Source organism: Paenibacillus wenxiniae (assembly GCF_039822605.1).
GTDB classification, from domain to species: domain Bacteria; phylum Bacillota; class Bacilli; order Paenibacillales; family Paenibacillaceae; genus Saccharibacillus; species Saccharibacillus wenxiniae.
Genome location: NZ_JBCGUH010000023.1, coordinates 1 through 53947, shown reverse-complemented (window position 1 = coordinate 53947; position 53947 = coordinate 1). Strand labels below are relative to the sequence as shown.

The following is a 53947-nucleotide window of genomic DNA, read 5'->3' as shown; positions in this document are numbered from 1 at the left end:
GGATTTGCTGTGGTACGGATTTGCTGTGGTACGGATTTGCTGTGGTACGGATTTGCTGTGGTACGGATTTGCTGTGGTATGGATTTGCTGTGGTATGGATTTGCTGTGGTATGGATTTGTGGGTGTATAGATTTGCTACGGTGTTCAGTAGTTTGAAGTATCTAAATTGAAATATGAGATTGCCCCGTTCAACTATTAAATTTCAAACGATATATGCTCTACAACATTCATAGTAGCTGAATTTTATATAAAGGTGCAGCTTATGTGAGAATGTAAGCGATAAAGCACATCCAATAACGTATAAACTATAATCCCTAATGTTGCGAGAACAACGGAACGGAGAGAAGGAAATAAGGAAGATAGACGACTTTTCCTGTTAGTACGTCGCTAACATGAGGTACAATGAAAAGTAATTTTGCGCAATAAAATACTTTATTGCTATTACCGAATAAAAACTCTTGCGCAATCCTCCCACCCATGATATGATCTTTCTTGTGGTTGCGAAATCAATCACTAACAATATTTGCGGTCGTGGCGGAATTGGCAGACGCGCACGGTTCAGGTCCGTGTGGGCTTACCCCCGTGGAGGTTCGAGTCCTCTCGACCGCATTTCCTTTAAACGTAATGATTGACCGATATGAAGCGACTGTTCCTTATGATGAGGAACAGTCGTTTTTGTTTGCATTTTAGTACACTTAAAACAATCATAGAAATCAAAGCAGTTACAGCAATCAAAGAAATCAAAGCTAGTAAAGCAATCAAAGCTAGTAAAACAAGTAAAGCCAATAGGTCATCCGCATCGCATAACATGGAATGCGATCAAACACCAGATTGGCGAGCACCGTCGCACCGTGTATACGTCTCGAGTTTAGATTCCACCGGCATATAATTTAACGAATTGTAAATTACCCCTTCATAAATGGAAGCAATCCGCTTAATATAGAAAACAACAACAACACCGTACGGCTAATCGTGTTCCAATGGATCAAAGGGCAATTCTCTTAAACGCAGGTTTCATACCTACATACGGTGACAAAAGCTGAAACAGATTCTCGTCGGACAGTCAGCATGACCGCAGCACCCAATCTCATACAAAAAGAAGTGAATGCATAATGGATTACGCGATACGTTGGAAATGGGGACACCGGATTCTCGATCGATATTTTACCGGAGCCACGATGAATTACAGGCAGATGATCTCGCTGTTTATTCCGATTTTGATTGACCAGGCGTTTATTATGGGGCTGAACTTGATCAATACAGCGATGATTAGTTCTGCCGGAGTAGCAGCGATCAGTGCGGTCAATATGATCGACTCGCTGAATATTTTCCTGTTCAGTATTTTCATTGCTGTAGCGACAGGCGGTACGGTCGTCGTTGCCCAGTATAAAGGCAATGGCAATGTGAAAAAAGTATCCGAAGCGAGCGCAGGTGCGATCTCGGTTGTTACGCTACTTGGACTTGTCGTCGGTCTGCTTGGCATTGCGCTACATGTGCCACTACTCAATGTGCTGTTTGGTTCAGCGCAGGCGGACGTGATGAGCTATGCGCGCACGTATTTGATCGGGAGCTGTATTTCATTTGCCGGCATTGCGATCGTAGAAGCGATCTGTGGCGCGCTGCGTGGTGTAGCCAGTACACGTGCTTCGCTTATGCTGTCACTCATTATGAACGTATTGTATGTGCTGCTTAACTTCCTGTTTATCCACGGCTTGCATATGGGTGTGCTCGGCATGACGATTGCGCTCAATATCGCCCGTTATGGCGGTGCGGTCTGTGCGCTGTATTATTTGTTCAAAATCGACGTGAATCTTAAAGTGCGGATGAAGGAATTATTTCGGGTCAAATGGGAGATGTTCCGCAAAATTCTGTTTATCGGCTTCCCCTTTGCGACCGAGCAAATGTTCTTTAATGGCGGTAAAATTCTCACCCAGATTTTTATCGTCTGGATGGGCACGTATGCGATTGCGGTGAATGCGATCTGTTCGGCGCTTGCTGGGGCGATGCAAATTCCAGCCAATGCGCTGTCACTGACGATCATTACGGTAGTCGGGATTTGTATCGGTAGTGGTAATATTGACGAGGCGCGCAAGTTTACGAAGTCGTTTCTGGTGCTGTCTTCGATCTCGTTTGTAGTGATGGGGTTAATTATTTTACCGCTATTTAACCCGTTGATCGCGCTCTTTGCTCCGCCAGCGGAAATTGTGGATGATATTTTCCTGATTTTGCTAGTGAATACACTGGTACAAATTCCGCTATGGGCGATCTCGTTTATTACACCATCTGCATTGCGTGCCGCCGGTGATGCAAAGTATACCTCGGTCGTCTCGATGCTGACGATGTGGCTATTCCGCGTCGTGATGGGCTATGTGCTTGGTGTTGTATTTGGCTGGGGCGTACTCGGCGTGTGGATTGCGATGGATCTGGAGTGGGGCGTGCGCGGGATTATTTTCCTGAAGCGGTTCTATGGGACGAAATGGTTGCAGCATCGGTTGATTTAGTACTTTTTATTTACAGTAAAGCAAACCATGTATAGATCTTAATATTTTGAATATTTTACCAATAGATATCTAATCTGAGCATGATTAAATTGATCTGTCCTCCAAACTAAATAGAAATATAAAGAATGAAACGATGGCAAGTCCGTTTCATTCATACATAGTTCAAATCTGTAGGTCATGATTTTCGAATGATTTCACGTTGAAATGATGTTAAAAATTGATTGTTGACTGAAACTCGGTTTCGTTTGTTATTCTAAACGAGTCATTTTAAATAATGCTCTTAAATAACAAGGAGGCTATAGGATATGTACGAAAGTGAAAAGAAATCAGCAACCGAGATAACAAATTATTATCAAGAAAAATGTGGAGTTAAACTATCAAGAACGCGCTGGCACGATAAAAAAGTTCTCAATTATTTAGATGTAATCCGTGATGGAGAGAGTAGACTAGGGAGAGAAGCAGGAGAATCGCTATATTACGATGTTAAAGATGCTGAAGCTATGGCAATGTTTCAAACTTATAATCAGCATTTAGGTGGTATTAAACTTGAACACTTAACAGATGATTTAGCTAATTGTGATCAAGGCGAGTTTTTGGAGAAACATTTAAGTAATACAACCAGTATAGATCGAATCATTCTCGCCACCATGCAAGCTTATATTTGTTATTTGAAGCAGACATATGGTCAATATTGGAGCAGCCATGTAGATTGGTTTATGTTATACAAATCATTTAAGATTTATGAGGACGAGAAATCCGATTCGGCACAGCGCTCAACAGAAGCGAGATTTGAGAAATGGACTAATTTGCAAATTAATCAATATGTAAATAGAAATTATGAGGATATTTATAAAGATTTAGAGTCTGATTATGAACACAACTGTGACGAAGAGGAAGAAGATTTTGACGATTTTATAAATGAAGGATTGATTGAGCATTTTATAGACCACAGCCCGTTATTTTTTGAGACTGAAGGAAAGAATTCATTTTTGGAAATTAAAAAGGATTATTTGATTCTACAAGCTATTGAATTGCCAGACTATTTTTATGAAAAATTATTTAAATCTTTAATGGAACTTATCCTTCTCGATAAGTTAAAGTGTGACGGATTTTGGGATGAATATTTTGAAAATTGGAGTAGATTGGAACTCATACAAGGTAAAGAAAGATATAGTTATTTAGCTTACACAGCATCAAAAGAAGAAACATATTTATTAGAGTATTTATATGTTAAATCTATACCACAAAATCTCACTTTTCTATTCGGGCGGAATGTATTTAGAAATATGTTGGAAAAAGAAATTTCATTAGTTGATCATGTGGATCAATATAAACAGGAGAATATTTTGGGACTTGAGAAAATGATAGATTACATGCAAATTCATAAACAAAGTTATTCACTTGAATCTGAAGGAATTGAGCTTAAAATACAGAAGCTTATAGAAATGTTTAATTTGGAAGTCCCAGATTATTTTAAGTCTCCGAATCATATCGCTCTTTTTAATGATTATGCGAGTAATCAATGAATACTATTTTTCTCGTTCAAAATGAATGTTCTTAATTATCATGGCATACATTTACTTTCAAATTAATAGCATCCGGCAATAAATTATGTGTAATCAAGATGATAGTTAAGGCTAAGTAACCCTATTGTTTTTGTCTGCATTTTAGATGAAGATGATAGGGTTGATTTTTATGAAAATTGATTGATAAGTTGTTTCCTATCATACATATACACGACTATCTTGATATCAGTCACCGTTTGTAGGCGAATGGTAATAGGAAATACAAGCTCAATCGGCGAGCTGAATTCATACTCTCGAATTAGTGATGCAGCGGTTTATTTACATATTTAAATGAAAGAAAAGAACAAGAGCTAATCAGGAAATCTGAAATATAAATTTGGATTGCTGTACTGAATTTAGACACTATCCGATATGTAGTAGTAGGGATTTTATGTTCTATATAAATAAAGTTAAACTCTCATCGTTAAATTCGCTAAACATTAAGATTCCAAGTTAGATTTGTTAAATGCATATATTTTAACATTTTAAATTGATGGGAACGACGTTGATTTGCTTTGGTAGATTTATAATTAGATATTTCGATTTTTAGAGCCGTAGGTGCATTCGTAAACTATACCGTGTTAATAATCAATAAAGGAGATGCTGACAAATGTTCAAACAAATCGCACTATGTACGATCATGTTCGGATGGATAAGTGGCTGGGGAGGAACAATTAGCTATGAATCGTTAACGATGCAACCAACTAAAGCTGAAGCAGCGGCTACGACCTATTATGTAGCGACGAATGGCGATGATCGCGCCAACGGTACGTTAACTGCGCCCTGGAAAACATTACAGCATGCAGCCAATCAGGCGCAGCCTGGCAGCACTATCTATGTGCGCGGCGGTGTATATCGACAACAGTTACACATTACCCGTTCCGGTAATGCACAGCAGGGAGCGATTACGTTTACTCGCTATAAACAGGAGCAGCCGATTTTGGATGGAACGGGTCTGGCTGTAGACGGTTTGCAAGGAATGGTGGGAATCGACAATGCCAGCTATATTACGATCGATGGATTGGAAATTCGCAATTATGCGACGAGCCAATCCGGTCATGTACCTGCTGGCATTAGCGTGATCGGCGCAGGTGGAACGATTCGTCTGCTGAATAACCATATTCACCATATTGCCAATACAGCTAATCCCCAGGGAGAGGAATTATCCGGGCGTGATGCGCACGGTATTGCGGTCTATGGCACCAAGGCACCTGCGGCATTGCATCATCTGACGATTAGCGGCAATGAGCTGGATCATCTGGTGCTGGGCAGTAGTGAAAGCATCGCTTTGAATGGTAATGTGACAGACTTTGAAGTGACGAATAATCGAGTACATGATAACGATAATATCGGCATCGATGCGATTGGTTTCGAAGGAACAGCGCCTGATTCGGCATATGATGCGGTACGCAATGGGCGTATTGTTGGAAATACGGTGTTCAATATTACGTCAAATCGCAATCCGTCCTACGGACGCAACCTGCCGAACAATAGCAACGGAGCAGCAGGCATTTATGTAGATGGGGGACGTAATATCGTCATTGAGCGCAATCGCAGTTATAGCAATGATATCGGCATTGAGATTGCTTCCGAGCATAAAGGCAAGTCGACGAGCGGCATTACCGCGCGCAGTAATGTGGTGTATAACAATCGTTATACAGGCATTGGGATTGGAGGCTATGATACCGAGCGTGGACTTGCGACAGATTGCATCATTATGAATAATACACTGGTGGGCAATGATACGTTATCGAATGAGCCGGGTAATGGGGCCGGACAATTGTTGATCCAATATGGAACGTCACGCAATGTGATCCAAAATAATATTTTATCCGCGAGTGCAACCGGTGTGCTGATCTATAACGAATATTCTAGCAATGGGAACCGACTGGACTATAACTTATATGATACGCCAGGTGGAGCAGATGAAGCGTGGTGGACATGGAAGGGAATAGTGTACGAAAATCTGTCTGCCTTTCAAAAAGCGAGCAAGCAGGAGCAGCATGCTCGATTCGCGAATCCGCTATTTCGCAATGCGAAAGCAGGGGACTATCGTCTTCGCCCAGGCTCACCTGCGATCGATAGCGGGTTGATCGATACGAAGCGGATCGGCACGCTGGATATGGCTGGTCAGCCGCGCGTATCCGGCAAAGCAGTAAACCGTGGTGCGTATGAATAACACCTCGCCTCGCCGCCTTGCCGCTCCATTGCGCAGCAGTTATTACCCTGAACGTTAGTGGCTTAGCAGTACGAGGATCAATGCGATTACCGCAGGCAAACCTTGCATAATCAAAATCGAGCGCTTTACGCTCAAACCGCCATACAGCGCAGCGATGATCACACACGCAAGGAAGAAAATCGCGAGCTGGTACGCAATATGGGCATCTGGATGCAGAAGCGACCAGATCAGTCCGGCTGCGAGAAAGCCGTTATACAGCCCTTGATTGGCTGCCATCGAGCGCGTAAGCTGGGCGTGCTCGGGATTGGTGCCAAACGTCTTCATCACACGCGGAGTCGTCCACAAAAACATCTCCATCACAAGGATATACAGATGCTCCAGCGCAACGATAGCAATCATAATCGAAGCCAAAATCATCAGCATGAGAATTCCATCCTTTCGATACGATCCATACGGATCAAGTCATCATTATAGGTTGATCATAAGCGCCACGGGTCTGCAAATCAAAGGAAGAAGTAATAGACAGTGGCAGATGCAGCGATGTTCCTTTGAGCAACAGGATCATCCATCTATATCGATCCATCTATGCCGTACAAAGTACCTAGTCTCGTCTGCATCAACTCCAATCGGTATGTACTCATAGCTGTCCTTTGCAGTCCGCTTGCTTGTTTATTTTACCACAGCTGCACAGAGTGAAAACGGCAATATATGAAGTGAAGCATATCGGAATATCGTAGTGAATATGTGCAACAGGTGGATTTCGCAGTCTGGAGCGTTCAGGTGTGCTTGCGATCATCTACATGACGTCCCCGATACCGAACGGCGAAGCTGCATCAGTCATGCTATACTTTGATGAGAAGGCATCGCTAACACATAAGGAGGCAATAAGGATGGCAATGGAAGCAGCGACAACATCAGTAGGCTTTATCGGAATCGGTGTTATGGGGAAAAGCATGGCGCGTCATCTCAAGCAAGCAGGCTATCCGCTGCATGTGTATACACGTACAGCGGCGTCTGCCCAAGAGCTGGTAGATGAAGGTGCAACATGGCATGAGACACCGGGCGCACTGGCAGCAGCGTGCCATGTGATCATTACGATGGTTGGTTATCCGAAAGATGTAGAAGATGTATACCTCGGTTCAAACGGAATTATCGCTAAGGCAGCAGCGGGTACATACCTGATCGATATGACCACTTCCAGTCCACAGCTAGCACAGCGGATTGCAGAGGAAGCAGCTAGCAAAGGTTTGCATGCACTCGATGCACCGGTATCTGGTGGTGATGTGGGCGCACGGGAAGCACGTCTGTCCATTATGGTAGGCGGCGAGCAGGCAGATTTTGAAGCGGTGAAGCCACTGCTGGACAAAATGGGCACGAATATTGTTCTACAAGGCGGCCCAGGTGCAGGTCAGCATACGAAAATGTGTAACCAGATCGCGATTGCCTCCGGTATGCTCGGTGTGTGCGAAGCGCTGGCGTATGCCAAATTCGCCGGATTGGATGCAGAGGTCGTACTGCAAAGCATCGCTACTGGCGCAGCGGGAAGCTGGTCGCTAAGCAATCTCGGCCCACGTATGATCAAAGGCGATTTTGAACCGGGCTTTTATGTGAAGCATTTTATTAAAGATATGGGCATCGCACTGGAATCGGCAAAAGCGATGGGACTGAACACACCGGGACTGGCGCTAGCAGAGTCGGTGTATCAACAGCTCGCGCAAGAAGGATATGACAATAAAGGGACGCAGGTGCTGTATCATTATTTTACAGCGCAATGAAGCAATTAACGTAAGTAATATTATCAGAATATAGCTATCTTCTCAAAGTGGCTATATTCTGATATCTAAATTCACAATTTTTAATTTGGGTATATACTTTAAATGGTAAATAAACTATAATATGAATTGTATAAATAATTTTACATAATAGTGTTGGAGGAAAAATTATGAAGAAATCAAACATCGTACTTTTATCGACAGCTTTAGCAACAGCAATAATTATACCTACCATTGTACATGCTAATTCTCCACAGATTTCTGTAGAAAGCCAAGTAGATTCACATTCAACTGATGAAAATGTTGAAGAAACAGGACCGATTTTTTCTGGTGATCCAGTAACTCCATCAATCATTGCTAATAATTTTTCTGGAACAGCTTCTGGTAGCAAACAAACATCTTCTGCTTTTGTAGTACCTATTAATTATGGTCATGTAAAATTATACTTTTTAAATAACTCATCTGCTGCTACTACGATTTCTGTTACCAATATTAAATCCGGTTTGGTTTATTTTACCAAACAAGTCGATGCCGGATCTTCTTACACATGGAGAAGTATAGATAATTATTCTAATGGAATGCAGTCCGGCGATTATACAGTAACTTACAGATCATCTTCAGCTAACGTAAATGTTAATTATTCCGGCTTTGCATCGAATAATATCAAGGAAGTAGCTAACTAATTATTTGACTTTTAAGTTGTTTAAGAAATGAGTAAAAAAACCTGTACATAAACTTGAGAATAAAGACTCAAGTTTATGCTATAGGTTTTTTTGATTTAAATAAATTGTATTTTTCTTACATCATTCATTTTCAGTCAACATCTCATTCACCAGCTCACTCATCCCCTGCCACGAATCCTTCATCACGAACTCCGACTGAATCGGCAAATTCCACGGGCGTGGAATGCCAATCGTCTTTTTGCCAGCGGCACGTGCAGCCAGCAGATTATGCGGGCCATCGTCGATCAGTACATCGAACTCCAGCAAATATTTGCGTTTAGCGACAAAAAAGTTCTCATACGAAATAAACGGCAGATGGCGTTGCAGCCAGCGCCACTTTTCCGGTACCGAGTCAGGGCGTGACGCTGTAACGATAATCAGATCATGCTGGGCATGAATCTTCTCCACTTCAGCAATCGTGTACTCGTCAAAAATTTCCAGTTCCTCATACAACCCTGGACGTCCAAAAAATACATCTTCCGAGCATTCATGGTGCCAGATTTGGCGCAGATCAAAATTTACGATTTGCTCCATCGTGAGCGGTAAATCAGGGTACAGCAAATTATGATAATGAATCGCCCGTGGCAATAGATGACATAATGTATCATCCATATCAATGGCGACAATTTTTCTATCCAAATCAAAGTCCTCCTAAAAGTGGTATTGAATACGCAGGCTACAAGCTATTTGTTGTCGGTTCATAATCTGTGTTGAAGCTACGCACATGAATAAAGCGATGCCATCATACTTATTGAAATTATATGTTGACGTTATATGTTAAAGCCACACCACAAAGAAGCTGTGTACGAGTCTGCTGATTCACAAGATGATTCGTATAGGTGAAAAGACTACTCTTCTCATCTTAGTTTTTATTACCAGTTGTCGCAACAATAACTGGAAAATTGATCATGATCATGCAGTACGATAACCAAGTAAGAAGGCTAAAATACATAACTATAGCACAGCTCCATGCTCAAACAGAATGAATATCTTCACTGAACAGGCGTAGTCCACCTCTTCGTCCCTTATTTCAAATCAACACCATTATCTTTCTAACATCAGGCTGAGCTAACATAAAAACAAGCACCTGCCCATTCTCTGGCAGATGCTTGTTCGGTTTGATAACGTTAATGAGATCTATAGCTATATGTTATGCTGCGATGATCGGTACGAAAAGGAAGTGTCCGCTCAGTCGGTCTTTTTCGCGCCTGTCCATTCTTCGCCGGATAGGTATTTTTCCGTCAGGATCGACAGCAACTGGATACCGACTTCATTATGTCCGCCTTCAGGGATGATCAGGTCAGCGTACTTTTTGGAAGGCTCGATAAACGCTTCGTGCATCGGCTTCACGGTTGTTAGGTACTGCTGATGAATCGATTGGATGCTGCGTCCACGTTCTTCAATATCACGCAGCACACGACGCAAAATGCGCACGTCCGGGTCGGTATCGACGAATACTTTAATATCCAGCTGCTCACGCAACTTCTCGTCCGACAATACATGCAAACCTTCGATAATGACGATATTGTTCGGCATCAGTTCCAGTCGTTGATCGGTAAAACGAGCATGCATCGTGAAATCGTACACGGGCGCATAAGCCGTTTGACCTTGCTTTAACTCGCCAAGATGCTCGATCAGCAGTTCGTTATCAAACGCGAATGGGTGATCATAGTTAATGAGCGCGCGCTCATCTAATGTGAGATGAGTGTGATCCTTGTAATAATTATCCTGCGAAATGAACGTGACTTCCTTGCCTGCACTTAAACGTTCGATAACGGAGCGTGCGACAGTTGTCTTGCCTGAACCGGTGCCACCGGCAATACCAATAATGAGCATGGCGTTAACATAAACCTCCCTGGAATGAATCGTAATATTATGGTTGGGCATAATGGAAGCGCGGCGACAGAAAATACAGGCTCGACTAGAGTCTTTTCCTGCCGTGCCACCGTGCCGGTAAATGAAGTAATTTTTGCACGACAAAACCAATTTACATTCAGCATCTGACATTGTAAATCCGGTGAAAAATAATCATGATTTTTACGGGACAAAATTTACACACTACTAATATTTTAGAATAGCACAGCTGCGCCTTTTTTTCACCTGATTTCAAAAGGTTTACACAGGAAATATTACATTTTGTCAAATGACATTGAGCTGGATTGCTTTAGTATAGAAGCTATGGAGCTGAACAGAGGATCTGAAATGGAGTAACCGCAGCATAATAATGAGTGGTTGAGCCGCACCATAACGACTGTTTGCAGGAACAGCGATCTCTAATCCCTAGTAGGGTAGTAGATTGCAATCTGTCACAGCAAGCAACAGGCAAGCGATGTTCGATATCCGAAATCTGGCGACTGGAGTGATAACGATGAAGCAGCAGCAACAGTTATTCGTAAATGTAGCACGACTGGAGCAGACGATTGAGGCATTTGCCGATTATGGACGTACCGAAAACAATGGTGTTACCCGACTAGCGTTAAGTGAGCAGGATATTGCAGTACGTGGCTATTTCAAGCATTGCTGTGAAGAGCTTGGTATGACGGTTGCCGTGGATGATCTGGGCTGTATGTATGCGACCTATGGGGGGACAGAGGATGTGCCACCGATTGTCATCGGTTCTCATATGGATACGGTCAAAAAGGGCGGGCGCTTTGACGGTATTCTTGGCGTACTCGCCGGGCTGGAGCTGGTGCGTACACTTCGAGACTATGGCATTCAGCCGCGCATTCCGATCGTCGTTATGAATTTTACGAATGAAGAAGGGGCACGTTTTGAGCCGTCGATGATGGCGTCGGGCGTGCTTGCTGGACGGTTTGATCAAGCAACGATGCTAGCGAAGACGGATTCGGATGGTGTGACGTTTGGAGATGCGCTACAGGCAAGCGGTTATGCGGGAGATGAGCAGCATCGTATGCGTGCAGCGACCGCTTATTTGGAGTTACATATTGAACAAGGCCCTGTGCTGGAAAGTGAGCAACTGGCGATCGGGCTGGTTGATTGTGTCGTCGGGATGGTCTGTTATGAGATAGAGGTACATGGAGATTCCAATCATGCAGGCACGACACCGATGTCGATGCGGCAGGATGCATTATTCGCCACGAATGATCTGATCTGTATGCTGCGAGAGCAGCTTGCACCGCTGGATGAGGAATTAGTGTATACGATGGGACGTATGAATGTGTATCCGAATATCCATACGGTCATTCCGAATCGAGTCGTGTTTACATTAGAGGCACGGCATAAAGATGAAGAGGTGGTACGTAAAGTAGAGGAGATTATTCATGGCTTGCCCAAGCAACAGGGCGGCTGTGAGGTGAAAGCGACACGCCTGTGGAATCGTGATACCGTCTGGTTTGATACACATGTATGCAGCGTATTGAAGCAGGCAGTCCATACGCTCGGTTATTCATATCGAACGATGGCTAGCGGTGCCGGACATGACGCTCAGTTTGTAGCGGACTTCCTGCCAGCGGCGATGGTATTTGTGCCCAGTGTACGCGGTAAAAGTCACTGTGAGGAAGAATTTACGCCGTATGAGCAATGTGCCCAGGGGGTGAACGTGTTACTGGAAGCGGTTATGCTCTTACAGGAGCAATCGAAATGATCGCAATGATCGCAATGATCGCAATGATCCGAATAATATAGAACTTGATTTAAGAACATAATTTAGAGCACGATTCAAAACGATGATCGGAACAGTGATTCAAACAACGATCAGAACGATGATCAGAACAATACAATGCCCATCACTGCCGAACCGAGAATGACGAGCAGCGGATGGGCTTTGTAACGTACAATCGCCAGAAAGACGGCTGCACCGATCAGTAGCGTAAGCCATGTTTTCAGCTCGCTCAGTGCTGACCAGCCGCTGCCGAGTCCAAAATGAATTGCTGCATACGCGATCAAGCCAGTCACAATCGGACGCAGACCATAAAACGATGATTTGATCACCTGACTGCTATTCATCCGATAAAATAATCCAGCCAGCGTGATCACCAGCACGAGCGAGGGGAGCACAATACCGAACGTAGCAATCGCAGCGCCGGGTATGCCTGCTACCTGATAACCGATCAGTGTCGCGCTATTCGTCGCGATCGAACCGGGTGCCATGCCAGCGAGCGAAACGGTTTGACGAAACGGCTCAGCCGCCATCCAGCCGTATTGCTCAGCGTCATGCTGAATGAGCGGAATGACCGCATAGCCACCGCCAAATGAAACGAAGCCAATTTTCAAAAATGAAATAAACAGCTGCCATAACAGCATAGTGCACCTTCTTTATGATGTAGGTAATATAAATACTATAGTTAAATATAGTATTCGATATACGTCGTATTGTGCTTACCAGAACCGCGCTCTTTTTCTGTACGAATCCTTAGGCCCAGCGCCTTTTTCACCCTTACGATGAGCAATCCGATTACCAGACCGGATAAAATAAGGAAGATCGGATTCAGTCCGGTTAATAGCAGGATCGTCAGCGCTGTCGCCGCCACAATAATCGTCGTGCGATCAAATAGCGAGTTTTTGCCCATGCGATAGGCAGCAACCGCAATTAGGCCGATTACCGCACCTTTAATACCTTGAAAAGCAGCCTGCACTTTAGGCACATCGTGGAACAGCGAGTAAAATAAGCTTAATACAAACACAATCAAAAACGTAGGCAATGTAATACCAAGTGTCGCTGCAATCGCGCCGGTCACACCAGCCATCCGGTAGCCGACAAAAGCAGAGGCATTCACGCCTACTCCGCCCGGAGCCGAGCCAGCGACCGATAACAGATCATTCATCTCATCCGGCTCAATCCAGCCGCGTCGTTCTACTACTTCTCGCTCAATCATCGGAATCATCGCATAACCGCCACCAAATGTAGCCGGTCCAATTTTGAAAAAGACCCAGAACAGATCGATCCACATCGCTACTCTGCGCGCAGGCGGCGATGTTGTGGAAGATCCGGTTCGTGCTGCCCCAAATAACATACGTATCCGTCCCTTCTGTATACGTATAGTATATCATCTTTTTACCAAAATGAAATTAACTATAGAAAAACAATTGTAAAAACGACTGAAATAACGAAAAAAAGAGTCTTTCAGAGCGGAATAGTCATTTTTAAAGCTGGATGTTCCAGATGAAGAGGTTGAAATGTTCTGATTCGCTCATCTTTTTACATTTTTGATAAAAAGTCGATGTTAAAGATGTTGAATGAGGATAGAGGTTAAAGTTAAATGAGTATGAAGTAAGCAACAGAATATAAAGCTAGCACAAAATAATAAGCTGGTATAAGTAAGCTGGCATAAGAAACAAAATAAAATAAACACAAGCCAAATCGCCGCCAGCAACAAATACATTTGACAACCGCTTGCATACCCACGTATCATAGAACCCAAAATCCGGTCATGTACCGGAATAGATCTATGAATAGACTGTTACATGTCGGCACTTTCGTCCCTGCGTATGGATGACCTGGACTCAGGATCGTAAGTCAGCGACAGGTCGTTCATAACACTGGAGGAGATGAGAAGATGCTGTCATTTTTCAAAAAGGATAAAACAGGCCCAATCGAAGCATTTGCTCCCATTACAGGCAAAGCGGTCGATCTGTCGAACGTACCAGATCCGGCATTTGCAGAAAAGCTAATGGGTCAAGGGATCGCGATTGAACCACAGGAAGGCAAAGTACATGCTCCCTTTGATGGTAAAATTGCGCAACTGTTCAAAACGAAGCATGCGATGCTGATCGAACACAGCTCCGGTATTCAGGTGCTTATTCATGTTGGTGTAGATACGGTATCGCTGAAAGGCGAAGGCTTTACTGCGCATGTGGCAACGGGTGATAAGATCAAGCAAGGACAATTGCTGCTCGAATTTGATATCGCTCATATTCAAGCGGCAGGCTATCCAGTGATCACACCATTTATCGTGCCGGATGGTCAGGATGAGGTGAAAGGTGTTATCGAACAGCTTGGGAATGTGACGGCAGGCCAGCAACAGGTGCTGACGATCGAGCGGTAAGCAGGATGAGCTGATTGATCGTTTCGTCCGTCATATCGGTAGGCTGAAGTTGAATGATCGGGTGTTGAATTTCCGTCTCTTAGTATAGCTATCCTTGCACGACAGCATGGAGCTAGCGTTTTCGTTTCTATATAAAATGAACTATAATCCTGCCGGAACAGCGATGATCTGGTAGGATTTTTTGCTGTTTCGTTTGGTCTTTAAAAAGCTATGGTATAGTGGAAGCAAGGCGTTTCGGTAGGGAAGCCGAGCGATAGGAATGCAGGATAGACGGGTTTTGCGGTTAATAGAGATAAGAATCAATTTAGAAATACGGTGACAGCATGCTCAGACGTATTGGCAATAAAGGTGTGCTGAACTACATGAAGGATGCTGGACTATACGACGGATGGAGTAGAGCGATGAAATTGTTAACGTTAAATGTACATGGTTGGCATGAAGAGAATCAGCTGGAGAAAATTGGGCAGCTGGCGGATTTTATTAATGAACAACAATTCGATGTGATTGCGATGCAGGAAGTCAACCAGACTGCGGCAGAGCCAGCTGTAGAAGCATCCAGTCTGGGACATTATGTCGCAGCTGATTCGGACGCGGTTATTCGAGCGGACAATTACGCCTATGTGCTGCTGTCGCGGCTGCATGAAGCGTATCACTGGACGTGGATTCCGGTGCATTCGGCATCACATGGCCGTTTTGATGAAGGGCTGGCGATCTTGTCACGTACACCGCTAAACGATACGGTAAGCGGACATGTATCGACTCAGCGCATCTATGAGCATTACAAAACGCGCAAAGTGCTGGCTGTGCGCACAGCGTATGAAGGACAGGCAGTGTGGCTGGCAAATGGTCATTTTGGCTGGTGGAATGATGATGTAGAGCCGTTTCGACCACAGTGGGATCGAGCAGAGGAGCTGCTTGCACCGTATCAGCAGGAGACGATTCTATTTCTCGGTGACTTCAACAATGTAGCCGAGCTGCGTGATGAAGGGTATGACTATATGATGAAGCAGATTTGGCAGGATACGTATACGCTAGCTATAGATAAGGATGCTGGACATACGGTGATCAAATCGATTGCAGGCTGGGAAGGCAATGAGCGTCCACTGCGCATCGATTACATTTATAGCAATCGGGAATTGCTGGTTGAGCGCTCAAGGGTAGCGCTGAATGGTCATCATGGTGCAGTCGTATCGGATCATTTTGGCGTGATGGTGGAGTTGAAGTTGTCTTAACACATCATGATAAAAGTTATGTATAAGCGAAACGGAACAGGAGATGTTCATAATGGGAAATGAAACGATCATACTCGGGATGGGCTGCTTCTGGGGACCGGAAGCATGGATTGGAGCGATGGAAGGTATTGTTGGCACAACTGCTGGATTAGCAGGAGGACAAAGCGAGGAGCCGATCTATCGCCAGCCTGGGGATCATTCGGAAACGGTACGAGTCGTATACGATGAAACCGTACTGCCGCTAGAGCAGTTATTGGAGCGATTCTGGCAACGTCATCGTCCAGCTGCGATCAATGGTTATCGGGAAGAGCCGCGCTATCGCTCGCTAATTTTATGTGCGAATGAGCGACAATTGCAGCTTGCGCTCCAGATGCAACAGGCGGATGACGCACGCAGTGATACGTTGATTCGTCTGGAAACGACCTTTTATCCGGTGGAAGAACGACATCAGAAATATTATTTGCAGCGTCAGCTTGATGTGCTGGAGCAGCTTGTAGAACTGTACGAAGATACGGTACATGTCTGGGATATGAAAGCGCTGGACACAACGCTTGCTGCACGGCTAAACGGATGGAGTCGCGGGCACACGACAGCATCGCGCATTCAGGCGGAGCTACCGCACTGGCCGAAGCCGCTGGATTCATTCATGCAACAGCGCTATGAACAGCTGCTCGTCACGCTAACAGACAGGAGCTTGGTGCATGAAAACTAGCATTTTCGATGTCGCCAAGCGATCCGGCTTGTCGGTCGTGACCGTCTCCCGTGTACTGAATGGAGCGCAAACCGTGCGTGAGAAAAATCGGCTGAAAGTGCTGGAAGCGATCCGTGAGCTGGATTATCGTCCAAATGCTGCGGCACGTTCACTGGCAAGAGGACGAACCGGAACGATTGGGTTGATCGTGACGACGTTACAGGATTCGTTTTTTGATTCGGTTGCCAAAGAAATCACGGATTTGCTTGCAGCCGAGGGCTATTACCTGGCAATCTCCGTGTCGCGTGGGCTGGATGAGGGCGGTCAGCACTATATGATTCAGGAGGATCGTCTGGATGGATTGATTCTGCTATCACCGCTGGAGGAAGAACGCTTTGTGCATGAGTTGAAGGCACGCCATATTCCGTATGTGCTGATCGATAACCATCAGCCTGCGCATAACGCTGAAGCTGTGCAAATCGATAACTATCAGGGTGGTTATGCGGCAGGACGGCATCTGGTGGAGCAAGGGCATCGGCGTATTGCACATCTATGCGGAGAAGAGATGTTCCGCAGTACGGGTGAGCGTAGACGAGGGTTTGTGCAGGCATTGCATGAAGAGGGTATCGAGCCGATCCTGATCGAGCAGGGCGAGTATAGCATCGGTTTTGGCTATACGGCAGCTCAGCGCTGGATGGAATCCCAGCAGCTACCGGAAGCGGTGTTTGCTGGAGATGATTATATTGCGCTTGGCTTTATTAATGCGGTGCTGGAAGCAGGTTTGTCGGTGCCAGGCGATATCTCGGTGATCGGCTATGATGATCAGGTGATCGCTGCCCAGCTACATCCGCTGCTGACTACGATTCGCCAACCCGCAGATGAGATTGCTCGTGCTGCTGTACAGCAAATATTACGTAAAATTACGGACCCGGATCAGCCTGCATCTGGTGTATGTATTCAGCCAGAGTTAATTGTTCGTCAATCAACCGCTGTTCGCTAACAGCGGCTTTTTGCCGTGGTGCTTGAGCTAGTCAAAATAAATAGCCCGGACAGCTGGCTGGAGGAATAGTTTTCCAGTCAGTTACCGGGCATCGTGTCATGTATGGCAATATAGTGAAACTGGTTGTATTTCAGTGTGTACAGTGGATCGATGTATTGGATCATTATAGTTCAATTGAGTGCTCAGTTTGAGCTGACGATAACGATCAGGCTGGGTGTGTATCGTCAGCATACATGATGAAACCATCGGTGTCACTTGCTTCATCTTCGCTATTCATTCCGCCTAACACCCCATGCCCCGGTATCTTGACCCGCTCAAGTTCAAAGTCTGATCTATTCCATTGTACAAAATATATCTCTGTATCACAGTCTAAACGTATCTCTGCTAGGGCGTGTACGTAGACTCATACACATCCTATCGCATATTATCCTTAACTAAATTCACGCCTTAGACTGAACAGGCTTTGCAGCTCGTCATTGGACAGCTCGGTAATCCAGCCTTCTGAAGTGGCGATAATATTATTGCTAAGCTGCTGCTTGCTTTCCAGCATTTCGTCGATACGTTCCTCCAGTGTACCTAGCGAAATAAACTTGTGCACCTGCACATTCCGCTGCTGTCCCATCCGATAAGCGCGGTCGGTTGCCTGATTCTCGACAGCCGGATTCCACCAGCGATCGACGTGGAATACATGGCTGGCAGCGGTCAGGTTTAAGCCGACACCGCCTGCTTTGAGAGATAGGATGAATATATTCGGCTCGCCGGGTGCCTGAAATTGCTCGATCATACGGTCACGCGCCGTTTTGGAAGTGCTGCCGTTCAAATACAGCACAGGTTCATTTAATTCCTCGCTTAATATACGCTGCATCATCTGTCCCATCCCGATATACTGGGTGAAAATCAGACATTTCTCGCCTTCTTCACGCAGCTCGCGTACCATTTCTAGCAGTCGTTCTAGCTTAGCGGAGCGATTGATCAGCGCATCATTTTCCATACTGATTTCTTCCGGTTCCTGCCCTTCTTCCAGCGTCTGTGGCATATGCACCAGATCCGGATGATCACAGAGGAGCTTGAGCTGAGTCAATGCGGATAAAATCGCGCCTTTACGCTTCATCCCTTGCAGCTGATTCACCTGCTGCATTAACTGATTGACCGCCTGATCGTACATCGCACCCTGTTCAGGTGTTAGATTCAGATACGTTTTCATTTCGTTTTTCTCTGGCAAATTGAGCTGGATATTCGGGTCCTTTTTCGTCCGGCGCAGCATAAATGGTTTGACCATCCGTTGTAGCTCCAGCGTCCGCTCTTCATCCTGTTCCTTCTCAATCGGCGTCGCAAAACGATCCTGAAATCCTTTCATACCACCAAGATAACCGGGTGTAATAAAATCATAAATCGACCATAGCTCAGCAAGCCGATTTTCGATCGGTGTACCGGTCAGGGCGACCCGATGCAGCGCATGCAAACTGCGTACCGTTTGCGATTGGCGTGTCTGCGCATTTTTGATATTTTGCGCTTCGTCCAGACAGACGGTCGCCCAGGTGACCGTTTGCAGCAGTTCCTGATCCAGCGATGCGGTAGCATACGAGGTCAGAATCACGTCATGCTGCTCGACCAACTGCTGGAAGTCATCGCCGCTACTGCGTTTGCTGCCATAATGCAGTGCTACACGCAGGGAAGGAGCGAAGCGAGCGATCTCCTTTTGCCAGTTGCCCAGTACAGAGGTAGGGCAGATGACGAGCGAGGTAGGGGTATCCGCAGCTTGCAGCATGGTGCTAATGGAATGAGCATCCCCTGCCTCAGCTTCAGCACCGGATATCGAACGAGCATTTCCAGTTTGCTCAGACTCATCCTCGGCATGACTATGCGATGGAGCAGTCTTAGATGGTCTCTTCGTCGTGCTAGTCGTATCCATAGCATTAACATGAACGGCGTTAACATCAACAGTATTAACATCAATCGAATTGACATGAACCGCATGAATGGCATCAGACAGCTCCATCTGCGCGACACGCGCCGCATCTTCACGAATATGCAGCAGGTAGGTAATCAGCTGAATCGTTTTACCCAGACCCATATCGTCGGCAAGACATGCGCCCAGACCGAAGCGGCGCAGGAAGCTTAGCCATGAGAAACCTTCCTGCTGATAAGGGCGTAGCTGTGCCTGTAATCCAGCAGGAATTGGGATGAGCGGCAATTCATTTTGCTGACTGATCTGACGAATGAGTTCTTCGAGCTGTGCATTCAGCTCTACTTCAATCTCGATGCGCTGCATTTCCAGTAGCTCTTCGTCCTGCTCTTCTTCCTCGCTCTCGGCAGCCTTGCCCTGGCGCATCAGATGAAGCTGCAATACATCCTGAAACGAAAGCCCACGTCGCCGATCAATCCCGCTCATCGCGCGCCGAATTTGCTCTAATAGCTCTGGATCAAGCACGATCCATTGTCCACGGAACAGCGCCAGCCGTTCGTGCTTCTCAGCGAGTTCCAGAAATTCGTCTTCGCTTAGTTCGGTCTCGCCAATCGCTACGCGCCAATCGAAGTCAATCAGCGCATCCAGTCCGAAGAACGATTTACCGGTACGCTTCTCCTCGTCTTCGCTTATTTTCGCCTTGAGCTTTGGTCGTTTGCGACGGGCCGTTTCCCACCACGCTGGCAATAGAACGAGCCAGCCTGCCTGTAATAGCCGATTGCTATATTGCGATAAAAAGCGCCATGCCTGTTCATTGTTCAGGCTGCGTCCGATCATATCGTCATCGGTGCCGAATTGCTGAATCGGCAGTACCGCACGTAGCTGCTCACGCCAGTTGGTAGAGCGATCCCCAATCGGCGCTTCCCAGCCAGTTGGCCAATCACCGTGTGCACTTCCATCGAGTCGTAACTGTACCGGCACAAGATGGGTCTCATCCTGTTTGTCCTGTAGCACCAGCCGTAGCCGCCAGCCACTATTCGTATCCTCCGGCTCTAACAGTTGCAGAGCAGGACGGAACGGTGCCATATCGCTTTTCCAGCCGATGGTGACGAGCCATGTCGATTCGTCCAGTCCAGCGGTGCTATTGTTACGATCAAATAAGGCCGGAAATTCGCGCCGCAGATCGGCATTTTCCGCTTCCGAATTGTAGTATTGTTCCGATACGGCTGCTGAGAAGGCAGCTTGCAATCCAGCCAGTAATTCTGGCGACACATCGTGTTTGAGCGTGCTTTGCAGCGCCTGACGTTGCGCGCGCGGCACTGTTCGTAACAGCTGTTCTGCATCCCATTTCCACTGCAAACGGCCGCGTCGATAGGCTGCCAGTGAGGGCAGGTACTTTTTCTCGTTCAGACAGGCAAGTAGCGCAGGGGCGAGCTGGCGTAACGTTGCCGCTTCGTCCTCCCAGCTCCAGCGCACATGATGAAGTAGCTCTGCCTCTGCAAAAAAAGGGATGACCTGTTCGGCAGGCAGTACGATCAGCTCGACTTCAGGTGTCTGCTCCGTTTGCAGTTCCGTACCGTAAAAAGATGGCTCATGCCAGGCGAACAATAGCTGTTTTAAATACATTGCTGGCACGAGTCCATACGCTTCTTTGGTGCCATAAATCAGGGCATCGCCATATTCACTCAAGCCGACTCGTACACTGATGTGTTGCAAATGATGACTCATGGAATTAGCTTTCCTTTCCTTAATTCTTCCTGCAATGCGCGCAATCGACTGTGTCGGGCGGCGAATTGCTCGATATAATGCTGCCAGCGTTCCTCCTGCTTGAGACGTCCGTACAGCTTGGACAGCCGCTTGAGCAGTTTGACCGCCGCCTTGTAGCCATCGCGGTTTTTATGTGACATATGACGTTCAACCGCCTGATGATAAAAAGGCAATAGCAGCTGCGGAGCGCCTGTTTCTACAGGCTTTAGCTCGGTCACTTTATAGTTTGCCGGATCGCGTCCAGAAGACAACTGGTAATCCATCCAGCGTGCATATTTGCCATACGATAGCAATTTATCTTCATACATCCGTCCACCGAGCGGCAACAGACTTTCCAGCGCGCTCCACATCTGTGGCTCCGCATCTGGCAAATGACGTACAGCGGCATCCCAGTGATCGGCATATGATTGTAGCTCGGAATATTGTCTGCGCAAAATCGGCGCCATCGCATTCAGCCACCATACGAGCCGCTCCCATTGTTCGCTCGCCGCCAGTTCGCCGGTCAGATCCGGCAAACGTTCCGGGTAAAAATCATGCCGCGCGGCAGCCTCGTTAATATAACGAAGCGCCTGTTCATCCTGTGCCAGCGAAAAGTAAATATAACTTTGCGCCAGCAGCAGCGAATGATGAGCAAAACGCGTGTGCGGCGAACCGGACAGCGGCTGTTTATCTCGCGCTGCGGCTTCAGTAGCAATCTCATCCAGTATATGCTGTTCACGCTCTATGCGCTCTAAGCTATCCGGTAGCGGACGCGCCCAGCAGCGCCAGAACAAATAATAACTATTTAATAACGTATACGTATCTCGTACTTCGGCAAGCATATCTCCACGTAACACAGCGAGCAATTCCGTCCATTGCTGCCGCTCTCGATCCGTCGTCATCGGCTGTAGCGGTTCGCTGAACAGCTGATCGATCCGGCTCTGTACTTCGCCTGCTGCCAGCCGGGTATGATAACCGAGCGATAGCGGCGATGTGCCGGTCGTCTTGTGCAGCGGCAACATGACCTTGCTATAGATAGTTAGCTCTGTCAGCAATTGATAGAACTGGCGTGAGACAGCGGAAAGACCGGCTGGTCTTAGCTGTAACGCAATCTCCAGCGCCTGCTCGGTATAGGTCACATTACGGATATTCGTTTCAATCGCAATCAATGCTTCGCGAATATGCTGCTGCCACACAGCTACCGTTAGCTCTGCCGGTTGGGAAGAGTTTGAATTCATAGATATCCATCTCCTGCATCAGTTCAACTTTGATATCTCTTTATTATATCATTTGCAGACTGGATAAAGCTTGTTATTACACACTTCTCGCTAGGAATATAGGCTTATTTACCGGATAGCACTCTAAAGCAGACCTTTAGTTGCCGATAATAGAATACACAAGCTAGTGTTGTATCATCGATGTTGTTGTAGAGCATTAGATACTTCGTCTATAGAGGCAGCGAAGTTGCACTTATTTTTTGGAAAGGAGAATCGGAATGGAATTCTCCAATGATTTTTTGACGATGCACAACAGTGAAGCAGAGCTTCGCTTTTTGATTGATATGATTCCTGAACTGATCGTACTCAAAGATGGAGAAGGACGCTGGTTGATGTGCAATCAATCCGTGCGAGAGCTTCTGCAATTGAGCGAATCAGAATATAGATATAAAACGGATCGAGAAATAGCCGACCGTTATCCGACATTGCGCGGCATTATGGAATATAATCATGTGACCGATGAGCAGACGTGGAACAAAGCGGCTACGCTTATTGTAGAGAGATCATTTGAGGAATATGGTCACTCTCAGGACTTATGGGAGATTGTTAAAACGCCGACTTTCGATAAGCACGGGAATCGAGAGCGCTTGATGTCAGTTAGCCGCAATATTATGCAGCGACGATTAATCGAGAAGAAGCTGCATGAAAGCCAGGAGCGGTTTCGTTTTATCGCTGAAAATATAACTGATATCGTGACCATTTTTACGATGGATCGGCAGATTGATTATTTATCTCCCTCGTTGAAAACGATGCTTGGTTATGATATCGTGGTTGCGATGAAGCAACCGCGTTTTTCGGTCATTCATCCAGATGATGTGGCGCGTTTTGTACATGCGTTTGAAGCGATATTTTCCGGCGAGTTAATGCAATCCAAAGTCGAGTGCAGGTATCGTCATATCCAGGGGCATTATATCTGGTTTGAGATGAGCATGTCCCGTGTAAGTCATGACGATGGAGAAGAGTATGTGCTTGTAGTTGGAAGAGATATTAGCGAACGCAAAATACATGAGCAGCAATTGAACTCGCTCGCCTACATGGACCCACTCACAGGCGTGCCAAATCGCCGTTATTTGATGAAGCAGCTGGAGCAGGATATTCAGACCGCTTGTCAACACCATACGCTTGTTGGCGTATTATATCTGGATATAGATCACTTCAAACAGGTAAATGATACGTTAGGACATGAGCAGGGGGATCAGCTGCTTATTCAGATGGTGGAGCGCATTACCGCTGAACTGGGACCAGTGGATACGATTGCTCGGATCGGTGGCGATGAATTTATTGTCGTGCTACCGATTATGACGGATCGTAGTCAGATTGCCTGGGTGGCGCAGACGATATGTGAGGTATTGCAGCAGCCATGGAAGCTTGCACATGGCTCTATTATGACCAGTTCTTCCATCGGCATTGCCATCTATCCGCACGATTCTGTAGGTGCCACCGATCTGATTCGCTATGCAGATAAGGCATTGTACGAAGCGAAGCGTGCCGGAAAAGCACAGTTTGCTTTTTATGAAGATGTATCCGTAAGCGAACGATAAGGTAAGCAATAGGTGAAATTGCTCAAATATTTCAACGACGTAGTTATAATCAGCTTCCAATACGCTTGATTCAGGCGGATGGAAGCTGATTTTTTATAGACTTTTCATACACATTAATGTATGAATATTCAATAATATGAATAATAAACAGAACAGATTAGTATTGTATACGATGTGAAAATTAATTTTATGTATAATGAGACGAATATGATACATAGGAGGTAAAACAATGCTGGACATGACGACGATTGTAGGCTTCGCGCTGGTTGCGCTCGGTATGGTATGTGCGCCAGGACCGAATATGATTTATTTACTATCGCGCTCGATCACGCAGGGGCGAGTAGCCGGGGTCACTTCTTTGCTTGGTGTGATGCTAGCGTTTACCGTGTATATGATGGCTACGATGTTTGGACTATCGGCATTGTTTCATGCGGTGCCTTTATTATATGAGTGGATTCGCTGGTTAGGAGCAGGCTATCTGATATGGCTAGCATGGAAATCGATTCGTCCAGGGCAAGCCTCTCCACTGGAACCGCAGCCATTATCGATCGATTCGCCACGCAAATTGTTTTTGATGGGCTTTATGACCAATCTGCTTAATCCGAAGGCGGCTGTACTGTACATATCGTTATTGCCCCAATTTATTAATCCGGCACGCGGCTCTGTATTGCTGCAAAGTATGGAGCTAGGGTTCATTCAGATTAGCATTAGCTTTATGATCAATCTGCTTATCGTACTTACAGCGAGCACTATCGCAGCCTGGTTGTCGTCGCGTCCGCTCTGGCTCAAATGGCAGCGCTGGTTAATGGCAGGCGTATTAACCGGACTGGCAGCACGGATGGCATTGGACCGTAGCAAATAAGATCATGGTGAAAAGGGAAGTGTGCTGGAAGGCATTAGCGTAATGAACACTGCGCAAACCCTGAATAGAAGAGCGATCATGATCCAAACGTTTATAAAACAGGAATAAAACACCATTTACCAGCGGATACCATTCCACGCAAATGCGGACGAACGGTATCCGCTGGTATGCTTATAGGGTTGCGTAGGCACTTCGATATGGGTTTATTAATAGGTAATATTTAGTTGGAATGTCGTTGTTATAGTAAAACATTTTGTGCCGCTAGTACCATTTTTGTGATAACATAATAAGACAAAATTAGACAAGACGTCTACCTTTTTATGAAAACGTTATCAGCAATAACTTCTTAAAACGCCATATTCACGATTCGTCCCATATTATACACAAATGCTGTTATTGGAATAACTTCAAGCGTAATATCCAGTCCTATAGGGAGTGTCCTGATGAAAGAATTATGCAAAATATTAATCGTAGACGATGAAGTGCTCGTGCGCCAGGGCATCAAGCATTATTTGGTCTGGGAGCAGTATGGCTTTCAGATTGTCGGCGAGGCTTCAAACGGACGCGAGGCGCTGGAATTAATCGATGAGCTACGTCCGCATATTGTGATTACCGATATTGTGATGCCTGTAATGGATGGAGAGGAATTTACCCGTATCTTGAAGCAGCGTTATCCTGAGATCGAGATTATCGTCTTGAGCAGTTATGGAGAATTTAACTATGTGCGCTCTACGTTCCAAAATGGAGTCGCTGACTATATTTTGAAGCCGAAGCTGGAAACACAAGAGCTACTCCAAGTATTGCAAAATACAGCTCGCCGCATTCCGTCGATTCAGTACGATGAAGACACGGGCAGCGAGCAGATTACCGTCGATCATGTGCTGGAAAAATGGATTGCTGGCTTTGAAGCGGAGGCTGAACCTGCGCTGCTCAGCGAGCATTTTCCGTATCCGTCCTTTTATCTGGTCGGTGTGCAGCCGCGGCTGTCCAATCAGGGCAATGGTGAACAGCTAGTGCAGCAGAAGAGTAGTCATATTGCTACGACAAGCGCTCGACTGGCAGAGATGCTGGAGCAAGCAGAATTGCCGCTCGCTTTCCGTCCGGTTGCCGCTGATCCGCAGATCGTCGTTTTCGTGCTCAATCTAAGCACAATTCATTATGAGCAAACGGTAGAGCTATTTCGGAATCTGGCACAGCATATGCTGCGGGAAACGAACACCGCTCAGCTCGCCTGGGCGCTTAGCGAACATTTTGATGGGATGGAGCAGATCGGCGAGGTATATCAGCAACTGCTGAAACTGCTCGATTATCAGTTTTATTTTCCAGAACGAGCACTCATTATCGAATCGGAGCTGCCTGTTCCGGCTGAGGTGCGCGGTGCATTTAATTTGAAGGAATTTACCGAGGAGCTGCGGCGGGATAATTTTAACACCGCCTTTGCTGCATTGCGCGAATATGTACACCATCTGGCAGCGAACTATCGGGCAACACCATTTGAGCTGAAATCGTTTCTCGGTAACATTATTTTCAATATTATTACACTGCTTGGTAACCAGGACTATGATGTGCGTCAGCTGGACGAGGAGAAGTATGACTATTTCCGTGAAATTAATGATGCGCTCGATGTACGACAGACGACTGCGCTATTGAACAGCTTTTTGCAAAAGGTCGATGCACGTATTGCCGAGCGCTCGGGACAGAGTCAGGGTACGACCAATATGAAAATGCTGCTTGAATACATTGAGGAACATTATGCCGAACCGCTGAGCCTGACCGGGTTAGGACAACATTTCCACTTTAATCCGTCGTATTTGTCGAGCTATTTTACGACTCATAATAAAGAGGGCTTTAGTGAGCATTTGAACAAAATTAGGGTGCATAAAGCAGCTGAGATGCTGAAGGATGATCGCTATTCGATTTCGGAAATTAGCGACCGAGTGGGCTATTCGGATCATAGCTATTTTACGAAAGTGTTTAAAAAATGGACCGGGCTGTCACCGAGTCAGTATCGGCGCCAGCATGCACGCTAACGTGTTGAAATCATCAAAAAATGAGTGTGAGCCAGCATGAAGATCAAACAATATATGCAACAATTCGAGCGGCAAGGTCTATTTTTTAAGCTGTTTATCGTGATGGTCGTCAGCATTATCGCGGTCTGCCTGTTAACGTCACTCGTAACGATTCGCATGTCCGAACGACTGTTTACCGAGACGTTCAGCATTACGAACTCCAAAGTGCTCAACCAGATTAAGACGAGTATGGAGTCGCTCAACGATTCGATCGTGAATGCGGTCAGCCATGCCTCCCAGAATGGAACGGTCAAAAATTATCTGGCAGGTGGTGACGGCGATTCGATTAGCTCAGGAGCGACCTATTTTAGCATGGGACAGCAGATGAAGCAGATCAAGTCGAACGTGGATGCGTATGATGTGGGTGTGACCGTGGTCGGTGTGAACGGACGCAGCTATACGTCCGACTGGTCGTACTGGCCGGTCAACATTAGCAATCTCGCCGATAGTTTGATTACGAAGCATACGGTCGATCAGCCACGCCGCCTGATGTATCAATATGATGAAGAGACAGCGAAAGATGGCAAGGAAAACTATATCATCGCGTCCAAAGCATTGATGGAGCGTACAAGCGACTTTCTGTATGGCACGATCTATGTGGCGATCCGCGAAGATCAGTTCAAGCGCTTTTATAGCAATTTTACGAGTACAGGTAATGATGTGCTTATTCTCGATTCAAACGGACGCATCGTATCGTCGAATCAGGATGAGCTGATCGGGACATTTTCACCGCAATTGCTCAAAGATGTGACTGAGATGCAGGATCAGCAGATGAGCTATAAAAATGCCGACGTGATGGGGAAAAATCATATAATTTTATCCAATTACATTCCAGAGTATGACTTCTACCTCGTCAATCTGATCGATCGCCAGTATGCGGTGGGACAGATTATTAATGTGCGCGATATCGCGCTGATCTGTATCGCCATCGTGGCGGCAGCACTACTGACCGTATTCCTCATTTCGCGTCGTCTGACCCAGTCACTGACTCGTCTGGTGCGGCAAATGTCGACCATTACCGAAAAAGACTTTGGCAACTATGTGAATGTGACGGGGAGCTATGAAGTGCAGGAGCTGAGCCGCGCATTTAACTATATGCTCGATGAGCTAAACGATTACATCGCGCGCCTGCTTGAAACGCAAAAGGAGCAGCGTAACGCCGAACTCGCCGCTCTCCAGCGGCAGATCAATCCGCATTTCCTGTACAATACGCTCGCATCGATCAAAATGCTTGTGCAAAAAGGCAACAAAGAAACCGCCGCCGAGACGATCAACGCGCTTATCTCGCTATTGCAAAATACGATTAGTAATGTCAGCGAAACGATCACGATCGAGCAGGAACTCGAAAATATGAAAAACTACGTGTTCATCAACCATGTTCGGTACGGTGGCAAAGTACAGGTGAACTATTTTGTATCGCCAGACTGTATGGATTATCACGTACCAAAGCTGATCATTCAGCCGTTTATCGAAAATGCCTTTTTCCATGCGTTTAATGAAAAAGGTGCAGGCGTCATCTACATCATGGTCTCACGTCAGGACGATATGCTCGTCTGCGAAGTCGTCGATAACGGAGACGGCATGGACGGCTTTTCCGATTCCGCCGAAGGCAGCCGCCTCCCGAATCCGAAAAGCAAACGCCAGCTATTCACCGGCATCGGCGTGCAAAACGTCCACAACCGTATCACCCTGTTATATGGGGAACAATACGGGGTTAGCATCTCCAGTCAAAAAGGCAAGGGTACTAAAGTCAAAGTGACCTTACCGCTTATTTTGGAGCCAACGTTAGAGGATATGCTATGATGGGCTGTAAAGCGAAGTTTTAGCATGATCGACCTATAAGCTGGAACGTTACCGTATGCCCTAGCCCAAAAGCCGCCCAATCATTTAAGATTCGGCGGCTTTATCATTTGAACTACGAAGTGTATGAATGTATGCTGACGTTCATCTGCAAAATGGTGAACGCATTGTATTGTAGTACATTGTTGCTTGGATTTAAGGTTGAATTATTTTGAATATAGGGGATGTTTGCGTAAACGTAGATTGGAATCATACATATTTTTCCAGAACGCCCATCTGCTTTACAGTATTATTCTCCTTATAATACCGCTCATTTCTGCACCTCAGCAGCTCTCACTTCAAACGAGCTATCACTTCGCTCCAGCCTGACGATTCTTCCTCACATACCAAACAATCCCTGCAATACCCACAACCGCAATAATGACATAAGCGACACTAGAATAAATATCCATAAACTCTGTAATGCGATGCCAGTTATCGCCCAGTGCTGCGCCGATCATCACGAGAATCGAGTTCCAGATGACCGTTCCGATTGTCGTGAACAGCAAAAATAGTCCGAATTTCATATTGGACATGCCTGCTGGAATCGAGATCAGACTGCGCACTAGCGGAATCATACGGCAAAATAGCACTGTCCAATAGCCGTATTTATCAAACCAAGCGTCTGCACGATAGACATCTTCCTTTTTAACGCGCAAAATATGACCCCAGCGATCGATAATTTTTTCTAGTCGCTCCACATCGATCAATCTGCCAATCCCGTATAAAATGACAGCGCCCAGCACCGACCCGATCGTAGCGGCGATAATCACGCCGATGATAGTCAGTGAGGAGTTGGTCGTCATAAAGCCGCCAAAGGGCAGCACAATTTCAGAAGGAATCGGGGGGAATACATTTTCCAGCGCAATGATCAGGGCGATACCGACATAGCCAAATTGCTCCATAAAGTTCGTAATCCAATTTTGCAAAAGAACCCTCCTCTGTAAGGTTTTCACTCCAGCCATCGTCTACTATATATACCGATGAATAACGAGTTGGAAACAGGGTGATCGTCCGGCGAATACAATGGAACCGTTGCTGATCATCGATGACCTATCAAATTTGTACAAAATGACATATTGATAACGGAATAAATGATATATTTCTTATGTGAAAATAAGCTCATTTTGTAGAGAGATCATGGCGATAATCCTTTAAATAAGAGCATAATCGAGTTTATAAGCTACTATTCAAACATCGGATCACCTTATCGATCGCATTTGCATAAAATATACACCACTTTATACGATAATGTAAAATGTACACTCGATGTCAGCTGTATGCGATGCGTATAAGGCAGCATCCTGTGCATATCACTGCATCGTCATTTGGTAACAATAATGAAAACGGATACGAGCAGGCTGCTTGCTTGATTAGTAGTCGGGGTATAAAAGATGGTAAGATAGAGGGGGCTGGCGCGTTATGCCGCTTTGGACTCCAGACTTATCCAGCACGGGATGAGCGGGTACGAAGTTTTTGTGCAACATCCTGATTGGCCGCATCTGCTTGTATGACGATCAATGGAGGAATAGAATATGATGAAAACTTGTTCCAAGCTATTTTTAATGATGATAGTTGTGATAGGACTTATGGGCGAAAATGTTCAGGCTACAGCAGCTACAGTAGCTACACCGAAGACAAAAGCAGCTTCACCCGACATTCAGGTGATCGTGAACAACTCTACTGTTTATGTAGGGGTAACTGCTTATGTCGAACAAGGAACGACCATGATTCCAATTAAAGCTTTGCAGTACATACCCGGTAACTCTACGATCTGGAACAATATTACCCAGACGGTTACCGTAAGTCAGGATGGCAGTGTGATCACGCTGGTCATCGGACAGAAGACAGCTACGATTAATGATCGTACCGTGCAATTGCCGGTAGCTCCTGCCATTCGTGAAGGACGTGCGATGGTGCCACTGCGCTTTATCGCAGAGGCAGCGCAGGCGAAAGTATTTTGGAATGCGACATCGCGTACCGTCTATGTAGCGAAAACACCGGACACCTTGCTGCGCCAGTTGAGCGGTACCGATTTAGCTACGGCACGTGCGGCAGCTGTTAGCATTCCGCGTATTAATCGACTGAAGACATTCACGCCTTCAGACAATTCGGGTACCGGCATCTATCGTTACTATTTCCCAGAGGGACAATCGTATCCGTTCTTTGAGCAACGTGGAGATGTCGTGTCGTATTATGAAATGCAAGATAATCACAGTGAGCTGGTCTGGACTGCGAAAATGAATTTAAATCAGCAGTCCGGCAATAATCTATTTTTCCTGCCGTATGCAATTGAGCAGGAGGATGGAAGCATGCCGAGTATTATTACCAATGTTGCGTTCTACGATACATTAACAGCCAATGGTGTGGTGCGTTATGGATATATCGAGAACCCCATTCAGTCTTCCGGTCGAGCAGAGCCGCCGTTTCCGAATATTCCGGGGGAGCAACAGGTAAAGTAGTCCGGCCAATCAGCTCCTGACGTATACAGCATGTATGCGTGACCGATTCAGGATACACATGGACGTATGGAACGATAGCAACAGGTCATCCCTACGTCTACCGTTAGCGTACGAAATAGCGTTACAGCCTAATAGCGAAGCAGGAAGATCCCTTTCCTGGTTCGCTATTTTTTTGCGTGAAAAATGTTCAACCTAATTGGATTTCCCACATTATGCTTTGGAAAGAAAGATAAAAGCGGATACAATACCAGATGAAGTGACGATCTGATCTAAAAATAGTACCAGAAAACAAAAATAATACTAAATGATAACGCTACCAAAACAAGTTGTGCCAATAATATAACAAATCCGTACAAATATATTCCTAACGTCCGCTTAAAACGGGATGGTAAGATTAGTTTGTCAATAAGCAAACGCTTTCAAAAGCAAAACACTATACAAGAGCAGGGGTTGAAACAAAATGAAAAAACTGATGTTTCTTTTACTGGCAAGCGTACTGCTGCTGTCTGCATGTTCTAGCGGCGGTGGAAACGCAAGTTCAGGTTCCGATGCATCCGCGAAAGAAATTACCATTTGGGCATGGGATAAAAACTTTAACATTGCCGCACTGGAACTTGCCAAAGAAAAATATATGAAATCTCATCCTGATGTGAAGATCAATCTCGTTGAGAATGCACAGGCTGATATCGTACAAAAGCTGAACACGGGTCTAAACTCCGGTACAACTAAAGGTTTGCCTAACGTTGTTCTGATCGAAGACTATCGTTCACAAAACTTCTTGCAAGCGTATCCAGATTCTTTCGTGGATATGTCTGACAAAATCAAAGCGTCCGACTTTGCAGATTACAAAGCAGGTCCTACAAGCTACGAAGGCAAGCAATATGGTATTCCATTTGATTCTGGTGTAACAGGTCTGTTTGTACGTACAGACTATCTGAAACAAGCAGGTTACACAGCAGATGATCTGAAAAATATTACCTGGGATCAATATATTGAAATCGGTAAAAAGGTCAAAGCCGCTACGGGCAAAGACATGCTGACTCAAGATCCTAACGATCTCGGTCTGATCCGTGCCATGATCCAGTCCGCTGGTTCCTGGTATCTGAAAGAAGATGGCACAACACCAAATATCGCTAACAATGCAGCACTGAAAAAAGCGCTGGAAACGTACAAAGCTATGTATGATGCAAACATCGTCAAAGCAAACTCTGACTGGAGCCAATTCCTGGCAGCATTCAATAGCGGTGACGTAGCGTCCGTACCAACAGGTAACTGGATTACACCATCTATTAAAGCTGAAGCTTCCCAATCCGGTAAATGGGCAGCTGTACCGATTCCAGTTCTGAGCGATGTACCTAACTCGGTTCACGCTTCTAACATCGGTGGTAGCTCCTGGTATGTCATGAACGTAGACGGTAAAGACACAGCAACTGACTTCATGGCTTCTACTTTCGGTTCTGACAAAGATCTGTATCAACAAATGCTTGACAAAGTTGGCGTTCTGTCTACATTCAAAGCAGCTTCTGAAGGTAGTGCATACGATAAAGCTGACGAGTTCTTCGGCGGTCAAAAAATCTATGCTGACTTCGCAAAATGGACAACAGAAGTTCCAAAAGTAAACTACGGTCTGCACACTTATGCGATCGAAGATATCATGACGGTTGAACTGCAAAACTACCTGAACGGTAGCAAAGACGTTGACACGATGATGAATGATGTACAGGCACAAGCTGAAGCTCAACTGAAATAATCCGGACATGGTAATGAATGGGGAGATAAAACCTTGGGCTGATCGTTCAAGGTTTTATTTCCTTATCATGACCGGGACTGCAAACCATACGTGAAATGTGTACGTCGCAGGCTAAGCATAGACAAACAAACAAGCAAACCGGCGATACGAGGGAGATGAGACGATATGAAAACCGCTGAACCCGCTTTGAACCAAAGTCAGAAAACACCACGCCCACGCATGGGCAACCATATGAAAGAAAGCATTACCGGCTGGGTATTCGTCGGAATCGCAGCACTTTTAATTTGTATTTTCTTCTTCTATCCTATGATCCAGGCACTGATCCTGTCCTTCCAGACAGGTAAAGGCATGAATTTGAAATTTAACGGCCTTGATAACTATACACGACTGTTTATCGACACGACCTTTATCATGGCTGTCAAAAATACATTCATCTATCTGTTGTTCCAGGTACCACTGATGGTTATTCTCGCCCTGTTTATCTCGGTGCTGCTGAATGACCGCAATTTGAAATTTAAAGGCTTTTTCCGGACGGCGATCTTCCTGCCGTGTATCACATCGCTGGTTGCATACTCCGTTGTATTCAAATACTTGTTCGCACCGGACGGTCTGGTCAACGGGATGCTGATGGGTCTGCATGTGATCGGAACACCGATTCAGTGGATTACCGATCCATTCTGGGCAAAAATCACGATTATTATCGCCATCACATGGCGCTGGACAGGGTATAACATGATCTTCTATCTGTCCGGTTTGCAAAATATCGATAGCTCGATCTATGAAGCGGCACGTATCGACGGCGCTTCAGCCATTCGTCAATTTTTCAGCATTACGGTACCACTGCTCAAACCGATCATTTTGTTCACTTCGATCACTTCAACGATCGGTACACTGCAATTGTTCGATGAAGTTGTGAACATTACGAAGGGCGGACCGGGTAATGCAACAACGACAATCTCGCAATACATTTACAATTTGTCATTTAAATATTCGCCAGACTTTGGTTATGCAGCAACCGTATCGTATTCGATCGTAATTATGGTAATCATTCTTTCCTTCATCCAGTTCAAAGTGGCAGGTGAGCGTAATGGCTAAGACAAAATCAACATTCACATATTTGTTCCTTGTTGTCGCTGCATTCGTCTCGATCTTTCCGTTCTTCTGGATGATCGTGAGTGCGACGAACCTATCGGTAGATGTTACACAGGGACGCCTGTTACCCGGCGCTCATCTGATGGACAATCTGGCGAAGCTGACCAGCTCGGTCGACATCTGGACAGCGATGGCGAACTCGGCTAAAATCGCCGTTTCTACTACGCTGCTTGCCCTGCTGATCGCTTCACTAGCAGGCTATGGCTTTGAAATTTATCGCAGTAAAGCAAAAGATATCGTGTTCAACATCTTGCTGCTGTCGATGATGATTCCATTTGCCGCGCTGATGGTTCCGCTGTACCGTATGTTTGGTAAAATCACTAACTTTGTTTCCTTTATCGGTATCGATACACCGGCAGCGGTCGTCATTCCAACGATGACTACAGCGTTCCTGATCTTCTTCTTCCGTCAAAGCACGAAAATGTTTCCAAAGGATTTGCTGGAAGCAGGCCGGATGGACGGACTGAGCGAGCTGGGCTTGTTCTTCCGTATTTACATGCCAACGATGAAAACAACGTATGCAGCAGCTGCGATCATCACGTTCATGGCAAGCTGGAACAACTACCTGTGGCCGCTCGTTATTTTACAAACACCAGAAAATCAGACGATTCCACTGCTCATCTCCAATCTGGGTTCGAGCTACTCGCCTGACTATGGGGTGATCATGCTAGCGATCGTTATCTCTACACTGCCAACAGCGCTTGTGTTCTTCCTGATGCAGAAGCACTTTGTTGCAGGTATGGTCGGTTCGGTCAAATAATAGCTGTACATCGATACAAGTAAGAAGTGCTGCGGAAGATGGCCAGCTCCGGCGCGTCTTTCGTAGCACTTTTTCATTTGCAACTGTAGGGAGGGCAGACACCACTCCGGGAAGGAATAAGGGGACGGACTCCGGTCTCGTATAGGAATCTACAGAGTAGGAGAGCATGTAGATTCCCGTGCTCGGAAGCTGTAAGATATTTTGCTGCGCAAAAATCACTCTTCACTGAATCCCGTATTAGGCAACCACTAATACGAGAAGAGGAAAGATGTTTTGCTTTCGCAAAAATTACGCTTCAATGCACCTCGTGTTAGGAAACCACTAACACGGAAGCAGTAAGATATTTTGCTTTCGCAAAAATCACTCTTCATTGCACCCCGTGTTAGGAAACCACTAACACTAGAAGTCGTCCTTTCCCTTATTACCTTCCCGCAGTGAAGTGGCTAGCCGCAACCTACGAATGGGCGTAAGCCGGTTGAGGGGAAATGAAATATATAAGAATATAGAAGTTGGTTATTTGCTATTTTATTATGTTAAAAAGACAGGCTGTATCGGAATATAATAATAAGAGACTTTACGATAGAGGCTGTGCGGAATGATTGGTGGATGGAAAGTGGATGGCTTTGCTTCGTCCTTCAACTAGATAAGCGAAGACGGAAATGAGCTTTACAGAAGCAGATTGAACGCAAGCAACTATCGTATTCAAAGTGAAATGGAGTGAATGGATATGAGCAAAACGCAAGCAGAAATGGTAGAGCAACGCGTAACGACACCTTCGCTGGAGTGGCTGACAGATACACATGTATTTGCGGTGAATCGACTGAAAGCTTATTCCGATCACAAATATTATGCGACAGCAGCACAGGCAGCGCAGCGTGGCGCGTTGGACTGGCGTCATAGTTTGAATGGTACGTGGAAGTTCAATTATGCAGTGAATCCGGCAAGCCGTCCGCAAAACTTTTATGAGCATGGTTTTGCTTGTACAGGCTGGGGCGAGATTCTCGTACCGGGTCATATCCAGACACAGGGCTACGGACAGATGCAGTACGTGAATACGATGTATCCGTGGGATGGTGTCGAAAACCTGCGCCCACCATTCATTTCCGAAGATAACAATCCAGTAGGTAGTTATGTAAAAACATTTACTATGCCTGAGAAACTGGCTGGTGGTCCGGTCTATATTTCCTTCCAGGGCGTCGAATCCGCATTTTATGTGTGGCTGAACGGCAAGTTCGTTGGCTACAGTGAAGATAGCTTTACACCATCTGACTTTGAGCTGACTCCTTACATACAGGAGGGAGAAAACCGCCTTGCGGTTGAGGTGTATCAGCGCAGTACAGGCGCATGGCTGGAAGACCAGGATTTCTGGCGCTTCTCCGGTATTTTCCGCGATGTGTATCTGTACACCGTGCCGGAAGTGCATGTACGCGATCTGCATGTGAATGCGGGATTGGACGATAGCTATACGACAGGACAGCTGAATGTGAAGCTGACGCTGGAGCAAGGACAGCCAGCAGATGGACGCGCTGTACTGGAATTGAAAGCAGCAGATGGCGAGACGGTTGCGTCTGGCGAAGTATCGTTTGCCGCTGGTAAAGGCGGTGCAACGGCAAGCTTTGAGGCAACGGTAGCGAATGTATCGACATGGAGCGCAGAAGACCCGTATTTGTACACACTGTACATTTCCGTCTATAACGCGGCTGGTGAACTGACAGAAGTAATTCCACAGCCTGTAGGCTTCCGCCGTTTTGAAATGATCAATAAAATCATGTGCATTAACGGGAAACGTATCGTGTTCAAAGGTGTAAACCGTCATGAATTCAACTGTCGCACCGGACGCACGGTAACGGAAGAAGATATGCTGTGGGATATTCGTACAATCAAGCAAAACAATATGAATGCGGTGCGGACGTCTCACTATCCGAACCAGACGCGCTGGTATGAGCTGTGCGACGAGTATGGCATTTACCTGATCGATGAGATGAACCTGGAAACACACGGTTCATGGCAGAAACTGGGCGCTGTTGAGCCATCCTGGAACATCCCGGGCGATCTGCCAGAGTGGCAGGATATCGTGATGGATCGTGCGATCTCGATGGTAGAGCGCGACAAAAACCATCCGTCGATCTTAATCTGGTCTTGTGGTAACGAATCGTATGCTGGTCAGGTGATCCTGAATGTAGCTAACTATTTCCGTGAAACCGATCCAACGCGTCTTGTTCATTATGAAGGTGTATTTTATCGCCGCGAATTTAACGATTCCAGCGATATGGAAAGCCGAATGTATGCGAAGCCGCAGGATATCGAAGAATATCTGAATAACGATCCGCAAAAGCCGTACATTAGCTGTGAATATATGCATGCGATGGGCAACTCGGTTGGCGGTATGCATAAATATACGGAATTGGAAAATAAATACGAACTGTATCAGGGCGGCTTTATCTGGGATTATATCGACCAGGCAGTCATGAAGAAAAATCGCTACGGTGACGAATATCTCGCTTATGGCGGCGACTATGATGATCGTGCTACCGACTATGGTTTCTGTACAGACGGTATCGTATATGCTGACCGTAAAGTATCTCCTAAAATGCAGGAGGTCAAATTCCTGTATCAAAATATCAAGCTGACACCGGATCAAAATGGCATCACGATCCGCAATGAAAATCTATTCGTCGGTACAGCAGCATATGATCTGCAATACCGTATCTACCGTGACGGCGTGCTTGTGCATGAACAAACGCTGGCCGTTGATGTACCCGCAGCTACAGAGCGTCATATCGAAGTGGCACCGCCACAGGCAGCAAGCGAAGCTGGTGAGTATGCGATCCATGCAGCACTTGTACTGAAACAAGCAACGCTGTGGGCAGAAGCAGGTTATGAAGTATCGTTTGGCGAGCATGTGTTTATCGTGGAAGGTGAAGCAACGATTCCAACTGTAACAGCTACAGGTGAACTCCGCATTGCTGAAGGCGATGTGAACGTCGGTGTACATGGCGAGCATTTCAGCATCATGTTCTCCCGTGCGGTGGGTAGCCTGACATCGCTGCGCTACAGTGGTCGTGAGTACATTTCCGCACCACCAGCACCACAGTTCTGGCGCGCAACGACAGACAATGACCGTGGTGCAGGACAGAACTTCACTGCGGCGAGCTGGCTCGCTGCAAGTCTGGCGCGCCGCTGCACGAAGATGGAACTGGACAAGGCAGCAGATCATGTGACGGTAACGTTCGAGTATGCCTTCAGCATCCATGCCGATGTGAAAATGACAACCGTCTACACCGTGCATGGTGATGGTCGTCTGCATGTCAAATCGAGCTATAGCGGTGTCGCTGGTTTGCCAAACGTACCAACAGTGGCGTTGTCATTCAAAATTCCGGCAGAATACCATCATCTGGACTGGTATGCGATGGGACCGGAAGAAAACTATATTGATCGTGCCTTTGGCGCAAGACTGGGTCTGTTCAGCAATGACGTAGCAGATAATGTATCTGGCTATGTGGTGCCACAGGAATTCGGTAACCGCATCGGCGTCCGTCGTGTCGATATTACGGATGATGGGAAGCGCGGACTGCGTATCACGTCGCCAGCGATTGCTCCGGTAGAGTGCAGTATTTTGCCGTACACAGCATTGGAGCTAGAGAGCGCAGCTCATCTGTATGAGTTGCCACCGGTACATTACACGGTTGTGACCGTAGCTGGCAAACAAATGGGTGTTGGCGGTGACGATAGCTGGGGTGCTCCGGTACATGACGAGTACCAGATCCCATCCGACACTGACATCACATTTGAATTTACGATTGCACCCCTACAACCGTAATATTCATTATGTCAAACATGTCATAATCTAAGCTTCATCTATATTGAATCCTCGTTGCACCAGCAAGTGTGTAACGAGGATTTTTGTGATGATACATGTAATTATTTGACATTTAAAGTAAGATTATTATATAGTAAATAAGTAAGTAATTCCTAAATGATAAGTGAGGTGAAATGAGAATCGAGAAAAGGTAGCACCATGTCGTCCCAGTAATTGGAATGTCGCTTATGTACATACGATCCCAACCAATATAATCACATGAAGAGGAGAATACATAATGATGAAACGAATCTTTTCCCTGCGTCTTGCTGCATGTATGGTACTATTGTTCGCGCTAGTTGGCGCCACGGGAGCGGTGAAACCGGCTCAGGCGGCAACGACGCACACACCGATCATTTTCGTACATGGTCTGGGTGGCTCGGCAAGTAATTTTACGTTTATTGAAGGGTTCCTCGCTCGTCAGGGCTGGTCTTCCAATGAAATGTATGCGATCGATCTGCCAACGAAAAATGGTGTGCAAACGCTGAACGCTGCCGCTATCCGCAATCTGGTAGATGATGTGCTGGCACGTACAGGCAGCACCAAAGTAAACATCGTCGCACATAGCATGGGCGGTGCGAACAGCCTGTACTATATTCTGAACTATGGCGGCGCAAGCAAAGTCGACAAGTTGATCACACTTGGTGGTGCAAATCGTCTGACGACCAACCGTGCACCAGATGGCGTAAATGTAACATCGATCTACACGCTCAATGATCAGATCGTTAGCAACTACCTGTCCAATCTGGATGGTGCCAACAATATCCGTATTTACGGTGTAATGCATATCGGATTGCTGGCGAACTCTACGGTGAACGGTCATATTTTGGACGCGCTACAACAATAAGATATGTACAGTACGATGGATCGATGAGGATAGATGGTACGATGACGAACAAGGATCGAGCAGGCAATCATTGCCTGACTTGATCCTTGTTCTTTATACTGGAAAAAAGCTAAAGTTAACGGGAGAAAGGAGGCGGTACGATGGCGGATATATCTTTTTATCGTAATCCGGCATTGCCTTTTGTGGAAGGCAAGCGCTGCCGTGCGGATGAACTGACCTATCATCGGCATTTTCATGAGGAATATTCAGTCGGATGGATTCATAGTGGACGCACGAATGCGTGGTGTGACGGCAAACTGTGGGAAGTGGAGCAGGGGCGGATGATTAGCTTTCCACCGGAAATGCTGCATGCCTGCCATCCGCAGCAAGGGCTGGAGTGGAGCTATGATATGCTGTTTATCGATCCGCGCTGGCTACAAGGAATGGAGCAGCAAGAGCTACAGCAGATTCATATTCCGTATTTGCTATCCGAACGTAAAAATGCAGCCTGCACCCTACAGATGCAGCAGACGATGGGGGCACTTATGGAGGGGCGAGAACCGCTGGAAACGGAAACGGCACTGATCGCATTGGTACAATTATTGACAGGTGCGCAGCAGGGTGATCTGGAGCATCATAAGTCGACGATGCAGACGGATCGTAAATATGTCGGTATCGTGCAGGAATATTTACACGCGAATTTCCTTCGTCCGGTGCTGTTGGAGGAGTTGGAGCAGGTGACGTCGATCAGCCGCTTTCATCTCATTCGTCTGTTCAAGCAATGGCAACATCTGCCCCCACATGCGTATCAGAATCTGCTACGTATCAATTATGCGAAAAACGAGCTGCATCGCCAGCGGCCAATTGTGGAGGTCGCAGCGGAAGCTGGTTTTTATGATCAGAGTCATTTTACACGTATGTTTCAGCGCGTTGTGGGCGTTACGCCACATCGTTATCGGACGTCGGTGATATAGATTTAAAACCAATACGTACTTACTATTTACTACCTCGTAGCATAAACAAATAATGAGCAGGATTATCAAAAGATTGAATGCCTTTATTTTCAATTTGCTTCATATCGTCTTTGATTTAAATAGAATAGGTGTAGATTCAATCTTTAATAATTCAAGCAAGTATTGAACGCACATAGGAAATGACTGTTTTGAAAAAAATGGATTCTAAATCAATAGCTCCTACTACTTGGGCATTACGTCCATTAAGATCCAATGATTTTGCTTGTTCGGTAAGAGCGACACCTGTTAAGAGCTTACCATTGTTTAGAAATATATCATTTGGTACTTTCACGTGAAATGGGTTGTCTCGCTCCCGATTAGTGATGGGTACAACCATTGCAAAATGATTATTTACGGGATCGATGTATCCGTCCGAAATAATCAATGCAGGACGCCTTTTTTGCTGTTCATGACCAGCAGCAGGATCAAAATCCAAATAAATGATATGCCCACGTTCAACATTCACCATCAAATCTCTTCATCTCCCATTGCTTTTGCGAAGGCTTCTGGAGCGCCTGTTCCAGGTTTAGAACTAGAACGTAGTCGTAAAAATAATTCTCGGAGCGCTTGCTGATCATCAGCTTCTGGGAAAATTGGAGTGATAATGAGTTGATTTCCTTTTATTTCGATGTTTAATTCACTACCATCTTTAATTTGAAGCTGATTAGCCATAAGAGCTGGTAAGCGAACTCCTAGACTATTCCCCCATTTTTTTGCGGTAATAGCTCCCATATTAATCTCTCCCTTTACTTTATGGCGTTAGTATAACATTAAAAAACATGAGTGTATATACAAAGTATAATTGTTGAGGGTTTGAATTTTTTTTGGAAATCCTTTCCATACGCAGCTCACCCTCGCAGGTAGACACGTTCTACTAGCCAAATAGCAATTTTGTACAATATTTTATCCCCTTTCTCCGTTAATGTGAACGTTAGGGAGGGATTCATCATGAATAATAGAACAGCACATGAGCAGCGGTTAACCGCTGGCGCGGCGGCAGCGCTAAAGGCAATTGCACGTCGTCCGGATATCAAAATGCATATCGAGCAGGAGCCGCAGCTCTACACCTTACTACAACGTGCAGCAGCACGTTATGTGACCGGGGAGCAGCGCCCGCAGGCGTTAGCAGTCGCCCATCAGCTTCATGACGAAGGCTACGCCGTATCGCTGGAATATATCGGTGAAAATACCGTATCGGCTGCTGCCTGTCAGCAAGCGACAGCAGAGCTTGCCGGAGTGCTGACGGAGCTAGGTGAGCAAGGGATCGGTGGACGGGTATCGTTTGATCTGTCGCATATCGGACTGCTTGTTGATCGGGAATTGGCACTTGCCCATCTGCTGCAATTGGGCGAATTAGCGCACACATACGGGATTGAGTTATTTATCAGCATGGAGGAATCGGCGAAGACCGAAGCGATTCTACAACTTTATCGACAGGCGGTAGCGGTGTATCCGCTGATTGGCATTACACTACAGGCGCATTTGCACCGTACATGGGCTGATGCGGCTGTGTTGCTGACGAAGGATACACGCGTGCGATTCGTTAAAGGCGCATATGAAGAGCCGGATACGCTGGCATTATCGCGTTCTGCGGAGTTGGACGATCGGTATGTAACATTATTCGAGCTTGCTGTACAGCGTGGTTGCCGCATTTCGCTTGCTACCCATGATGAGACACTGATCGATCGTTTGCGGCTCAGCTCATGGCAGGGTGCTGCATCGGTAGAGCTGGAGCTACTATATGGCATTCGTCCCGAGCTGTGTGTACGGCTGCGAGAGCAAGGTTATCCAGTGCGTGTGTATTTAACGTATGGGCAGGAATGGTATTTATACCTATGTCACCGGATCGCTGAATATCCGCCTAATCTATATCAGGCGCTGATTGATATGGTGGGCGGGCAAGCGGAAGCGCCTATGATGCAGTATTGTCTATCAAAGTAGCCGTAATCGAAATGGTGGACAAACTGGTGCGCTACAGGTTAGCGTATCCGTACAAGGGATAGCTTTACATAAAAAGACACGGATTTGCTGCACACAGCAAATTCGTGTCTTTTTGGATGGGTGTCCTGGCGTTATTGTCCAATGTACGTACAGTACAGCAGATCGCAAGCAATCGTTTATTTTAATTTCAACAGCTTCACAAGCTTATCGTGAATTGCGGTGTTCTGGTAGTTGCCGACAAATTGCTCGGAGCCTGGACCCATCGCGGTCAGCGCTACATCGACTGCGCTATGTCCTTCCGTTGTCCAGTCCACAACAAACTGCTCAGAGGAACCTGCTACGGTGAATGGACCGTCTTCTTTGGACAGGCCATCTCCGGATTCGTCCTCATCGTCCAAGCCTTCGATCACCATACCGCCTGTTTCGTGGTCAGCGGTCACGAGTACGAGCGTATCCGGATGTTTTTTTGCGTAGTCTTTCGCTACTTTTACCGCTTTGTCCAGTTGTTGCCCTGCCTTGATGGTCAGCTCTGCATTGTTATCATGCGCCATTTCGTCTGTGCCTTCCTCTTCCACGAGTAGGAAGAAGCCTTTTTTGTTCTGGGATAGCACATCCAGTGCTTTGGTGGTCATATCCGGCAACGACACGATCGGGTTGTACTGATTACCTACCTCATTATGTGCCTGAAACATTTCTTCGTTGGCGAACAGTCCGAGCAACTTGCCGTTTTGAGCCGCTTTCAGCTCGGTGCCATTCGTTACGTAGTTGTAGCCAAGCTGCTTGGCACGTTCCACCAGATTGCCCTGTGTGCCTTTACTCGCCTCGGTTGGGTCTTCTGCCGGTGCGTCAGGATGCGAACCAGCTGTCCCTTTCGGATACCAGAAGTCTTCGCCACCACCGAGCAGTACGTCGATTTTGCTATTTTCGATATATTGCTTGGCGATATCGCTCTGTGCGGAACGGTTCTCAACATGTGCGCCAAATGCAGCGCCCGTTGCATCGGTCACCTGACTGGTCGTCACGACACCGGTGGACATGCCTGCTTTTTTGGCAAGCTCCATAATGGTCGTGACAGGCTTTTTGTTCGGATCGACGCCGATTGCGCCGTTATATGATTTCACGCCGGTAGCGATGGCGGTAGCAGCGGCAGCGGAATCGGTAACGAGATGATCGCTAGAGCTAGTACGCACCAGTCCGGTGACCGGCATATTGTCCATTTCCAGTGTTCCATTTTTACCGACCGTCGCATAGCGAATCGCATTACGGCTCGCTTCGCCCATGCCATCGCCGATGAACAACACGACATTTTTAGGAGCGACAGCATTTTTGGGAGGTGTTGTTGTTTGAGCTTTTGCGGATGGTGCAGGTGTCGCTTTCGTGCCAGCAGCCCACGCTTGGGGAGCTTCGAGCGAGCCTGTCCAGAGTGGCAGACTGATGATAGCGACAGCACTTGCAGCGATCACTGCTTTTGTAAAAGAAGACGATTTCATAAGTAACAATTCCTCCTGTATGTATCATATGATGTATTGATCATATATTCGTATCATTATATAAATACCATTATTTTGTAAATTACATATAAAATAACTCAAAAATGGGATATTCATAAGTAATATACAGATCCACCTACAGGTTGAGATGGAATCAACCTAGCGGTAGATTCACGGGATGGGCGAATATTTTAAGATAAATGTACAAACATTGAACAGGAGCTGACCACCATGTCTACATTATTCAAAAGCCGTGCTATTGTGCTAAAGCTAGTTATGAACGGACTTGTCCCGTGGCTCGGGTATGTATTACTGTCACCACATATCGGAAGTTTGCTAGCACTGTCTGTCGTGACGATGATTCCGCTTGTCGACAATCTGATTCATCTGGTACGACACCGCACGATGGATGTGTTTAATGGGCTGATGCTAGTAGGTTTTGTGCTTAGTTTGGTCATGGTGCTGATGGGTGGCAGTGAGAAGCTGCTTCTGATGCGTGAATCGCTGGTGACAGTTGTGATTGGCTTAGCTTTTCTCGCTTCGTTATTAATGAAGCGCCCGCTTATCTTTCATATGGTTAGCCGCTTTAGTAAAGGTGTGAATCCAGAGCATAACTGGGCGTATCCTTATTTCCGTCAGGTGATGCGCCGTCTGACCCTGCTCTGGGGTGTAGCGCTCGTCGTGGAAGCAGGTTTGAAACTGCTGCTGATTACGGTGTTGAGCACCTCGCAAATGCTGGCGATTTCGTCGCCACTGTTCTATGCGGTGATCGGATTGACGATCGCAGCAACGATTGTGTACAAACGTCGTGCTGGCGTACAGATGAAGCAGTTGCGACAAGATCAGGCTCAGTTTGCGTGAGCAGGCAGATGCAACATGTGCAAACCATCGACACGCGATATACAGATCGAGTGTTCTGATTGAGTGTCTTGTATGAACGATAGTCATCATCCATTCCAGTGTCACACTGACATGATTCCTTCCCATAGCGAATCTAAGCTCGCAACAAATTAGAGACTTTAAATAGAGCACTGCACACTGCAACCGAATACGAATCCAAGACCGACCCTTTGTTATCGATGCAAAGGGTTTTTGTTTTGGCTACTGCCGACACTATGGCATAATAAAACATACGATACGGGTCATCCATTTCGTTTTCCAAAGGAGTGTATTTATGTATAACAATCCAATGAACATTTCCATCTATCCGATCTCCCTCTACTCGGTATGCAGGTGTATGGGGAGCGGGCAATGAGTGATCGTATAAGAACGCAGTCGATTCAGCGCTTATGTGGGTCGACATCTTACCATAAAGGCATGACGATGTATCGGACGGGTAAGGTTGGATTTACACGTTATGATGATGAGTCGGGTGAATATGAAGCTGTCGTACAGAGCAGACGTCATGAAGTGGAGCATGTGCAGATTAGAGTGAGTGAAGATGAACAGATTGACGCGACCTGCTCCTGTCCATCGCTCGCTTCGTATCGCTATCATTGTCAGCACATCGCCGCCACACTGATTTATATTCATGAATGTGAACAACGCGGCGAGCCGCCACTACTTATTGCTCCAACAGCAGCATTTACGCAAGGTAGCAGCATGAAACGGAACGAAAGAGCATCAGAGCGCTCGTCGTCTGCTCAGTTACAGTCAGCATTCGAAGCAACGGAAGATGCTGCATCTTCTGCTAATGTGAGCGCTACTAAAGCGACTAGTCACATTAAAGCTACCCGCACCACTAACGTTGCTAGCGCTACGAACGCTTCGCTCCTGTCCAAACAAGACCTCTATGCCAAAGATGAACGACTGACAGACGAACTGCTGCATCTATTTACCCAGTCCCCACGCCGTGCGGCAGTACGCCGTCGTTATCTGGAAACGCGTGATCCGCTGGCACTGGATGTGATCTGTCATCCGCTCGCTTCCGGTAATGGGCAATACCGGATCGGCATTGAGCTGCGCATCGGACCGACACGGACGTTTATCGTGCGCCATATTCGGCGTTTGCTGGACAGTATTCGCATCGGCGAAAGCTATGCTGTAACATCACGATTTGTGTATGACCCGGAGCTGCATAGCTTTGCGGCAGGGGACGATCTTGTACTGCGCCAGTTGATTCAAATTGCTGAAGATGAGCAGCCTGCCGATGCAGCAGCACGCACACAGGCAGGACGACGCGGAGAACGGTTGCTATCTGTACCTGTATCCCATTGGCCTGCCTTGTTGGCTGCGCTTCGTTCATGTCGCTCAGTGTATGTAGCACAGCCGGATGGTAAAGAGCTTTCCATCGTCTGGTCACAGGGACCGTTACCGCTTCAATTCCAGCTGGATCAGTCAGACTCCACGTCTAAGCAAGCTGGTAAAATCCACCCGGATGAAAAGCGTTATGTACTGCGTGTGCAGGGATTGCAGCCGCTGATCATACTGGAGTCGTATGAAGCTGTATTGAACGGTGCAGAGCTGGTGGAGCTGGATGATGAATTATGCCGTCGTCTGGGTGGTTTGCAGCGGCTACTGGATCGAACAGGGACAGGTGAAATGGAGCATCAGCTTCATTTATCAGCCCCACAATTAGAGCCTTTTGTCCGCCAGGTTGTGCCTGAGCTAATGAAGCTCGGAGCGGTACATCTGACACGCGGAGTATCAGATCGCATTATGCAGACACCGCTGCAAGCACGTCTGTATTTGGATCGGGTACGGGATCGTTTGCTTGCCGGGTTGGAGTTTCAATATGGTAGCCTGACGATTAATCCACTCGAACCGGAGCCGGAAGGACAGGCTGAAGACCGAATTGTATTGCGCGACGGGGAGCGAGAAGCGCAAATTTTGCAGCTGATGGATGAGGCTGATTTTACGGTGACCGAAGGTGGTTACTTTTTGACCGATGAAGAGGCGGAGTATACATTTTTGTACCATATTGTGCCACGACTGGAGAAGCTGCTGCATGTGTATGCGACTTCGATTGTGAAGGCGATGCTGCAAAATCCGCTATCTCCACCGAAGCTAACCGTGCAGACGGATCAGCGTCATGACTGGCTGGAAATTCGCTTTGCACTGGATGGCATTCCTGAATCGGAAATTGTGCATGTGCTGGAATCGCTCCAGGAACAGCGCAGATATCACCGACTGCCCGGCGGTGCTTTTTTGCCGCTGGAAGATCGCGCATTTCAACAAATTGCTGACTTTATTCGTCGTACAGGTATGGCGGCGCCAGGCACAGGTGTTATGGAAGCAGAAGAAGGGGTATTGTTCCGTTTGCCCGTATTGTATGGTCTGGAACGGCTGGATATGCAGGATGAAAATGAAGCGATTCGCTTTGATCGCTCCTTGCGCCGCTTATTAGAAAGTATGGAGCAGCCCGGACGGCAGCATGAGCCGGTGCCAGCCGCGCTGGAATCGGTACTGCGTGATTATCAGCATGAAGGGTATCAATGGATGCGCACGCTGGCTCGCTATGGATTTGGCGGTATTCTTGCCGACGATATGGGACTGGGCAAAACGTTACAAAGTATCGCTTTTATCGCCTCGATGCAGGATGAGATTCGGCGTAGTGGACGCCCGGTGCTGGTAGTGACACCAGCCTCGCTAGTGTACAACTGGCAGTATGAGCTAAAACGCTTCGCACCCGAGCTACGTGTACTGCTAGTCGATGGTAGCAAGGCAGAGCGTGCCGTCCGCTGGCAGCAGGTGCTAGCACAGGAGCCGGACATGGAGGGCATGTCTGCTGCAATGACCGAACCAACCGATTCCTCTTCGGTGAATGCGCGTTCTGTGCAACCGATCGATGTGGTGATTACCTCTTATCCGTTATTGCGACAGGATCGAGAACTGGCAACAAGCCATGCGTACCATACGCTCATTTTGGATGAAGCACAAAATGTCAAAAACGCGCTCACCCATGCAGCCAGAGCGGTGAAGGAACTGCAAGCGAAGCATCGCTTTGCTCTGACCGGTACGCCGATTGAAAATTCATTGCAAGAGCTATGGTCGATTATGAGCATCGTGATGCCTGGATTGCTGGGCACACGGCGAGAATTTAACGACCTGCTACCGGAAACGATCGCACGCCGTGTGCGTCCATTTATTTTGCGCCGCATGAAGACAGACGTATTGCATGAGTTGCCGGATAAGCAGGAAATTACGCTCGTATCCGAACTATTGCCAGAGCAAAAAGTGCTGTATGCCGCTTATCTTGCTCAGCTGCAACAGGACGCGCTCAAGCATTTGTATGATCCGGATTCATCCGATCAGCAAATTCGTATCTTCGCCGGACTGACTCGTTTGCGCCAGTTATGCTGTGATCCGGGCTTATTTGTTGAAGATTATACCGGTGGTTCAGGTAAGCTGGATCAACTGCTGGAACTCGTACAGGATTATCGGGATTCCGGACGCAGAATGCTTATCTTTTCCCAGTTTACCGGCATGCTCAAGCGAATCGGCAAAAAGCTGCAAGAGCGCCATACGCCATTCTTTTATCTGGATGGAAGCACCGCATCAGCAGAGCGTCTGGAGCTATGCCATCGATTTAACGCAGGCGAACAGGATGTATTTTTGATTTCACTGAAAGCGGGAGGAACCGGATTGAATCTGACGGGTGCGGATACGGTCATTTTGTATGATCTATGGTGGAATCCGGCGGTGGAAGAACAGGCAGCAGATCGTGCCTATCGGATGGGACAGCAACGTAATGTACAGGTCATTCGCTTAATTACACGCGGGACGGTAGAGGAGAAGGTGTTAGAGCTTCAGCATAACAAGCGTGAGCTAGTCAGCGAGATTATCCAGCCCGGTCAGGCGAAGTTGTCGTCACTGACTGAGCAGGATATACGTGAACTGTTGCTGCTGTAAATGCATCTATTCAGGCGGTAGGTGAAGGCATATGGGCGTTCATGCCTTCTACCGCTGTAATCATCACGGAATGATGGCCGAGCAGATCAAGATCAAATGGTGCTGGCAGACGTTCTCCTGCTTCATTGAACAGAACGCGTACGATCGGTCGCTGTGGAATCGAGGTATGAATATGCACGACGACACCTTTGTAGCCATTACTGAGCGTGACCGTTACACCGATAGGGTAGATGGCAATCCGGCTTTTGAATACTTCCAGCATGGAGCGATCGTACAATGTGCCCGAGCCGGAGTACAGCACATCCAGCGCCTGATGCGGAAGCATGGCAGCACGGTATACACGGCTAGTAGTGAGTGCATCATACGAGTCAGCGATCCCAATCCATTTCGCATAATCATGAATATCCGGTTCGGTCAGACCACGCGGATAACCACTACCATTCAAACGCTCATGATGCTGGTAAGCGCAGTGGGCAGCTAATAACGGAATGCCCGGCTCATCTTTTAAAATTTTAAATCCATATTCCGTATGCAGCTTGATTGTGTCATATTCTTCATCGGTCAGACGACCGGGTTTGAATAAAATCTCGTTCGGAATATGAGCTTTGCCCACATCATGCAGCAGGGAGCCAATCCCTAACACACGCAGTTCATCTACCGAGTAGCCGTGAACTTTGCCGAGCAGTAGCGTATAGATGCATACATTCAGGGAGTGATGGTACAAATAATGATCCTTCGTATGCATACTCATCAGCATGACCATCACTTCCGGATTATCGCTTAGTTCCATCAGAATGGAATCGACGATGCCGGAAAAGGATTTGCCGATAATCGGATAAGAAGATTTTTGGACACGCGGATCAGCAATACTGGAGAAATGCGTACGAATTTCCTTCAGCGCCTTGCGCTTGATCTCGGCTGAAACAATATCGTTCACCATCACATCGTCTGTATCCTTATCCTGAATATAGACATAGTCCAGCCCGTGATTATATAGTTTTCGGATGATTCCAGCGGACAGCTCTGCGCCTTCTCGCAACAGAACGACACCTTCGTCGTTAAAAATTTTTTTGGCTAATCGCATTCCGGGTTGGAGCGAAGTAATCGGTAATAGCCTCAATAGGGTCACTTCCATCTGTTCGGGAATTATCACACTCAGCATTGGTGTTATACACACAAATCGTCAACTAGCTGGCATGATGATATATATGGATGAGGACGATGCATTAGGAGATCGTATGCTTTTTCTTAATAAGGAAGAAGCCTGTAGGGAATATTGAATCATAGATACTATATATATCGTCAACTAGAGCTTAATCTATAATGATTATAGGATGTATTTTTGAAATGCGATAGACTTATAACGCAAAGTTTGCTTTATGAGTAACAAAATTTCTTTATAATGTATCTTTAAGTTACTAAAATGTATAAATAAGGTGTTGTACTGACATTCGATCTCTTGAATGTGATGATACATGTAGGATAATATGGATTTTTATTCCTTTTCATGGAATGTGATCCGAAGCTTAACATGCATTTCCGACGTTGCTAGTAGACGATTCGGAAATGCATTTTTTTGTATATTTACGCATAAATGATACCTCCATCGATATATGTATTAGCATACACGTTATCATGGCTCTGTTTATCCAAGCCAAACTTAAATTCATAAGAAATAATGTGACGATATTGTGTCAGGTATGTGACAATGTGTGATATAAACTGTTGAGAAAGTTGAAAATGTGACTATTTATCGGAATTAGAACGCTAAAAATCGACTTTTTATGTGGTTTCTAGTCTAAAGTGACTATATGATCTTTTTATTTTTTGTGATTGAATACACTATATCTTTGTTTTCAAACATGCTAATATGGATATCAGTCATTACTTCCTGTTAAAAACCAACAAGTTAGCAGCAGGATTACTAAATAAGTACATATTCCCGATGAATAAGTCACTTATTATAACCTGAACCTAACATTTAAGTTGATCATATATTACGAAAAGGAGCTGGCAAGGATGATGAATGCAAGCTTGAGTAACATTGGAATTTGGGAAATGATAGAACCGGGTGTACGACGGAAAGTATTCGAGCCAGGTCAGGCAATCATGATGATGGAAGTGCATTTTGAAGCAGGCTCCAAAAGCAGTGAGCATTCGCATCCATATGAGCAGATGAGCTACTGCATGAAGGGACGCTTCGAAATTACGATCGCTGGTCAGGTACATGAACTCAGCGCAGGTAAAGCACTTGTTATCCCCGCAAGTGCATCGCATTCTATCAAAGCGCTTGCTCCTGGCATCCTGCTTGATTCCTACACACCTGTACGATAAAAAAGGCTGAAGTGAGTGTGAGCTTGCTTCATCTTTCACCAGCGCGCTACAAGATTTCTATACAGTACAGGTTTGGCGTTCAGCATACCTGTCCTACATATCGGCTTTCGTTCCTTCCGACGAGGACGGCTGCCGATGATGGCAAGTTGATAGCGAAACGAAAGCCTGCTCGATCAATCGAGCAGGCTTTTTGCTGTGTCATTGGATGTACATTATATCCATCACTTGAACAGATCTGAACGTATCCGTATCTATTAACCCTCTGCTGGCGGATCAGGTTCAAAGTGATACCGTTCCAGTGGAATCCGCTGATCCAGTGTAAACTCAATTCCTTCCTCTTCCAGCCGCCATCGTTGTTCTTCAGCACTATCCGCATCGCCCAGCGCAATCTCACCCTGCTTATTCACAACGCGATGCCACGGTAGTTGCTGTGACGCGCTCATTGAATGCAAAATACGCACTACCTGCCTTGCTGCACGTGGGCTGCCTGCACAAGCAGCAATCTGTCCATAAGTCATCACCTTGCCGGATGGAATAGAACGAATGATAGTTACGACACGCTCAGTAAATGGCTGCACAACATTCCCTCCTTCATGAATCTATGTATATGTGCTGTTATCAGCACAGTTTAACAAATATAAGCATTTTGGCTAATGGTTTACTGTTTTTAATTCCTTTTATGTAAAATTGTGTAAAATATAAGCAAAAGTTTATCATAAAATGTTTCAATTCGTCGAATAATAGGTATAAAGACTCATAATAATTGTAAGAAAAAATACGAATATAGACTATAGTAACGACTAAATCACTATCTTATTTGATAAACCATAGAGAGCTGGCATGGCGGAACGATTGGCTCGGTCAGGTCGGCTACTATTATTTTACCAAGCGGAAGCTATAAAGTGTAATTTGGCTAGCTTGACCGCCCAAAGGAGAACATTAGATCATGTCCATTTTTGCAGCGAAACGCAACTTCACGGAACTTCAAACATTACTTCAAGCTGCAACACAGCTGGCAGAACGTCCACAGCAATCTGCTGGAAAACTGCAAGTACAGAGTGAAGACCCAACTTTAAAAAGTATCGTAAACTATGTGAACCAGGCTATAGATCAAATTCGTGAAGAAAAAGACTATCTCGCTTTGCGTATGAATCTCGTCATCAAGGCCATTCATATCGGTCTGTGGGATATGGAAGTAGAAGCAGGTGATCCGATCAATCCGAACAATGCCTTTACATGGACAGACGAGTTCCGCGCGATGCTAGGCTATCGTAATGAACAGGATTTCCCGAACGTGCTGGATAGCTGGGCTTCCCGCTTGCATCCGGATGATAAGGATTGGGTGATGCAGGCACTGGGGAACCATTTGCTCGATCATAGCGGTAAAACGCCGTATGACATCCAATACCGTCTACAGCTAAGAACGGGTGAGTACCGCTGGTTCCGTGCAACCGGCACTACGATACGTGATCACAAAGGCATTCCACTTCGTATTGCTGGCGCTTTGCTGGACGTGCATGACCAGCGCAAGCGTGAACATGAGCTGACTGCACTGGCTACGCGTTATGATCTGATCAACAAAGCACTCGTCGAAGCACCGTGGGATATGATCGTCGAAGCAGGTGATCCGATCAACCCGAATAATGAATTTTGGTGGTCTGCACAGTTCCGCCACACACTCGGTTTTCAAGATGAACGCGATTTTCCTAACATTCTAAGCAGTTGGAGCGATCGTCTGCATCCAGAAGATAAACAAATGGCATTGGACGCTTTTGCCGCGCATTTGAACGATCATACCGGACGAACTCCATTTTCCGTTGATTATCGTCTACAGCTCAAAAGTGGCGAATATCGCTGGTATCATGCTGGCGGTACAACGAATCGCGATGCACAGGGATTGCCGCTACGTGTAGCAGGTACGATTCGCGATATTACGTTTGAGAAAAATAAAGATACCGTTGTGAGTGCGATGACAAGTCGAATGGAGCAATTGTCCCAATCGATTGCAGAAATGGCGACAGCGATCCAATCTGTAACCGGACAGGCACAAGAGCTTGCCGGCGCGCAAGAGCATTCCACAGAAGCGGCGAATCGCGCCAAAGTCAGTGCAGACGAAACGCAGAATATTTCTAACTTTATCCGTGAAATTGCCAATCAGACGAATATGCTCGGCTTGAATGCATCGATTGAAGCAGCACGAGCGGGCGAACTGGGGCGCGGCTTCTCTGTTGTGGCAGACGAAGTGCGCAAGCTGGCGATTAATAGCGCCGGCGCTACTGAGAATATCGAAAAAAGCTTGAGTGAGATGAAAAATCAGATCGAGACGATTCTATTTCAGATTAGCAATATGACGGCGCTCACGCAATCGCAGGCAGCATTAACCGAGCAATTGAACGCATCGATGGATGAAGTAAACCATATGGCGCGTTCCGTCGCAGACTTAGCACAGCAAATCTAATGCACGGTGCTTCAAAAGCAATCGTTCATTCTGAGCTGTGAATGATATTGTGAATTAAAGATTTTCTTTTGATGTTAGATGGTATGCTCACTCACTATAACGCCCCGTCTATGTTAGCTTGACGGGGCAACTTTTCACCAGGAA

The 53947-nt window shown here is 46.4% G+C and carries 39 protein-coding genes and 1 tRNA gene; 27 read left to right on the top strand and 13 right to left on the bottom strand.

Annotated elements, in window-relative coordinates; translation table 11 throughout:
• The first annotated feature begins 525 nt into the window (after positions 1 to 525).
• The 4 genes from AAHF22_RS22695 (at position 526) to AAHF22_RS22680 (ending at position 6245) form a co-directional block, all read left to right on the top strand.
• Positions 526 to 609 (top strand) — tRNA-Leu (locus tag AAHF22_RS22695).
• 503 nt (positions 610 to 1112) lie between these two features.
• Positions 1113 to 2501 (top strand): MATE family efflux transporter, encoded by a 1389-nt coding sequence (locus AAHF22_RS22690; RefSeq protein ID WP_347327268.1) that lies wholly within the window; start codon positions 1113 to 1115, stop codon positions 2499 to 2501.
• Positions 2502 to 2806: 305 nt separating this feature from the next.
• Positions 2807 to 4027 carry a hypothetical protein gene (locus tag AAHF22_RS22685; protein WP_347327267.1) on the top strand — a complete coding sequence of 407 codons (1221 nt, stop codon included), beginning with the start codon at positions 2807 to 2809 and terminating at the stop codon, positions 4025 to 4027.
• A gap of 649 nt (positions 4028 to 4676) precedes the next feature.
• Positions 4677 to 6245, top strand: coding sequence for a right-handed parallel beta-helix repeat-containing protein (locus tag AAHF22_RS22680; RefSeq protein WP_347327266.1), 1569 nt, complete (start codon positions 4677 to 4679; stop codon positions 6243 to 6245).
• 54 nt (positions 6246 to 6299) lie between these two features.
• On the opposite strand, the gene AAHF22_RS22675 is transcribed toward AAHF22_RS22680, so the two are convergent.
• On the bottom strand, positions 6300 to 6665 hold the full coding sequence (locus AAHF22_RS22675) for a DUF1304 domain-containing protein (RefSeq protein WP_347327273.1): 366 nt from the start codon (positions 6663 to 6665) through the stop codon (positions 6300 to 6302).
• 470 nt (positions 6666 to 7135) lie between these two features.
• Between AAHF22_RS22675 and AAHF22_RS22670 the strand changes: the two genes are divergently transcribed.
• Both AAHF22_RS22670 and AAHF22_RS22665 read left to right on the top strand, forming a co-directional pair.
• A complete protein-coding gene (locus tag AAHF22_RS22670; RefSeq protein ID WP_347327265.1) occupies positions 7136 to 8020 on the top strand; it encodes an NAD(P)-dependent oxidoreductase in 885 nt (294 codons plus the stop codon).
• Between the two features lie 167 nt (positions 8021 to 8187).
• Positions 8188 to 8700 (top strand): hypothetical protein, encoded by a 513-nt coding sequence (locus tag AAHF22_RS22665; RefSeq protein ID WP_347327264.1) that lies wholly within the window; start codon positions 8188 to 8190, stop codon positions 8698 to 8700.
• A 120-nt stretch (positions 8701 to 8820) separates the two neighbouring features.
• On the opposite strand, the gene AAHF22_RS22660 is transcribed toward AAHF22_RS22665, so the two are convergent.
• On the bottom strand, positions 8821 to 9378 hold the full coding sequence (locus AAHF22_RS22660; protein ID WP_347327263.1) for a 5' nucleotidase, NT5C type: 558 nt from the start codon (positions 9376 to 9378) through the stop codon (positions 8821 to 8823).
• Between the two features lie 549 nt (positions 9379 to 9927).
• The gene (udk, locus tag AAHF22_RS22655; RefSeq protein WP_347327262.1) at positions 9928 to 10575 is read right to left on the bottom strand and encodes a uridine kinase; all 648 of its coding nucleotides are present in this window, start codon (positions 10573 to 10575) and stop codon (positions 9928 to 9930) included.
• A 532-nt stretch (positions 10576 to 11107) separates the two neighbouring features.
• On the opposite strand from udk, the gene AAHF22_RS22650 reads away from it, so the two are divergent.
• Positions 11108 to 12343, top strand: coding sequence for a Zn-dependent hydrolase (locus AAHF22_RS22650; protein ID WP_347327261.1), 1236 nt, complete (start codon positions 11108 to 11110; stop codon positions 12341 to 12343).
• 122 nt (positions 12344 to 12465) lie between these two features.
• On the opposite strand, the gene AAHF22_RS22645 is transcribed toward AAHF22_RS22650, so the two are convergent.
• Both AAHF22_RS22645 and AAHF22_RS22640 read right to left on the bottom strand, forming a co-directional pair.
• Positions 12466 to 13002, bottom strand: a complete 537-nt coding sequence (locus AAHF22_RS22645; RefSeq protein ID WP_347327260.1) for a chromate transporter — start codon at positions 13000 to 13002, stop codon at positions 12466 to 12468.
• Between the two features lie 41 nt (positions 13003 to 13043).
• Positions 13044 to 13712 (bottom strand): chromate transporter, encoded by a 669-nt coding sequence (locus tag AAHF22_RS22640; protein WP_347327259.1) that lies wholly within the window; start codon positions 13710 to 13712, stop codon positions 13044 to 13046.
• A gap of 543 nt (positions 13713 to 14255) precedes the next feature.
• Here AAHF22_RS22640 and AAHF22_RS22635 point away from each other — a divergent pair.
• The 4 genes from AAHF22_RS22635 (at position 14256) to AAHF22_RS22620 (ending at position 17667) form a co-directional block, all read left to right on the top strand.
• Positions 14256 to 14744, top strand: coding sequence for a PTS sugar transporter subunit IIA (locus tag AAHF22_RS22635; RefSeq protein WP_347327257.1), 489 nt, complete (start codon positions 14256 to 14258; stop codon positions 14742 to 14744).
• A gap of 401 nt (positions 14745 to 15145) precedes the next feature.
• On the top strand, positions 15146 to 15976 hold the full coding sequence (locus AAHF22_RS22630) for an endonuclease/exonuclease/phosphatase family protein (protein ID WP_347327256.1): 831 nt from the start codon (positions 15146 to 15148) through the stop codon (positions 15974 to 15976).
• 52 nt (positions 15977 to 16028) lie between these two features.
• Positions 16029 to 16688, top strand: a complete 660-nt coding sequence (locus AAHF22_RS22625; protein ID WP_347327255.1) for a peptide-methionine (S)-S-oxide reductase — start codon at positions 16029 to 16031, stop codon at positions 16686 to 16688.
• Complete coding sequence (locus tag AAHF22_RS22620) at positions 16678 to 17667, top strand: LacI family DNA-binding transcriptional regulator (protein WP_347327254.1); 990 nt, start codon at positions 16678 to 16680, stop codon at positions 17665 to 17667. The genes AAHF22_RS22625 and AAHF22_RS22620 overlap by 11 nt, the downstream gene beginning before the upstream one ends.
• Before the next feature lie 430 nt (positions 17668 to 18097).
• Here AAHF22_RS22620 and AAHF22_RS22615 read toward each other — a convergent pair whose 3' ends face one another.
• Together AAHF22_RS22615 and AAHF22_RS22610 are read right to left on the bottom strand one after the other, a co-directional pair.
• Positions 18098 to 21301 (bottom strand): DEAD/DEAH box helicase, encoded by a 3204-nt coding sequence (locus AAHF22_RS22615; protein ID WP_347327253.1) that lies wholly within the window; start codon positions 21299 to 21301, stop codon positions 18098 to 18100.
• Entirely contained in the window at positions 21298 to 22557 is a 1260-nt protein-coding gene (locus AAHF22_RS22610) for a hypothetical protein (protein WP_347327252.1), read from the bottom strand. The genes AAHF22_RS22615 and AAHF22_RS22610 overlap by 4 nt, the downstream gene beginning before the upstream one ends.
• Positions 22558 to 22814: 257 nt before the next feature.
• On the opposite strand from AAHF22_RS22610, the gene AAHF22_RS22605 reads away from it, so the two are divergent.
• From AAHF22_RS22605 to AAHF22_RS22590, 4 genes are all read left to right on the top strand, one after another.
• Positions 22815 to 24137 carry a diguanylate cyclase domain-containing protein gene (locus tag AAHF22_RS22605; protein WP_347327251.1) on the top strand — a complete coding sequence of 441 codons (1323 nt, stop codon included), beginning with the start codon at positions 22815 to 22817 and terminating at the stop codon, positions 24135 to 24137.
• A 229-nt stretch (positions 24138 to 24366) separates the two neighbouring features.
• Positions 24367 to 24999 (top strand): LysE family translocator, encoded by a 633-nt coding sequence (locus AAHF22_RS22600; protein ID WP_347327250.1) that lies wholly within the window; start codon positions 24367 to 24369, stop codon positions 24997 to 24999.
• Between the two features lie 443 nt (positions 25000 to 25442).
• A complete protein-coding gene (locus AAHF22_RS22595) occupies positions 25443 to 27029 on the top strand; it encodes a response regulator (RefSeq protein WP_347327249.1) in 1587 nt (528 codons plus the stop codon).
• A gap of 36 nt (positions 27030 to 27065) precedes the next feature.
• Positions 27066 to 28871, top strand: coding sequence for a sensor histidine kinase (locus AAHF22_RS22590; RefSeq protein WP_371834100.1), 1806 nt, complete (start codon positions 27066 to 27068; stop codon positions 28869 to 28871).
• Between the two features lie 347 nt (positions 28872 to 29218).
• Here the strand turns inward: AAHF22_RS22590 and AAHF22_RS22585 are convergent, their stop codons facing one another.
• Entirely contained in the window at positions 29219 to 29836 is a 618-nt protein-coding gene (locus tag AAHF22_RS22585; RefSeq protein ID WP_347327248.1) for a DedA family protein, read from the bottom strand.
• A 606-nt stretch (positions 29837 to 30442) separates the two neighbouring features.
• On the opposite strand from AAHF22_RS22585, the gene AAHF22_RS22580 reads away from it, so the two are divergent.
• From AAHF22_RS22580 to AAHF22_RS22550, 7 genes are all read left to right on the top strand, one after another.
• Positions 30443 to 31369 carry a copper amine oxidase N-terminal domain-containing protein gene (locus AAHF22_RS22580; protein ID WP_347327247.1) on the top strand — a complete coding sequence of 309 codons (927 nt, stop codon included), beginning with the start codon at positions 30443 to 30445 and terminating at the stop codon, positions 31367 to 31369.
• Between the two features lie 460 nt (positions 31370 to 31829).
• Positions 31830 to 33119 carry an extracellular solute-binding protein gene (locus tag AAHF22_RS22575; RefSeq protein WP_347327246.1) on the top strand — a complete coding sequence of 430 codons (1290 nt, stop codon included), beginning with the start codon at positions 31830 to 31832 and terminating at the stop codon, positions 33117 to 33119.
• A gap of 219 nt (positions 33120 to 33338) precedes the next feature.
• Positions 33339 to 34214, top strand: a complete 876-nt coding sequence (locus tag AAHF22_RS22570) for a carbohydrate ABC transporter permease (protein WP_347327271.1) — start codon at positions 33339 to 33341, stop codon at positions 34212 to 34214.
• Entirely contained in the window at positions 34207 to 35031 is an 825-nt protein-coding gene (locus AAHF22_RS22565; RefSeq protein WP_347327245.1) for a carbohydrate ABC transporter permease, read from the top strand. The genes AAHF22_RS22570 and AAHF22_RS22565 overlap by 8 nt, the downstream gene beginning before the upstream one ends.
• A 727-nt stretch (positions 35032 to 35758) precedes the next feature.
• Complete coding sequence (gene lacZ / locus AAHF22_RS22560; RefSeq protein ID WP_347327244.1) at positions 35759 to 38851, top strand: beta-galactosidase, LacZ type; 3093 nt, start codon at positions 35759 to 35761, stop codon at positions 38849 to 38851.
• 316 nt (positions 38852 to 39167) lie between these two features.
• Positions 39168 to 39737 (top strand): esterase/lipase family protein, encoded by a 570-nt coding sequence (locus tag AAHF22_RS22555; protein ID WP_371834102.1) that lies wholly within the window; start codon positions 39168 to 39170, stop codon positions 39735 to 39737.
• A 140-nt stretch (positions 39738 to 39877) separates the two neighbouring features.
• The gene (locus AAHF22_RS22550) at positions 39878 to 40690 is read left to right on the top strand and encodes an AraC family transcriptional regulator (RefSeq protein ID WP_347327242.1); all 813 of its coding nucleotides are present in this window, start codon (positions 39878 to 39880) and stop codon (positions 40688 to 40690) included.
• Between the two features lie 151 nt (positions 40691 to 40841).
• On the opposite strand, the gene AAHF22_RS22545 is transcribed toward AAHF22_RS22550, so the two are convergent.
• Together AAHF22_RS22545 and AAHF22_RS22540 are read right to left on the bottom strand one after the other, a co-directional pair.
• Positions 40842 to 41198 carry a type II toxin-antitoxin system PemK/MazF family toxin gene (locus tag AAHF22_RS22545; protein ID WP_347327270.1) on the bottom strand — a complete coding sequence of 119 codons (357 nt, stop codon included), beginning with the start codon at positions 41196 to 41198 and terminating at the stop codon, positions 40842 to 40844.
• The gene (locus AAHF22_RS22540; protein ID WP_347327241.1) at positions 41198 to 41461 is read right to left on the bottom strand and encodes an AbrB/MazE/SpoVT family DNA-binding domain-containing protein; all 264 of its coding nucleotides are present in this window, start codon (positions 41459 to 41461) and stop codon (positions 41198 to 41200) included. Before AAHF22_RS22540 ends, AAHF22_RS22545 begins: the two co-directional genes overlap by 1 nt.
• A 216-nt stretch (positions 41462 to 41677) precedes the next feature.
• On the opposite strand from AAHF22_RS22540, the gene AAHF22_RS22535 reads away from it, so the two are divergent.
• Positions 41678 to 42670: a proline dehydrogenase family protein gene (locus tag AAHF22_RS22535; protein WP_347327240.1), complete on the top strand. Its 993-nt coding sequence runs from the start codon at positions 41678 to 41680 to the stop codon at positions 42668 to 42670.
• A 176-nt stretch (positions 42671 to 42846) separates the two neighbouring features.
• On the opposite strand, the gene AAHF22_RS22530 is transcribed toward AAHF22_RS22535, so the two are convergent.
• A complete protein-coding gene (locus AAHF22_RS22530; RefSeq protein ID WP_347327239.1) occupies positions 42847 to 44160 on the bottom strand; it encodes an alkaline phosphatase in 1314 nt (437 codons plus the stop codon).
• Between the two features lie 231 nt (positions 44161 to 44391).
• Here AAHF22_RS22530 and AAHF22_RS22525 point away from each other — a divergent pair, with 231 nt between their 5' ends.
• Both AAHF22_RS22525 and AAHF22_RS22520 read left to right on the top strand, forming a co-directional pair.
• Positions 44392 to 45021, top strand: coding sequence for a VC0807 family protein (locus tag AAHF22_RS22525; RefSeq protein WP_347327238.1), 630 nt, complete (start codon positions 44392 to 44394; stop codon positions 45019 to 45021).
• Between the two features lie 390 nt (positions 45022 to 45411).
• Positions 45412 to 49011 carry a DEAD/DEAH box helicase gene (locus tag AAHF22_RS22520; RefSeq protein WP_347327237.1) on the top strand — a complete coding sequence of 1200 codons (3600 nt, stop codon included), beginning with the start codon at positions 45412 to 45414 and terminating at the stop codon, positions 49009 to 49011.
• A gap of 10 nt (positions 49012 to 49021) precedes the next feature.
• Here the strand turns inward: AAHF22_RS22520 and AAHF22_RS22515 are convergent, their stop codons facing one another.
• Positions 49022 to 50131, bottom strand: coding sequence for an HD-GYP domain-containing protein (locus tag AAHF22_RS22515; RefSeq protein ID WP_371834099.1), 1110 nt, complete (start codon positions 50129 to 50131; stop codon positions 49022 to 49024).
• An 899-nt stretch (positions 50132 to 51030) separates the two neighbouring features.
• Between AAHF22_RS22515 and AAHF22_RS22510 the strand changes: the two genes are divergently transcribed.
• Positions 51031 to 51345, top strand: coding sequence for a cupin domain-containing protein (locus tag AAHF22_RS22510; RefSeq protein ID WP_347327236.1), 315 nt, complete (start codon positions 51031 to 51033; stop codon positions 51343 to 51345).
• A gap of 254 nt (positions 51346 to 51599) precedes the next feature.
• Here the strand turns inward: AAHF22_RS22510 and AAHF22_RS22505 are convergent, their stop codons facing one another.
• Complete coding sequence (locus AAHF22_RS22505; RefSeq protein ID WP_347327235.1) at positions 51600 to 51923, bottom strand: MGMT family protein; 324 nt, start codon at positions 51921 to 51923, stop codon at positions 51600 to 51602.
• 374 nt (positions 51924 to 52297) lie between these two features.
• Here AAHF22_RS22505 and AAHF22_RS22500 point away from each other — a divergent pair, with 374 nt between their 5' ends.
• Positions 52298 to 53803 (top strand): methyl-accepting chemotaxis protein, encoded by a 1506-nt coding sequence (locus AAHF22_RS22500; protein ID WP_371834101.1) that lies wholly within the window; start codon positions 52298 to 52300, stop codon positions 53801 to 53803.
• Positions 53804 to 53947: the final 144 nt, after the last annotated feature.

What these genes read in the sequence shown, in the direction of transcription:
- AAHF22_RS22510 (WP_347327236.1), top strand. Translation starts at nt 51,031, where the DNA reads ATGATGAATGCAAGCTTGAGTAACATTGGAATTTGGGAAATGATAGAA.
- AAHF22_RS22625 (WP_347327255.1), top strand. Translation starts at nt 16,029, where the DNA reads ATGGGAAATGAAACGATCATACTCGGGATGGGCTGCTTCTGGGGACCG.
- AAHF22_RS22565 (WP_347327245.1), top strand. Translation starts at nt 34,207, where the DNA reads ATGGCTAAGACAAAATCAACATTCACATATTTGTTCCTTGTTGTCGCT.
- AAHF22_RS22635 (WP_347327257.1), top strand. Translation starts at nt 14,256, where the DNA reads ATGCTGTCATTTTTCAAAAAGGATAAAACAGGCCCAATCGAAGCATTT.
- AAHF22_RS22670 (WP_347327265.1), top strand. Translation starts at nt 7,136, where the DNA reads ATGGCAATGGAAGCAGCGACAACATCAGTAGGCTTTATCGGAATCGGT.
- AAHF22_RS22685 (WP_347327267.1), top strand. Translation starts at nt 2,807, where the DNA reads ATGTACGAAAGTGAAAAGAAATCAGCAACCGAGATAACAAATTATTAT.
- AAHF22_RS22580 (WP_347327247.1), top strand. Translation starts at nt 30,443, where the DNA reads ATGATGAAAACTTGTTCCAAGCTATTTTTAATGATGATAGTTGTGATA.
- AAHF22_RS22590 (WP_371834100.1), top strand. Translation starts at nt 27,066, where the DNA reads ATGAAGATCAAACAATATATGCAACAATTCGAGCGGCAAGGTCTATTT.
- AAHF22_RS22540 (WP_347327241.1), bottom strand. Translation starts at nt 41,461, where the DNA reads ATGGGAGCTATTACCGCAAAAAAATGGGGGAATAGTCTAGGAGTTCGC.
- udk (WP_347327262.1), bottom strand. Translation starts at nt 10,575, where the DNA reads ATGCTCATTATTGGTATTGCCGGTGGCACCGGTTCAGGCAAGACAACT.
- AAHF22_RS22680 (WP_347327266.1), top strand. Translation starts at nt 4,677, where the DNA reads ATGTTCAAACAAATCGCACTATGTACGATCATGTTCGGATGGATAAGT.
- AAHF22_RS22630 (WP_347327256.1), top strand. Translation starts at nt 15,146, where the DNA reads ATGAAATTGTTAACGTTAAATGTACATGGTTGGCATGAAGAGAATCAG.
- AAHF22_RS22555 (WP_371834102.1), top strand. Translation starts at nt 39,168, where the DNA reads ATGGTACTATTGTTCGCGCTAGTTGGCGCCACGGGAGCGGTGAAACCG.
- AAHF22_RS22570 (WP_347327271.1), top strand. Translation starts at nt 33,339, where the DNA reads ATGGGCAACCATATGAAAGAAAGCATTACCGGCTGGGTATTCGTCGGA.
- AAHF22_RS22575 (WP_347327246.1), top strand. Translation starts at nt 31,830, where the DNA reads ATGAAAAAACTGATGTTTCTTTTACTGGCAAGCGTACTGCTGCTGTCT.
- AAHF22_RS22605 (WP_347327251.1), top strand. Translation starts at nt 22,815, where the DNA reads ATGGAATTCTCCAATGATTTTTTGACGATGCACAACAGTGAAGCAGAG.
- AAHF22_RS22640 (WP_347327259.1), bottom strand. Translation starts at nt 13,712, where the DNA reads ATGTTATTTGGGGCAGCACGAACCGGATCTTCCACAACATCGCCGCCT.
- AAHF22_RS22620 (WP_347327254.1), top strand. Translation starts at nt 16,678, where the DNA reads ATGAAAACTAGCATTTTCGATGTCGCCAAGCGATCCGGCTTGTCGGTC.
- AAHF22_RS22535 (WP_347327240.1), top strand. Translation starts at nt 41,678, where the DNA reads ATGAATAATAGAACAGCACATGAGCAGCGGTTAACCGCTGGCGCGGCG.
- AAHF22_RS22665 (WP_347327264.1), top strand. Translation starts at nt 8,188, where the DNA reads ATGAAGAAATCAAACATCGTACTTTTATCGACAGCTTTAGCAACAGCA.
- AAHF22_RS22530 (WP_347327239.1), bottom strand. Translation starts at nt 44,160, where the DNA reads ATGAAATCGTCTTCTTTTACAAAAGCAGTGATCGCTGCAAGTGCTGTC.
- AAHF22_RS22520 (WP_347327237.1), top strand. Translation starts at nt 45,412, where the DNA reads ATGAGTGATCGTATAAGAACGCAGTCGATTCAGCGCTTATGTGGGTCG.
- AAHF22_RS22615 (WP_347327253.1), bottom strand. Translation starts at nt 21,301, where the DNA reads ATGAGTCATCATTTGCAACACATCAGTGTACGAGTCGGCTTGAGTGAA.
- AAHF22_RS22525 (WP_347327238.1), top strand. Translation starts at nt 44,392, where the DNA reads ATGTCTACATTATTCAAAAGCCGTGCTATTGTGCTAAAGCTAGTTATG.
- AAHF22_RS22600 (WP_347327250.1), top strand. Translation starts at nt 24,367, where the DNA reads ATGCTGGACATGACGACGATTGTAGGCTTCGCGCTGGTTGCGCTCGGT.
- AAHF22_RS22610 (WP_347327252.1), bottom strand. Translation starts at nt 22,557, where the DNA reads ATGAATTCAAACTCTTCCCAACCGGCAGAGCTAACGGTAGCTGTGTGG.
- AAHF22_RS22545 (WP_347327270.1), bottom strand. Translation starts at nt 41,198, where the DNA reads ATGGTGAATGTTGAACGTGGGCATATCATTTATTTGGATTTTGATCCT.
- AAHF22_RS22595 (WP_347327249.1), top strand. Translation starts at nt 25,443, where the DNA reads ATGAAAGAATTATGCAAAATATTAATCGTAGACGATGAAGTGCTCGTG.
- AAHF22_RS22650 (WP_347327261.1), top strand. Translation starts at nt 11,108, where the DNA reads ATGAAGCAGCAGCAACAGTTATTCGTAAATGTAGCACGACTGGAGCAG.
- lacZ (WP_347327244.1), top strand. Translation starts at nt 35,759, where the DNA reads ATGAGCAAAACGCAAGCAGAAATGGTAGAGCAACGCGTAACGACACCT.
- AAHF22_RS22645 (WP_347327260.1), bottom strand. Translation starts at nt 13,002, where the DNA reads ATGCTGTTATGGCAGCTGTTTATTTCATTTTTGAAAATTGGCTTCGTT.
- AAHF22_RS22550 (WP_347327242.1), top strand. Translation starts at nt 39,878, where the DNA reads ATGGCGGATATATCTTTTTATCGTAATCCGGCATTGCCTTTTGTGGAA.
- AAHF22_RS22690 (WP_347327268.1), top strand. Translation starts at nt 1,113, where the DNA reads ATGGATTACGCGATACGTTGGAAATGGGGACACCGGATTCTCGATCGA.